Origin of the sequence: Pseudoalteromonas sp. A601 (assembly GCF_002165575.1) — a bacterium.
GTDB lineage: Bacteria > Pseudomonadota > Gammaproteobacteria > Enterobacterales > Alteromonadaceae > Pseudoalteromonas.
On record NZ_MXQF01000017.1, the window covers coordinates 1 to 57,671 of the forward strand.

General features: G+C 38.6%; 44 protein-coding genes and 1 pseudogene. 19 read left to right on the top strand and 26 right to left on the bottom strand.

Annotation, left to right across the window (positions count from 1 at the left end):
• On the top strand, positions 1–578 hold a 578-nt coding region (locus B5G52_RS14610; RefSeq protein ID WP_140394334.1), incomplete at its 5' end, for an IS66 family transposase.
• A gap of 103 nt (positions 579–681) precedes the next feature.
• Here the strand turns inward: B5G52_RS14610 and B5G52_RS14615 are convergent.
• From B5G52_RS14615 to B5G52_RS21915, 3 genes and pseudogenes are all read right to left on the bottom strand, one after another.
• Positions 682–1,572, bottom strand: a complete 891-nt coding sequence (locus tag B5G52_RS14615; RefSeq protein WP_087533382.1) for a family 16 glycosylhydrolase — start codon at positions 1,570–1,572, stop codon at positions 682–684.
• Between the two features lie 75 nt (positions 1,573–1,647).
• Positions 1,648–4,089, bottom strand: coding sequence for a glycoside hydrolase family 42 (locus tag B5G52_RS14620; RefSeq protein ID WP_087533383.1), 2,442 nt, complete (start codon positions 4,087–4,089; stop codon positions 1,648–1,650).
• A 169-nt stretch (positions 4,090–4,258) separates the two neighbouring features.
• Positions 4,259–4,491 (bottom strand): annotated as a pseudogene (locus B5G52_RS21915) (IS1595 family transposase); the annotation flags it as partial.
• A gap of 100 nt (positions 4,492–4,591) precedes the next feature.
• Between B5G52_RS21915 and B5G52_RS14625 the strand changes: the two are divergent.
• The gene (locus tag B5G52_RS14625; protein WP_254911217.1) at positions 4,592–5,041 is read left to right on the top strand and encodes an efflux RND transporter periplasmic adaptor subunit; all 450 of its coding nucleotides are present in this window, start codon (positions 4,592–4,594) and stop codon (positions 5,039–5,041) included.
• A gap of 445 nt (positions 5,042–5,486) precedes the next feature.
• Here B5G52_RS14625 and B5G52_RS14630 read toward each other — a convergent pair whose 3' ends face one another.
• Positions 5,487–6,155 carry a peptidoglycan recognition family protein gene (locus B5G52_RS14630; protein ID WP_087533384.1) on the bottom strand — a complete coding sequence of 223 codons (669 nt, stop codon included), beginning with the start codon at positions 6,153–6,155 and terminating at the stop codon, positions 5,487–5,489.
• Positions 6,156–6,181: 26 nt separating this feature from the next.
• Positions 6,182–8,953, bottom strand: a complete 2,772-nt coding sequence (locus tag B5G52_RS14635; RefSeq protein WP_087533385.1) for a TonB-dependent receptor — start codon at positions 8,951–8,953, stop codon at positions 6,182–6,184.
• A gap of 480 nt (positions 8,954–9,433) precedes the next feature.
• Between B5G52_RS14635 and B5G52_RS14640 the strand changes: the two genes are divergently transcribed.
• Positions 9,434–10,801: an MFS transporter gene (locus B5G52_RS14640; protein ID WP_087533386.1), complete on the top strand. Its 1,368-nt coding sequence runs from the start codon at positions 9,434–9,436 to the stop codon at positions 10,799–10,801.
• Positions 10,802–10,882: 81 nt separating this feature from the next.
• Here the strand turns inward: B5G52_RS14640 and B5G52_RS14645 are convergent, their stop codons facing one another.
• The 5 genes from B5G52_RS14645 to manD form a co-directional block, all read right to left on the bottom strand.
• On the bottom strand, positions 10,883–11,437 hold the full coding sequence (locus tag B5G52_RS14645) for a DinB family protein (protein ID WP_087533387.1): 555 nt from the start codon (positions 11,435–11,437) through the stop codon (positions 10,883–10,885).
• A 103-nt stretch (positions 11,438–11,540) separates the two neighbouring features.
• The gene (locus B5G52_RS14650) at positions 11,541–12,338 is read right to left on the bottom strand and encodes a hypothetical protein (RefSeq protein ID WP_087533447.1); all 798 of its coding nucleotides are present in this window, start codon (positions 12,336–12,338) and stop codon (positions 11,541–11,543) included.
• A 142-nt stretch (positions 12,339–12,480) separates the two neighbouring features.
• Positions 12,481–14,235 (bottom strand): transporter, encoded by a 1,755-nt coding sequence (locus tag B5G52_RS14655; protein ID WP_087533388.1) that lies wholly within the window; start codon positions 14,233–14,235, stop codon positions 12,481–12,483.
• A gap of 15 nt (positions 14,236–14,250) precedes the next feature.
• Positions 14,251–15,402, bottom strand: coding sequence for a Gfo/Idh/MocA family protein (locus tag B5G52_RS14660; protein ID WP_087533389.1), 1,152 nt, complete (start codon positions 15,400–15,402; stop codon positions 14,251–14,253).
• 57 nt (positions 15,403–15,459) lie between these two features.
• Positions 15,460–16,677, bottom strand: a complete 1,218-nt coding sequence (gene manD, locus B5G52_RS14665; protein ID WP_087533390.1) for a D-mannonate dehydratase ManD — start codon at positions 16,675–16,677, stop codon at positions 15,460–15,462.
• 398 nt (positions 16,678–17,075) lie between these two features.
• On the opposite strand from manD, the gene B5G52_RS14670 reads away from it, so the two are divergent.
• Both B5G52_RS14670 and B5G52_RS14675 read left to right on the top strand, forming a co-directional pair.
• Positions 17,076–20,048, top strand: coding sequence for a TonB-dependent receptor (locus B5G52_RS14670; RefSeq protein WP_087533391.1), 2,973 nt, complete (start codon positions 17,076–17,078; stop codon positions 20,046–20,048).
• Between the two features lie 123 nt (positions 20,049–20,171).
• A complete protein-coding gene (locus B5G52_RS14675; RefSeq protein ID WP_254911218.1) occupies positions 20,172–21,131 on the top strand; it encodes a leucine-rich repeat domain-containing protein in 960 nt (319 codons plus the stop codon).
• Positions 21,132–21,214: 83 nt separating this feature from the next.
• Here the strand turns inward: B5G52_RS14675 and B5G52_RS14680 are convergent, their stop codons facing one another.
• Positions 21,215–22,537: an MATE family efflux transporter gene (locus B5G52_RS14680; RefSeq protein ID WP_087533393.1), complete on the bottom strand. Its 1,323-nt coding sequence runs from the start codon at positions 22,535–22,537 to the stop codon at positions 21,215–21,217.
• Positions 22,538–22,707: 170 nt separating this feature from the next.
• On the opposite strand from B5G52_RS14680, the gene B5G52_RS14685 reads away from it, so the two are divergent.
• Entirely contained in the window at positions 22,708–23,724 is a 1,017-nt protein-coding gene (locus B5G52_RS14685) for a LacI family DNA-binding transcriptional regulator (RefSeq protein ID WP_087533394.1), read from the top strand.
• Positions 23,725–23,865: 141 nt separating this feature from the next.
• Here the strand turns inward: B5G52_RS14685 and B5G52_RS14690 are convergent, their stop codons facing one another.
• The 3 genes from B5G52_RS14690 to B5G52_RS14700 form a co-directional block, all read right to left on the bottom strand.
• Entirely contained in the window at positions 23,866–24,309 is a 444-nt protein-coding gene (locus B5G52_RS14690) for a DUF6436 domain-containing protein (protein ID WP_254911219.1), read from the bottom strand.
• Between the two features lie 61 nt (positions 24,310–24,370).
• Positions 24,371–25,837, bottom strand: coding sequence for a methyl-accepting chemotaxis protein (locus B5G52_RS14695; RefSeq protein WP_087533396.1), 1,467 nt, complete (start codon positions 25,835–25,837; stop codon positions 24,371–24,373).
• Positions 25,838–25,946: 109 nt separating this feature from the next.
• A complete protein-coding gene (locus tag B5G52_RS14700) occupies positions 25,947–26,501 on the bottom strand; it encodes an isochorismatase family protein (protein WP_087533448.1) in 555 nt (184 codons plus the stop codon).
• Between the two features lie 187 nt (positions 26,502–26,688).
• Between B5G52_RS14700 and B5G52_RS14705 the strand changes: the two genes are divergently transcribed.
• On the top strand, positions 26,689–31,164 hold the full coding sequence (locus B5G52_RS14705; RefSeq protein ID WP_254911220.1) for an EAL domain-containing protein: 4,476 nt from the start codon (positions 26,689–26,691) through the stop codon (positions 31,162–31,164).
• A gap of 41 nt (positions 31,165–31,205) precedes the next feature.
• On the opposite strand, the gene B5G52_RS14710 is transcribed toward B5G52_RS14705, so the two are convergent.
• Together B5G52_RS14710 and B5G52_RS14715 are read right to left on the bottom strand one after the other, a co-directional pair.
• The gene (locus tag B5G52_RS14710) at positions 31,206–33,677 is read right to left on the bottom strand and encodes an ATP-binding protein (protein ID WP_254911221.1); all 2,472 of its coding nucleotides are present in this window, start codon (positions 33,675–33,677) and stop codon (positions 31,206–31,208) included.
• A 399-nt stretch (positions 33,678–34,076) separates the two neighbouring features.
• On the bottom strand, positions 34,077–34,964 hold the full coding sequence (locus tag B5G52_RS14715) for a cation diffusion facilitator family transporter (protein WP_087533398.1): 888 nt from the start codon (positions 34,962–34,964) through the stop codon (positions 34,077–34,079).
• A 226-nt stretch (positions 34,965–35,190) separates the two neighbouring features.
• Between B5G52_RS14715 and B5G52_RS14720 the strand changes: the two genes are divergently transcribed.
• Positions 35,191–36,636, top strand: a complete 1,446-nt coding sequence (locus B5G52_RS14720) for a diguanylate cyclase (protein ID WP_254911222.1) — start codon at positions 35,191–35,193, stop codon at positions 36,634–36,636.
• Between the two features lie 258 nt (positions 36,637–36,894).
• Here B5G52_RS14720 and B5G52_RS14725 read toward each other — a convergent pair whose 3' ends face one another.
• A complete protein-coding gene (locus B5G52_RS14725; protein WP_087533399.1) occupies positions 36,895–38,112 on the bottom strand; it encodes a J domain-containing protein in 1,218 nt (405 codons plus the stop codon).
• Between the two features lie 237 nt (positions 38,113–38,349).
• On the opposite strand from B5G52_RS14725, the gene B5G52_RS14730 reads away from it, so the two are divergent.
• Both B5G52_RS14730 and B5G52_RS14735 read left to right on the top strand, forming a co-directional pair.
• A complete protein-coding gene (locus B5G52_RS14730) occupies positions 38,350–39,303 on the top strand; it encodes a slipin family protein (protein WP_087533400.1) in 954 nt (317 codons plus the stop codon).
• 15 nt (positions 39,304–39,318) lie between these two features.
• The gene (locus B5G52_RS14735; RefSeq protein ID WP_087533401.1) at positions 39,319–39,771 is read left to right on the top strand and encodes an NfeD family protein; all 453 of its coding nucleotides are present in this window, start codon (positions 39,319–39,321) and stop codon (positions 39,769–39,771) included.
• 68 nt (positions 39,772–39,839) lie between these two features.
• Here the strand turns inward: B5G52_RS14735 and B5G52_RS14740 are convergent, their stop codons facing one another.
• Complete coding sequence (locus B5G52_RS14740; protein WP_369679932.1) at positions 39,840–40,727, bottom strand: IS30 family transposase; 888 nt, start codon at positions 40,725–40,727, stop codon at positions 39,840–39,842.
• Positions 40,728–41,173: 446 nt separating this feature from the next.
• Here B5G52_RS14740 and B5G52_RS14745 point away from each other — a divergent pair, with 446 nt between their 5' ends.
• Complete coding sequence (locus tag B5G52_RS14745; RefSeq protein ID WP_254911223.1) at positions 41,174–41,773, top strand: transporter substrate-binding domain-containing protein; 600 nt, start codon at positions 41,174–41,176, stop codon at positions 41,771–41,773.
• Between the two features lie 7 nt (positions 41,774–41,780).
• A complete protein-coding gene (locus tag B5G52_RS14750; RefSeq protein WP_140394335.1) occupies positions 41,781–41,978 on the top strand; it encodes a hypothetical protein in 198 nt (65 codons plus the stop codon).
• 7 nt (positions 41,979–41,985) lie between these two features.
• Here the strand turns inward: B5G52_RS14750 and B5G52_RS14755 are convergent, their stop codons facing one another.
• The 3 genes from B5G52_RS14755 to ahpC all read right to left on the bottom strand — a co-directional run bounded on the left by B5G52_RS14755 (position 41,986) and on the right by ahpC (position 44,810).
• Positions 41,986–42,390: a GFA family protein gene (locus tag B5G52_RS14755; RefSeq protein WP_087533404.1), complete on the bottom strand. Its 405-nt coding sequence runs from the start codon at positions 42,388–42,390 to the stop codon at positions 41,986–41,988.
• Between the two features lie 145 nt (positions 42,391–42,535).
• A complete protein-coding gene (ahpF, locus tag B5G52_RS14760) occupies positions 42,536–44,110 on the bottom strand; it encodes an alkyl hydroperoxide reductase subunit F (RefSeq protein ID WP_087533405.1) in 1,575 nt (524 codons plus the stop codon).
• 130 nt (positions 44,111–44,240) lie between these two features.
• Entirely contained in the window at positions 44,241–44,810 is a 570-nt protein-coding gene (gene ahpC / locus B5G52_RS14765; protein WP_087533406.1) for an alkyl hydroperoxide reductase subunit C, read from the bottom strand.
• A 260-nt stretch (positions 44,811–45,070) separates the two neighbouring features.
• On the opposite strand from ahpC, the gene B5G52_RS14770 reads away from it, so the two are divergent.
• The 4 genes from B5G52_RS14770 (at position 45,071) to B5G52_RS14785 (ending at position 47,947) form a co-directional block, all read left to right on the top strand.
• The gene (locus tag B5G52_RS14770; RefSeq protein ID WP_087533407.1) at positions 45,071–45,490 is read left to right on the top strand and encodes a DUF3429 domain-containing protein; all 420 of its coding nucleotides are present in this window, start codon (positions 45,071–45,073) and stop codon (positions 45,488–45,490) included.
• A gap of 64 nt (positions 45,491–45,554) precedes the next feature.
• A complete protein-coding gene (locus tag B5G52_RS14775) occupies positions 45,555–45,926 on the top strand; it encodes a hypothetical protein (RefSeq protein WP_087533408.1) in 372 nt (123 codons plus the stop codon).
• 237 nt (positions 45,927–46,163) lie between these two features.
• Positions 46,164–46,964 (top strand): class I SAM-dependent methyltransferase, encoded by an 801-nt coding sequence (locus B5G52_RS14780; RefSeq protein WP_087533409.1) that lies wholly within the window; start codon positions 46,164–46,166, stop codon positions 46,962–46,964.
• Positions 46,961–47,947, top strand: a complete 987-nt coding sequence (locus B5G52_RS14785) for a Gfo/Idh/MocA family protein (RefSeq protein ID WP_087533410.1) — start codon at positions 46,961–46,963, stop codon at positions 47,945–47,947. Before B5G52_RS14780 ends, B5G52_RS14785 begins: the two co-directional genes overlap by 4 nt.
• Before the next feature lie 42 nt (positions 47,948–47,989).
• Here the strand turns inward: B5G52_RS14785 and eda are convergent, their stop codons facing one another.
• The 3 genes from eda to B5G52_RS14800 all read right to left on the bottom strand — a co-directional run bounded on the left by eda (position 47,990) and on the right by B5G52_RS14800 (position 53,157).
• Positions 47,990–48,601, bottom strand: a complete 612-nt coding sequence (gene eda / locus B5G52_RS14790; protein ID WP_087533411.1) for a bifunctional 4-hydroxy-2-oxoglutarate aldolase/2-dehydro-3-deoxy-phosphogluconate aldolase — start codon at positions 48,599–48,601, stop codon at positions 47,990–47,992.
• A 90-nt stretch (positions 48,602–48,691) separates the two neighbouring features.
• Positions 48,692–50,884, bottom strand: coding sequence for an alginate lyase family protein (locus B5G52_RS14795; protein ID WP_087533412.1), 2,193 nt, complete (start codon positions 50,882–50,884; stop codon positions 48,692–48,694).
• Between the two features lie 2 nt (positions 50,885–50,886).
• Positions 50,887–53,157, bottom strand: a complete 2,271-nt coding sequence (locus tag B5G52_RS14800) for a polysaccharide lyase 6 family protein (RefSeq protein WP_087533413.1) — start codon at positions 53,155–53,157, stop codon at positions 50,887–50,889.
• A 488-nt stretch (positions 53,158–53,645) separates the two neighbouring features.
• Here B5G52_RS14800 and B5G52_RS14805 point away from each other — a divergent pair, with 488 nt between their 5' ends.
• On the top strand, positions 53,646–54,386 hold the full coding sequence (locus tag B5G52_RS14805) for a FadR/GntR family transcriptional regulator (RefSeq protein WP_087533414.1): 741 nt from the start codon (positions 53,646–53,648) through the stop codon (positions 54,384–54,386).
• Positions 54,387–54,575: 189 nt separating this feature from the next.
• Here B5G52_RS14805 and B5G52_RS14810 read toward each other — a convergent pair whose 3' ends face one another.
• The gene (locus tag B5G52_RS14810; RefSeq protein ID WP_087533451.1) at positions 54,576–55,763 is read right to left on the bottom strand and encodes an iron-containing alcohol dehydrogenase; all 1,188 of its coding nucleotides are present in this window, start codon (positions 55,761–55,763) and stop codon (positions 54,576–54,578) included.
• 222 nt (positions 55,764–55,985) lie between these two features.
• Here B5G52_RS14810 and B5G52_RS14815 point away from each other — a divergent pair, with 222 nt between their 5' ends.
• Together B5G52_RS14815 and B5G52_RS14820 are read left to right on the top strand one after the other, a co-directional pair.
• Positions 55,986–56,285 (top strand): hypothetical protein, encoded by a 300-nt coding sequence (locus B5G52_RS14815; protein ID WP_087533415.1) that lies wholly within the window; start codon positions 55,986–55,988, stop codon positions 56,283–56,285.
• A gap of 173 nt (positions 56,286–56,458) precedes the next feature.
• Positions 56,459–57,322, top strand: a complete 864-nt coding sequence (locus B5G52_RS14820) for a DMT family transporter (protein ID WP_087533452.1) — start codon at positions 56,459–56,461, stop codon at positions 57,320–57,322.
• Between the two features lie 67 nt (positions 57,323–57,389).
• Here the strand turns inward: B5G52_RS14820 and B5G52_RS22400 are convergent, their stop codons facing one another.
• Entirely contained in the window at positions 57,390–57,518 is a 129-nt protein-coding gene (locus B5G52_RS22400; protein WP_254911224.1) for a hypothetical protein, read from the bottom strand.
• Between the last annotated feature and the right edge of the window lie 153 nt (positions 57,519–57,671).

Below are 57,671 nucleotides of genomic sequence, written 5' to 3' on the forward strand. Positions count from 1 at the left end.
AGGCTTACGAGCAAACGAATGCAACACTGGTCGCGTGCTTAGCCCATATGCGCCGTAAATTCATCGAGGCTAAAGGCAATAATAAAAAAACAGGTAAAGCGGATGTTGCACTCAACCTGATAGGCAAGCTCTATGGTATTGAGCAAGCCATCAAAGATAAATCGCACGATGAAAAATTCAATATTAGGCAGAGAAAAGCCAAACCAATCGTTGATGAATTGTATCAATGGTTACTCAAGCATAAAGATAAAATGGCGCTAGGTGAAGCAATTACCTATGCGATAAATCAGTTTGAGAAATTTCGGCGTTACCTCGATGATGGCAGGCTCAGTATTGATAATAACCGTGCAGAGCGAGCCATAAAACCGTTCGTAATAGGGCGAAAAAACTGGTTATTCTCAAATACCTGCAATGGTGCACATGCCAGCGCTATACTTTATAGTCTTGTTGAAACCGCAAAGGCAAATGATCTTGTAGTGCATGACTACATATCGACGTGCTTGCAACATATTGCTGAGCAGCCAGATAACCTTGAGCCACTTCTGCCTTGGAACTTTAGCAAAGCTAGGTGTCGTTAGCTATACGCTTACTTCGAATTCATAAAAATGTAGATAACAAACACGTGTATTATCATCTAAATAAAAGGTATTAAATACTTTATTAGAATAGGCTGTAAGGCTTTTATTGTTTTAACCACGTTCTAACGTAATCAATTTCCATTGATGTTGGAAAACCTTGTGCGGAGCGATTATCTGAAGGGTAAAATTGATTGCATTTCCATTGTGTATGCGGTGCGCGTAAGCCCTGCGACAATGTTAAGTTCATCTCTCGGTGCCAGTACAAATTCTTTTTATAGCCAACCTGAACATTATCTACATACCATGTAATGTCATCTTTGGTTACATTAACCCCATAAGTATGAAAGTCTTCACTGGGATCAAATGGTAAGTGATAGCCATTATGGTTTCTTTCTGGCGAGCTACCAGGTCGCATCCACTTTGGTGCACCATCTTTTATAACAATATTATGTAGGTCGTGGTCCGACTTCTGAAGCGTCTGTTTTTGAGTTAACTCAACTACATCTATTTCACTATATTGCACATCGCCTTCATTCGTTAAAGTACGATCTATTTTGCTGTACATCCAAAATGCAGGTGACACTCCCGGAAATTTATCCGCACCTTTAATACGTGCCTCGTAATATCCGTAACTCCCTGTTGCCCTAGATTTAGCAACTCCCGAAGTGTAAAACAACCTATAATTAGTCACTTTTGTTTTATTGCAGCCATCCCAAAATGTTCTTAAATGCGTTTCTCGTTTAGTGGTTAGTTTTAATATGCCTTCAGAAACACTAGCATTTTCATTTTTCCAAGACCAAACACCATAGTTCTCTGTTTGAAAATTCCATTTTTCAGCATCTTTAATATCAAACTCATCTGAACGTTCTGTTTGTAAAACCCAATTTTCGCCTGGTTGCGCAATATGCGGCATCGGCTCAGCATTAACCCCTGCACTACCAAGTATTAAGCTCAACGATGTTGCTATTAGTTTAACCTTATTATTTGTTTTCATTTGTTATCCACAACTTAATGTATAGTGTTAATTAAAAAGCGAGCACATAGGTATGTACTCGCTAAAAAAAACTGTTTATTGAGCTGTAACTTCTACAAGCAAGACACCCTCAGAAGGAATGTCGAAGCTGGAGTTCATCTTATTGCTCGTCATTAAGTTTTTAACTTGAATAGATTTACCATTTTTAAGCGATAGCTCAACGGTTGCTGTTGTGTGGCCTAAATTTAAAATATTAACCAAGTAACTACCATTGTCTTGCTTAACAGTACGCCATGTTGTGGTTTTAAATGACTCACCGTTATCTACCTTTACAACAACATCAGGCATACTCCCCGAAACCTCTGCAAGTGCAGTTTGTTTAATAGCTTCAACGCCTGCGCCTTTCGGCATAACAATAAGCTTACCTTTACTGGCAACTAACTTAGCTTTACGCGGATGTCCATACTCATCTAAAGACAAGCTTTGTGCAGAGTCTAAAATAACGGTACCACCTTTATTTAAATAGTTCTGCAATGCCTTAAACTCATCATTAGTAACAAACTTATTACGATAAACAAGTATTGCGTCCCAATTACTATTATCTTGCTTTTCAATTATATTCTTAGTGGCAAAGCCAAGCGGAAAACCTTCAAAAAACAAATTTTCGTACAGCTCGTAACCTTTGCTCATGTAGTCATTGATATTAATAGCAGTCGTTTCAGAGTAAAATAAACGAAGTGGGCGGCGCTGCTCCCTAAGCTCTATAACTTCCTCAGAAAAGCTATTAAGATCAAACATTACCTGAGTAACTTCGTTAGTTACATGCGGTTGCATATTGTTAGAACCCGCAAATGCACCACCTAAACCCGGGTCAAAAAAGTCCAAGTCGCCTTCTAAACGATCCTCTGGCGAACCATCTGGGTCTCGCGCCCAAAACCACCCCATATTGGCATCCATACCTAGTAAAGTTGCAAGCCAATAAACACTACGTACATAACTCGTACGTGTATCTAAATCTCGCCACTGACCCGATGATAAAAAATGAGACTCTGAATTCACATTAATCTTATTAGGTGCAACTGATTCCATAAAATCATGAAACATAGCAACTATGCCCCAATTATAAGCGTATTTTTCAATCCACTTGGACGATTTACCAGGGCGAATGTTCTCGCTACCGAATGATTTTGCATCGTGCCCAACCATAGTTGTCAATTCAGCTAGAGCTTCGGTATCTATACCTCCAGAACGAGAATCTTCCATGAACATACGAGGCATAATTTTAATATGGGTATCGGCGTCTTCATTTACAGAATGCAGTTCGTTTTGAACATACGTAAACCAATCCGTACTCCTATCCATATTATAACGCGTCCAGTCGTACCAAATGGGCAAACCTTTTAATGCCGGATCGATAGGGATTTCTATTGCAACGCTTTTAAAGTTATCAAAATTAGTATCCCAATTTTCATTAAGCTTATTAATATCGCCTTGATATTTAGTACTCAACCAATTTCTAAATTTGTTTAATGTATACGAAGAAATACTCGTCATTTCTTGGAACTTTTGTGTCCAATGACCTTTTTCTGCGTACCAGTGTGGTTCATTAGCAAGTACGAAACCCACCTCAGTTACTTTTTTACCTTTGGTCAGTTCACCCGTTTTACGAATTATCTTACCCCATACTTCACGGGCTAAAGGGTTATCAATATCAAAACCTGTAAATAACGAACGCCCTTTTCTAACCTCTGGCTCTCGCTCTTCAACCCACTGTGGAATACCCATTAGCCAATAAACTAAAAAACCAATGTTGGTATCAGGAATACGGGTTAATTCTTTCATTAGCTCTTCATCAAAGCTGCCATCTTCACGTACTAGAAAGGAATTAATAGCGCGGTCATGGTCGACCGGATATAAATCTTCACCACCATGATAAAGCGCGCCTAAATGATCGTTATAAACATCTTTATTAGTAAGCGGCTGCCCTACCGTTTTTGAAAAATAGTCATATAAAAATATTGGTTTACCATTACTTACAAACATATTGTCTTTTGCTTTGGTATTTTGCCAATCAACTTTATTTACTGGACGACGTTTTATTTCACCGATCAGCTCTTTAGATAAATCGTTTATACCTTTATCTAAAATTTGAATTACTTTTTTACGTTCAAAATCAGGAAGATCTTTTGCTAACTTCTCTTTTGTGTCTTTGTAGTAACGTTCATAGCTAAACAACTTAACAACAGCGTCGTAATTGTTTTCATCCCAGTTAGCAAACTTTAAAAACTGTTCTGCAAACCATACAACACTTTCTTCACGTGTAACATCAATTTGCTGATGTTCAGCTTTTGCCATTAACTTCTTAAGTTTGTTAATTTTTAGTCGAGCTGTTTTCTCGTAGCTATTTAACGAAGAGCTACTACTAGATGTGCTAAGCGTTTCAGTTTTTTTTAACTCTACGACACTTTCTTGTTGTGAACAGGCCGATGTAAGTAAAAATAAAGGGGCTAGTGTGAAGCCTAATAGATGTTGTCTCATGTTATCTCTCGTCTCGAAAGGTTATTTATTAACAGTATTGATTCTGTTGTTAAGATTTATTCAAGATAACATACATCATATGTTTGCATTTGTAATTTCTTTTTTAACATCCCAACATCTTTTTTATAAAATACCTTTAGCTATACAAATATGCAGCCATGTAAAAGCTCATTGAATTGTGAATTTCATCACCTGAATATTCTTCATGTACGAAGTCTGTTAAACCACCGCTTCTATCTACTACGATCAATACGGGGATTTTATTGTCTACAGTTATTCTATCTCCCATGCCATCACGCTTTCTCGACTTAGGGTCATATATCGTTTGATTGCCTTTAAACTTTCCATGAAAAACGTTTCGTCAGCCTCAATGATACCAACAACTTTAAAAGGTTTGCGTTGATTAATTGTGTATTAAAATTTTTTTAACCCTAGCTTAACCTCATTAGTGCTACCTTTTATAAAGTTGTTCATATATTTACTTCTAAGATAAGGTTCTATTATGCTGCTACATTTATTAAGGTTGCCTATAGGCTTGCTTCTCTCTAGCTTTCTATTATTGGGATGTGGCGAACAAGCGATATCCGAGCGACCTTCCCAGGCTCCACTTCATATTGATGTTTTGAAATTAACTCCGACGACGTTACGCTTAACCACAGAATTGCCAGGGCGCATTGCCGCATTCAAACAAGCAGAAGTTAGGCCACAGGTGACGGGGATTCTTAAAAGTCGCTTATATAAAGAGGGTTCTCAAGTTGAAGCCGGTGATGTACTTTATCAAATTGATCCAACCACTTATCAATCTAACGTCAACAGCGCAGAGGCTCAATTAGCCAAAGCGTTGACGGCCGAAAATAATGCTAAAAAAGCGGCCGCTCGCTATCAGAATCTATCAGAGAAACAACTGAGCAGTCAGCAAGACTTTGATGATGCAGATGCACTTACAATTTGAATTTAGGACTCTAATTTAAAGCTAGTAAAAAAATAAGGAGAATACAAACTTTAGGATTTAGGATGGCTGTCTTCTTTATTCTATCACGCAGTATAAATCACCTTTAAAGCAACCCCTTGAGCGATTTACAGGAACTTGCTCTCATCGTTGTTACTTCTTAAAGGGAGTGTCATTCTTACAAAGTAACGCTTGTATTAAACCCCTGTGAAACGCTGAATTCTTCACCTTGAGGTGGTTTGGGTATATCCTTGTAAGCTGGTGCCATTATCTGCTTGAATGTGACTAGCGCTATCATTGATAGCAATAGACCTCTGGGAATATGTGGTTCAAGAGGCTACATATATAATTGCTCAAAAACGGCATCGAGCACCCAATCTCCCATAGATATAATAAGTTCAGCTAAAGCACTAAACTCCTAGGGGACACAGCACCTAGAGTGCATCATTTAATGCACTCTTTTGATATCTTTTAAATCTAATGAGCGTAATCCTGCTCTAATAGTATCCATAGATTTACTATCTGGATCCGTTTTATGGGTAAAGTAATCAGGATCTTTTTCTAACCAATACTTGGTTGCTTTAAATAAGCTGTATTCACTATGACCTAAAACATATTCGATTGGATATTTTCCATAAAGGTGTTTTATCAGCGAGATATTAGCTTGGATTTGCTTTTCCGTCAGTGGTAAGGTCGTTCCATTAGCTACATTCTCGATGCCTATAGCATAATAATTTAGTCCTATTGTATGTCGAGCCATCCAATTATCAGGCATTAATTGATAAATTGTCCCATCTCTATCAACTAGAAATTGGCTTGATACATTTACATCTCCGCCCGATTTAATTTTCTTGCGCCTAGAAGGCAAAGTTACCGGATCAAATGCATCAAAAGTTTGCTCCATTGTAGGTATAACAGTCCAGTGCACAACAACCATTGAGGGAGATATCGTTGGTTTACTTTGTTGAATACCATAATGCTTCTCTAAATATTCAAGAGTTAATGCTTGCCTCGTTTCATTAAAGTTAATCGGCTTTTTTATAATATTTATTTCCTCAGTAGAGAAAGCAACTGAATTGAATAAAAGTAAAAATAGCAAAAATTTTATTTTTAACATAATAGCTTCTAATAAATTGAAATAAGTTAAAAGGAGTGACTAAACCCTAAATATGATACACGACCACGAACATCATGTGTGGTTGCATCATAGCCTGGTCTAACACCGTCACCTAAGCTAGATGGCGCCCTATCAAATAAATTATTAAAGCCGACTTCTAATTTTGAATCACCATAATTAGATGAAAAAGAATATGAATACTTCAAGTCAACGCTGGTATGTGATGCAATATCATCGTTTTCTTCTGGTGTTAAATCATTATCATAACTACTGATATAACGTAAAGAAGTCGTTAGACTGTGAGCACTATACGACCAAGTTGCTCGGGTATTTGCTTTTAATTCTGGCATTGCTTTAAATGCATTAGAGCTATTATAACTCCCTGCACCATCGATAGTCGGGCCACCATCTAAGGCTGTAATATCAAATGCAGCAACATAAGTACTATCAAAGCCAACCGAAATATTGCCAAGCTTAGTTACATCAAAATCATAATACGCACTGAAGTCTAACCCACTTGTCTTGATTGAACCGGTGTTAATATAATTTAAAGTAATTTCACGCAACTGCCCTTCAGGGCTTCGTGTAATTCTAGTATCGGCTTTAGGAGTCCCCCCATCTGAAACACCTTGACACTGATTGTTAACTATACCGGTAGGACTTGAATCTTGGGCGATAAGGTCATCATAATCGAATGACCATAAATCCGCTTTAATCATTAAGTTATCGGTTGCTTGATAAACCAATCCTAAATTCCAATTCTCAGCTTTACTCGGCTCTAAGTCATTACTTCCTTTCGTTGTTAAAAATACATAATTACTCACACCACTATCACTACAAACAGCCTGCCCGTTCACCATTGAGACGGGATCATCTATATATGTCCCGCCAGAGGTGATGCCTGTTTGTAAATTTGTCGGTGCTTGAAACGATGTCCCATATGAGCTTCTAAGCATTAGATCAGGTGATATATCCCATTTAATTGCCACCTTAGGGTCAACAGTAGAACCTACTGTGTCATAATCTTCATAGCGTATTGCTGTTTGTAATTCAATGTCTTCACTTAATGGAATAAACAATTCAGCGAACAAAGAATACACATTTGTATCACCTTTGATTGAAGAGGATGGCGTAGAACCAAACCCAAGCCCTTTTGAAGATAAATCATTTGGCTCATATTCATATTTTTCATAACGATATTGACTACCAAAGGCAACTCCAACAGTGCCTGAATCAAGCTCGAATAAGTCGCCACTTACAACGGCTTCAGCGACTTGCTGCTCACTGTATGTTTCATCTGTGAAATTATGGATAATTGAAGAAAGTTCTTCTTGGCTATTACCTGCAATAGAAACACCATCTTTTGGTGAAACTAACGTTGGATTAGCTATCGCTGTGCCAAATGGGTTAAAGGTTCCATTTAATAATGCATCATTAAATGTAGTGCTGGATATGCCTAACCTCGTCGTTTCAGTTCTTTCACCAATAGCATAAACATATGAGGCACTCAGTGCCCAGTTATCATTAAGATCTGCTTCTATTCCAGTTGCTACACGATGATAATTAAATTCAATGTCTAAATGGTTATTTATACCGCTAGAAGAATCACCATTTGTATATAAACCGAAAGGCCTTGCTTTACCAACTACATCAACAGCTTGGTGCTGACTATTATCCCAATTCTGTGGTTTAATATACTGTAAACCATCATTCGCACTGTTCTCAACAAAAAAATTAAATGGGTGTTCAGCAGGAATATACATACTGCCGCCATTAACTAAACCATTAGAATAAAAGGGAGAACCTAAAATTGCCTGTACATTATTTCGTGAAAAACTAACTTCAGCGAAAGCAGTTAGAGAATCTGTAAGCTCATATTCAAACTCGGTGAAAACTTGATAACGATTCTCTTTAGGAAGCACGGCCAGTTGGTCTTGGAAGTTCGTTCTACATACTCCTGAAAGTAATACTCCGCCAGCAGCTTCACAATTAGGATCTGGGTAGCTGCTACCTAGTGAATTAATGACACCATTACTGTCAGTATCTGCTAATGTATAAGTGCCAGGAGAGCCTGTTGATGATAAAAACTTTGAGCTATAAATATCACCGTCCCCTCCAGCTCTTTCATTAATAAAATCAAAATCCGAACGATAGTTAATACTCTGGCCGGTATAAGTTGCATACAGAGTCAATGAACCTTTATCACCCACGACACCTGTTACTAAGTTAATGTCAAAAGCTTCATTTGATGAATCTTGATATCTACCTGATAATTCAAGTCCTTCAAAACCTTTTCTAGTAATAATATTTGCAACACCAGCAACAGCTTGAGAGCCATATGTTGATGAAGCACCATCAGTTAAAAAATCTATTCTTTCAATCATTGCTAAAGGTAACTGATTAATATCGAAGAATTGATTGCCTAGATTTGTGGCAACAGGAGCATTACCAGCTCTGCGACCATTAATGAGTGTTAGCGTTGAGCCTGGTCCCAACCCTCTTAGGTTGAATTGTGATGTACCTGCTAGTTTTGCAGCTTCATTTGTAAAGCGTGAGCCAGAGTTAATCGTCAGGTTATTAGCAACATCCACTAAATTCTGAGCACCAACCTCTTCGATTAATTCACGATCAAAGGTCGTGATTGGCATATTACCCTCTAAATCAGAACGCTTAATCAATGAACCTGTAACAGCTATGCGTTCTATTTTTTTTTCTTCAGCCAGCACATCCTGTGGATATGACAGAGCAGCAGATACAGCTATTGTGATAGCCAATGGCTTTGTAATAAAATTACCCATGAAACCTCCTATTGTTGAGAATAAATATTTCCACAAATAAATATTTATATCAATAAAAAATTAACAATATCGAACAAAAAATAACACACACCACTTAAAACAATTAAATACCAACCAGTTGCAAAGCCGCGATCACAGAAGAAAACAACAAAAAATTGAGAATAATTAATTCAATTAACACACCATCAATTAAGTATATGTTAGTAAGTTAAAGAGGGAGGGTATTATGTGCTCACCACCCAAAAAGATACATCTCCATTTTGGGGCATAAGTGAGTGACACATATAGGCCTCTTAAGTTAGCTCGTAAAAATGTTCTCAACTATGTGTTAATATACTAACCGTTAATTGATATACAGCTTGGAACACAAGACCCCGAATTAGGAATGAATTATTACTTCTTTGTAACCGTCTTATAAGTTTGTGGAGGCAAGCGTCATCTCGTATTATTTTTAAGCCCAGAGTATAAAAGGATACCTTCTTGTTTAAACTTCCCCCGACGACTATTGCACTTATCATCATTTGCTTCGGATCCATTATTGGTCCACTTGGAATGGCAGGCGTTAACATCGCGATACCCAATCTTGCTGAAGATTTAGACGCAAGCGCAAAAATGATCGCTTGGATGCCTACATTGTATTTACTCAGTAGTGTCATATTTATGCTCCCGTGCGGAAAAATTGCAGATAACTATGGCCGTAAACGCGTTTATGCTTTTGGTTTAGGCTTAAATGCACTCGCCTCGTTTATGTGTGCGATAGCAAACTCTATTGAGTGGGTCCTTTTTTGGCGCTTTATTCAAGGTGCGGCTGGGGCCATGATTTTTGGTATTGGGGTTGCTATCATTACTTCGGTCACGCCAAGTAACAAACGAGGTATGGCGCTCGGCACTTCTGCGGCGTGTGTATACATAGGACTCAGTGGAGCGCCTGCAGTAGGAGGTTGGCTGACAGAGCTATGGGGATGGCGCGCTGTGTTTTACTCGCAAATTCCGTTGGTACTTATGCTGCTCATTGCTATTAAGTTGTTTTTACATGGAGAATGGAAAAATGATACCAAAACCCCCTTTGACTGGTGGGGTACCGTCATTTTCTCGCTTTTTGCACTGTGTTTAGTATTAGGGCTGAGTGACTTACCGAGTACAGCGGGCTGGTTATTAACCGTGCTTTCAATCATCTGTTTAATGTTATTTATTGTCCATCAAAGTAGAAGTCGACGCCCTTTAATTAGAGTACAAATGTTTTTAGAAAGCCGAGTGTTCAGCCTATCACTGTCGACTTCATTTCTAATGTATGCCAGTAACTTTTCACTGGCCTTTTTATTAAGCTTATACCTGCAATATATTAAAGGGTTGAGCCCTGCACAAGCTGGGCAAATAGTATTACTTCAAGCAGTTTCAATGGCTATAATGGCGCCTCTAGCCGGTAAACTTGCCGATAAAATACAGCCTCGCTTACTTGCCACATTTGGCTGTATGATTGCCATGATTAGCTTTTTTATGCTGTCCCAACTATCGGTTAGTTCAAGCATAACTTACATTAGCGGCTCACTACTATTATTAGGGATTGGGTTTGGCTTATTTTCAACCCCAAACAATAACGCCATTATGGGGGCTGTCGATAAAAGTGAGCTAGGCGTCGCATCTTCCTCAATGAACTTATCTCGTACAATTGGTAATTTATTTGGCATGAGCTTAATCAACTTGATTGTTCATTATTACCTTGGTGACAGCACCTTTTCAGCACAAAATAGCCACGCATTAATGAGTACCATTTCATTGGCGTTTAAAATATCTTTCGGATTTGTAATTTTAGCAAGCTGTATTTCTGCGTTGCGTGGCCGAGCTTAATTTATTGAAGAGTATGGGGGTGTTCAAAAACTAAATAAAATATCTGCTAACAATAAACCTATCTCCAGCGGCTGATCCAACCTACGATGGGAATATTTTTTTTCGTTCAGGGATCTCCATTAAAAAATCTGTACTACCCACATCAAGACCTTTTTGACTTAGCAAGGTTGATAATTGTCCGCGATGATGAGTCTGATGGTTAAAAAAATGACAAACTAACTCTCCAAAATTACGATTGCTCTTAGTGCCTTGGGTGTTGATATACGCTAATTTTTTAGCAAAGTCGTTCTCATCAGCTTCGCTTTTAAGCCAATGCAAAAGTAATAGATCGACTTTATCCCGTGCTATTTTGAACGAACTAAAATCAGAAAATAATATGTCAGCGAGTCCATTTGGTTTTGGTAATTCAAGTATATTTTTTAAAGTTTGATACTTACTTGAATGAGCCGAAAACCGTGATAACCAAATGATATCGCCGATTAATATATGATTAAGCGTTCCGATTATAGAGCTAAAAAATGCACCCAAGTCTTCGTTTATTTCTTCATCTGATAATGTAGCAATAACGTCTGTAAATTGCGTGTTCATGCGATGGTTATAACTAGCCATTAAAGTAAAATGCTTTAATAATTCCATACGTACGCGGAGCCCTTAGCCTTTTGTTTAGATCTAGTTAAATGCTTAAAACCACACTATGCAAGTTTTGATGTGGTCAAAAGCATTCCTACTTATAAAAACTTTATTCTAAAAGCTGTGTTATTGTTGTTTGCACAGTGTCATATTCTGATGACTCAACAAAGCCAATTGAAAACCGTTGCGCTGTAGTAAGGTATTTATTTTTATTACTTCGGCCAAAACCAAATACTGTCATATCAGGCCTACTTACGTAATTATCCGGATTTTCGTCATCTTCATGATGTAATAAGTACAGCATACGCGGGCTATTCACATCACCAAACGCTATCCATTCAGGTGAAGGTAAGTCACCTAAGAATGGTTCATCAATTAAATGAGTTTTAGTGTCTGCAGATGAATACCAAAAATCTGTTCTATCCATTTCGCCATAAGGTACACCTTCATATTGCACCCAATAGCTATATCCTTCACTGACTTTACTCATGGTAAAATCTAACCGGCGTGGGTAAAAATCCCATTGCCCTTGCCATTGTTTGTTTTCAGACGTAAAGGTAATACGCACGTGTTGTTCAGATTCAATATCTACCACAGATGTAGATAGCTCTGTGCCAGCATTGAGTGCATGGAAATAGTTACCGTCTTGTTTATGAATCGCATTAGGAAATCCGCGATACTCTCCTTTATGCCCTGAGCCTTTTTCATTATGAAAACCAAGCCAATCAACCCCCTCTTTATCGACAAGACTTGATAACCCCCCTCCTTTCTTTTCAAGATAATAAGTCGCGTTAGTTGTGTTAATTATGTAGCTAGAAACGCCCCCTGCGGATTCATCAATACCATGAGTAAGTTGCACATACTCATTAACAGTACTTTTTTGGGTATCAGTCGTGCAGCCAAATATAAAAAATAAAGTACTTAGCGATAAAACCGAATAACTTAATTTTGTTAGTTTCACAGGTATCTCCTTCTAAATTTATTACGAACGTGTATTGCAGGATACGGCGTTACGCTTGCTGTTTGTAACGCCGAAAATCATTAAAACGCTATGCTAATGCGTGTGTTGGCTTTGCACTTTTTTTCAACAACACACCGGTAAGAAAAATGATCAACGCACAACAAACAAAAATTAAGCGCCCCCACCATGGGTTAGGTATTAATGCCATAAAGACAATCCCGGTGCCCATATACATCACCATAGAGCCAAGTTTGTTACGTTGCTGGCGGTCGTAATCATCTTGTTCACCATCAGCTATTACAGGAGTCTCAAGGTCTTTAAAGAACTCATCTGTCTGCTCTTTATATCGGTCGTTTTCCTCTTTATAAAACAATGATGTTAAACAGAAGAACCCAGCAGTGATCACTAAATGTGCGCCGATGGTTAATATCAAGTTCATATCGGTTGCTTCTCTTGGCGTAAATTCAGCAATACCAATAAAACGCGCAAAAACATCAGGCGTTAATATATTCATCACAAACCATGAAACAAATAAGCCAAGTGCAACTGTAACCCAAGGAGCCCATGAGGGTGTTTTCTTAATAAATAAACCAAAAATCAACGGTATTAAGATGGGTACTTGGATCATCACAGAGAACGACATCATTAAATCAAACAAACTAAGCTCTTTTAAGGACTTGAAAAACAACGCCATCACAATAACTAGTAAGCCACTGATAAAGCTTAACATTTTACCCATTTTTAAAAGGTGTTCATCTGTTACTGCTTTGTTGCGCTTTGCTAAAATGGGTTGATAAATACTGCGAATAAAAATACCTGAGTTTTTATTTAATGCTGAATCCATTGATGACATAGACGCTGCAAATAACGCAGCTAACAATAACCCTACAGTCCCTATCGGCATCGCATTTCGTGCAAACACTAAATACACAGCATCGGCGGCTTTATTACCAAGCTCAGCATACGCAACCGCTGCATCTGGGTATAAAATTGCAGATGCCCAAGGTGGGATAAACCAAATAATACTCCCAATGCCCATCAGTACCATGGCTAATAAGGACGCTTTACGTGCATTGTCTGTGTCTTTTGCATTTAAAAAACGAAATGAATCATTTAAGTTCATTATGGTGATCATTTGCTTGGCGAGGAAAAATACAAAAGTGCCCACCAACAATAAGCCATAATTCATATCAGGGCCCATTACAAATCCTGATGGGAAGTTATCGACTAACTCGACCGGGCCACCTACCATAACTAGTGCCACTATCGCGCACGCGATAGACACTACTGCAACCACCAGCGTTTGCACAAAATCAGAGGCAACAACACCCCACGCCCCCGACAACACCGAAATAAACAACACAGCTAAACCGGTAACAATAATAGTGACGTTTATATCCGCCTCAAATACTGCACTGGTAAAAACGCCTAGCGCATTTAACCAAATACCGGCATTTAAAAAGCTAAAAACGATCAAGGCACACGAGAAAAACAATTCATTTTGGCTACCAAAGCGCCGCTTGATACCCTCGGTTGGAGTATCTACACGCATTTGACGAAAACGGTGCGCAAAATACGCCCAGCCACAAAAGTAAGCGAAAGTATTAGCAAAAAACACTAAGCTCACGGCAAATCCATCTGTAAATGCTTTGCCCGCTGCTCCCGTAAAGGTCCAAGCAGAAAACTGCGCCATAAAAGCGGTAGATCCAACCATCCACCACAGCATCCGCCCGCCACCACGAAAGTAGTCACTGGTTGATTTTGCTGCCATTTTTTTAAAGGTAAAGCCAATACCAATAACTAACAGAAAATAACCTACTATCACTGCGTAATCATAGAACATGTTATCGTCCTTTTATTAAAGTTTACTAACGTCTACCCAGTAATCATTTTTACGAATTAGGTCTATGAGTTGCTGATATTGACTGCCTTCTTTAAAAGTCTGATAAGGCTGTACCTCTTTGCCTTCAATATCACTGACCATTTCACGAATAAGATAACGCCAGTTTCTTTCGGTATCGCCTTCTACATCAGGTATATTTGCAGCTATGTCACTTGGTAATGGTTGCTCTAGCCACGCTTTAGCATCCCCCCCATTACTTTCACCATATAAATAGAGTGGCCCTGCGCCGTAATGACCTTTAATATAAATGGCGCCTTTACTGCCATAAAATACAATATGATCTTCATTAAAACGTGGGTGTAAGCCGCCATGTTTAAACATGACCGATACAGGCTTTTTCGCAAATTCGCTTTCAAGTTGTGCAAGCACGTTATAAGACCATTCAACATTCGATTTCCCCCACTTTAATGAAGGGTCATTGATGTCCTTAGGAATAAAGTCACGGCGTGTTTTAAAATTATGTACCCCTTCAACAATCGGTGCTCGTCCTAAATCGTCACGTACCTCTCCCATAATGGATAATATTTTTTCACCGACCACAGAGGTCACTATCGACATCATATGAGTAAAGTTATTGTTTAAGCGCCCGCCCCCCTCTTCTTGGCGATGTGACCAACCAAATGGAATATCACGCTCTAGGTTAAAGTGAGAAATACACTCGACTTCGAGAGGTTCACCAATAGCTCCCGCTGCTACTAAACGTTTAGCATGTAAAATTTCTGGCATGTATCTAAAGCTCGATGCAAAAGCGGTTTTAACACCTTTTGCTACTGCTAAATCGTACAACTCTTTTGAGGTAGAGCCATCGGCTGTTAATGGCTTATCTGAAAATACATGGCAACCAAAAGCAATGGCTTGTTTGATAGGCTCAACATGAGCGCCGCCTGGTGTGGCGATAGATACCACATCCGGTTTACACTCTTCTAGTGCTTGTTGCCAATGAGTGCCCGCGTACGCAATTCCCATATCTTTGGCAACTTGGTTAACAACACTTTCGGTTCTTCCTACTATGCCAACAACTTCAGCACCTGCGTATCTAAATGCTTCTGCGTGGCCTTGTCCTGCAAAACCTGTTCCGTGAACTAATACTCTGACTTTATTACTCATTTTGTCACCTGTGATTCTTTTAAATTATCTATTATTTTTATAGCTACTAAATTGTGTTTACCAGTTCCACACTGTTCCGTCTTCTAATCGGCTTACTGGTAAATACGAGCGTTTATACGGATATTCAGCTGCGGCCTCTTCATCAAACTCAATGCCTAAACCAGGGGCTTCACTCATTATTCCCATGCCATTTTCAACGGTGAAATTGTGTTTAAAAATACGGTTTAACCCTTCGTTACCAAAACCAACAAACTCCTGAATACCAAAGTTAGGTGCCCAAATGTTTAAATGCATATGAGCTGCAAAACACACTGGGGATAGATCTGGTGCACCATGTGGCGCAGTTTTAACATTGTAAATACTGGCAAAGTCGGTAATTCTTCTAAGTGCTGTAATTCCACCAGCATGCGTTGCTGCTACACGAATATAATCAATTAATTGATTTTGAATCAGGTCTTTACAGTCCCAAATGGTGTTATAAGTTTCACCAATCGCTAAGGCCGAGGTGGTATGGTTACGAATAACCTTGTAACTATCTTGGTTTTCTGCGATGGCTGCATCTTCAAGGAATAGTAAGTTGTAAGGTTCTAGTAACTTACCTAACTTAGCAGCTTCAATTGGGGTAAGGCGGCTGTGAACATCATGAGTAAAATGCACTTCATAACCAAAGCGCTCTCGGGCTTGTTTAAATAACTCAACAATTGAATTAAAATACTTGGCAGTTGACCATTCTTCTTCAGGTGGTAGCGGGCGGTTACCTTGTAATTCAAAATAATCTTTTTTATCGCCAAGCACACCATAGGTCACTTTTAGCCCTGGAATAGCTGATTGCAAACGAATAGCCTTAAAACCGTTATCAATATGCTCTTGGGCTTTATTTAAGGTATCGTCAATATTTTCGCCATTTGCATGCGCATAAAACGTGACACCTTTGCGACTTCTCCCACCTAACAATTGGTAGACAGGCAAGTTAGCTACTTTGCCTTTAATATCCCACAATGCCATATCGATGGCAGCAATTGCAGCCATCGTGATTGGCCCTTTGCGCCAGTAAACACCTTTGTATAGATATTGCCAAATATCTTCAATTTCTTGTGGGTCGCGACCAATCAAGCAAGGCACAAGATGCTCTTCTAAATAAGCAACCACCGCCATTTCACGGCCATTTACCGTTGCATCGCCTAACCCATAAGTCCCTTCATCTGTCGTTATTTTAACTGTTACAAAGTTTCTTCCTGGGCTGCATACAAATACTTTTATGTCTTTAATTTCCATTGGTTTTCCTTATTTAGATTACCAAACCTAAAATTTACTAAACCGATTTAGTTGGAAATTATAGTACTGATGCAAAATTACTAAGTCAACAACATTTCCTAAATCAAATCTCCTCCGTTTAAGATCCTTCTTCGCTAATAAATAAGATAAACGAGGAAATATCAGAAGTTTAATTAATGAACAATAATAAAATTTATAAATAAGCTAGCATCTTAAAACTAACCGTTAACACATTTATTACAATCGCTCAAATATAACCCTATTGACATCTGGTTATTATGTGTTAGGTTTTTAATAAATCGATTTAGTAAATCGGTTTTATTTTTGGTTAGTTACATTTTTTAAGCGATTTGTTTACACGAACAATAACGACAACACACATAGTTAAAGGGTTAATCATGAACATAAAATTAAATAAAATAAGCTCTGCACTGCAAAATCGTCGGTCATATTTACCTTTGTATAGTGCCGCGTTAGCCGCATTTTTAGCTGCACCAAACATTCATGCTCAGGAAGTTCAAGCTGATGATGACCTTGAAGTTATCCAAGTAAGCGGTATACGCAGTGCGCTGACAAGCGCACTTTTAGAAAAGCGTGATTCAAATAATTTAGTCGAAATTATCGAGGCCGAAGATATTGGTAAATTGCCTGATCAAAATCTTGCGGAGGTTTTAGAAAATGTAACTGGTGTGCAAATTACACGCACTGCGGGTGTTGGCACAGGTGTACAAATCCGTGGTACTAACGCTAACCGCACTGAAATAAATGGCGTATCAACTGTTGGCTCTGGAGCGGGTCGTAGTGGAATTAATTTTGAGGATGTATCAGCTTCCATTATTGCCGGTGTCGAAGTTACAAAATCGCCAGATGCAAAAACCATTGAAGGCTCTGTAGGCGGTACTATTAACTTGCGTACAATTCGCCCACTTCAATTAAGTGAACCTCTCGCATCAGTTAGAGTACAAGGTGAATCTAGTAGCCTGTCAACCGATGGTATAAAACCTCGTCTTTCTGGCACATATGGTGATAATTGGTTTACTGAACATGGTGAGTTTGGCGTTGTAATTAGTGCAAGTTATGCTGAAAAAGATGTAACCGCTTTTCGTCCGCGTGTTGACCGTGATAACGTGATTACTTCAGATGGTGGTACTGCAAACGCTCAAGATTTTGATTTTTTAGGTATTCAGTTTCTAAACCAAGATTACGATAATCACGAGTATGAGACTAAGAATATATCAGGCTCATTTGAATGGGCTCCAAATTCTGACTCAAAACTTTATTTTGACGCCACTATAAATGATCAACAACGCTATGCTGAAGGTGTAGCAATACAAGCATCCGGTGTCAGTGATGTTATTGGTGTAGGTGTTCCAACAGCATTTGAAACAGTTAATTTTGGCACCTTGAATGGCCAAAACCTAGGTAGTATTCAAGCGGCTACTCAAGGGGTTATTCCTGTTGAAGATGGTGGTGGCGATCCAAACTTACGTGTTAATGCTGATACCAGCTCTCGGGTAACAAAAAGCGAAATATTTAGACTTGGTGGAGAGTGGCAAGGTGACAACCTTAAAGTAGTTGTTGAAGCATCAACATCAACGTCTGATTCATCAAACCCAAGCATCAACACCAGACTTAACTTTATAAACCCAAATGCTGCACTTAATTCATCTAATGAAAATGGCACACCATTTATTTATGACTTAACTGGAGGTTCACTCGCATTTGGTGTTGCATTCGATGAGGCGAACTCCCCAACAGTCGCAGATATGATGAACCCAGCAAATTATATGCTGCGTGATGTACAATCCGCTCGCGATAAAACAGAAAACACTGAAGACGCTTTTCGTGTTGATCTAACTTACGGTTTAGATTGGTCAATATTTACTAGTATAGATTTCGGATTACGCCACAGTAAAGCAACGAGTATGACAGATCAAATCCGCTCTAATGTGGGTTTAAGAACAGCAGCAGATAGCCCGCGAGGTGACTTATTTGCTGAACTGCTAATTGCGGGTCCAGATAACTTTGGCGATGCTGATGGTAGAGAGTTATTTGTAAGTGATTTTCTCATGGTAAACCCTGAGATGGTTTCAGCCGATCAAGATAATGTGTTACGTATTTTAAACGATGCAGTAACCGCCCATGGCGGATCAACACCTATTACAGCGCCAACGTCTGAAGTAAGTGCATTTTTTGATATTGAAGAAACGACAAACGCACTTTACGCCCAAGCAAACTTTTCAACCGATTATATACGCGGTAACGTGGGTGTGCGATATTTAGAAACAGAAGTAACCTCTACTGGTAATTCTGTTACTACCGATACGGATGGCAACCCCACAGTATCAAAGGTCACAAACGTAGGTGATTACAGCTTTTTCTTACCGCGCATTAACCTTGTTGGCGATGTAACAGAGGACTTAGTTCTTCGTGCTGGTTGGGGGAAAGATATACGCCGCCCTGACTTTAATGATCTTTCAACTTCGGTAACGTATAGCACTAGCCCTAACCCACCGGTTTCAGTTGGTAACCCTAACTTAGAACCCGAAGAGGTGACTTCATTTGATCTTTCAGCCGAATGGTATTTCGCACAAGCCAGTGTATTTAGTATTGGCTATTTTCATAAAACACGTAACAACCTATTTGCTAATCAACAAGTCGACCCATATGAAGACCCAGAAACAGGGTACCGTGATACAACAGGCCCTGATTGCGAACAAGGGGGGATTTGGAACCCTATTGCTGATATTAATGTATTTGGCCCTGTGGGCGTGGGTGTTTGTGTACCTTGGTCAACAACGATCAATGACACTGGCGAAACCACTCAAGAAGGTGTTGAAATGGCGGTTCAGTATGACTTATCTAGCTTTGAAAGTGAGTTAGGTTGGGCATCAGGTTTTGGTGTTTTAGCAAACTATACGTATCAAAAGTTTGATGGCGGTGAAGCATTAGATTATGCCGCAAGTCGTCCAAATGAGGTATTTGCAGCAACAACGGGGATTGACGGAATTGAAGTCTCAGCGCTGCATGGGCTCCCAGATTTATCTGAAACCGCCTATAACTTCACCTTGTATTACGAAAAATTTGGCCTAAGTGCAAGAATGCGTTACACCTGGCGTGAAGCATATCGTTCTGAAGATTTCGGCAGTACAACTACATACCCATGGGGCTTCATGGTTGTACAAGAAGACAGAGGGCAACTTAATGCCAGCATTAGTTATGATGTAACAGAGCAGCTAAACATTGGCATCGAAGGGGTTAATTTAACCGAGTCCGAAGTGGCTCAATCTTGTGTCAATGGCGGAGCATTACTTTGTTTCCAAGGTCTTACTGATCGCCGCATTACTTTTGGTGCAAGTTACCGCTGGTAAACTTAACACTTCTAGATGATATAAATAGCGGCCATATATGAATATGGTCCATTTTTTAACTTCAAAACATAGCTTATGCACACTTGCTGGAGATCACATAATATGAAGATCAGGACACTATTTTTGAGTACAATTGTATTGCTTGCATTCACTTTTACCGCCAAATCACAAACTGCTTATACCTTAAAAAATAATGATGTAACTGTCATCAAAGGCGTGCTTACAAGTACAACACTCACTGATGCTACAGGTGATAATTATCGTCCTTCGGTTATTATTCCCAATAAACTCGATGGACAAGTTATCAAAAAAATTGGCAATAATGCCTTTCAAGCCAATGGCCTAAAAGCCGTAGGCTTACCTTCAGGGCTCACCGCTATTGGCGATTTTGCTTTTCAAAATAATCGTATATCAAGTGTCGAATTACCTTCTGGCTTAACATCAATCGGCAAAGGTGCTTTTGAATTTAACACACTAACCCGTGTAGATTTACCTGCGGGGATCACAACTGTTAGCAAAGGTGCGTTTGCAACAAATAGTATTAATCATGTAACCTGGCCTACAGGACTTAAAAGCGTCCAAGGCAGTGCTTTTAGAGATAACAGCCTAGTTATTGTCGACTTGCCAAAAGGTGTAATATCTATTGGGGATTTTGCTTTTCAAAATAACCGTATAACCCGTGTAACTTTTCCGTCAGGTATCACAACCATTGAAGATAGCGCTTTTAATGTTAATTTTTTAATCACAGTGGATTTACCCGCAGGACTTAAAACCATTGAAGAAAGTGCTTTTCGAGATAATCGTTTAACCCACTTAAACTTACCGAAAGAGCTTGAGTATATTGGTGAAAAAGCGTTTTTGGCTAATCGCCTTAGTCAGGTGGATTTACCTGATGGAGTGACCTATATTGGAAAAGACACGTTTAAAATCAATAGCGACTTTAACAACTTTGTTTTACCAAAAGGTACCACAGCAAGTACTCCTCTAAAGTGGCAAGCAAGTGATGGCACAATTTTAAATTCAAAGCATATTGTTTCAACGGATAGCTTTGGCAAGAGTTATAAGGCTATTACTCTCGATTAAATAACCTACCCCAGCAACCATAGTGTTGAGGTCAGCTTAGCTGATATAGCACAATGGTTGCTTTATCTTCATTACTACTTTCGCTATAAATCTAGGATAAACGCTTTTTTATAGCGATAAAACGGAATTGTTTTAAGCAGCTCTTCAATGGGTAGTAATGCGAAAGCCCAAAAAATTGAAACCTCAAAATACAAAACTAATAATGCACACACAGGTAATGCTATAACCCACTGCGTAACAAAATGAACTTTTAGCACTAAATTACTCTTACCCAATGCACGAAGTATGTTTCCTGCCACTGTATTGTAGGCTCTAATGATAGGCCAAATGATATATAAGGGTGCAATAATCATTAATGCGATTTGCGTTTCTTGTTCTATATCGGGATAAATAAACGCCATGTACTGACTCAGTACACTAAACAACCCTGCAATAATAACCGCTAAGAACATGGCAACTTGCGTACTATGACGGGAAAATAGTTTTAAATTCCCCGTTTCTTTATGACCTAAAAGTTGGCTAATACTAATTGCAGATGCTTGCGCCCAGGCGTTAGGGAACTGCGTTCCTGCCCGTAACCAAGGGAAAATTAAGGTGATAGCCACAAATGCATAGAGATCTAATTGAGCAAACAATAATTGATACGCCGTCGAGCCAACACTCAGCAAAAGGAAATTAGCTGCAATTGGGTATATTTCACAAAACTGCGGCCCAATTTCACGTAAGAATAGTGTTTTTTTAGGGAAGGATAAGTCCGTTTTTTCATCTGTACCTAATACAACGTAAAAAAATACAGCCCTTAAGCTGATAGCTATCAAGCTCCCCCACGCCGCACCTTCTAAACCAAGCCCTTCATTGTTATTAAACCCATTGATCAAAAAGTAGCTAAGTAATGCATTAATGGGTAATTCGAAGATAAAGCCCTTTAAAGAGACTTTAGAGTTACCGCGACCATTACAAAAGGCCGTGCAAACTTGCGTGTAAGCTGTTATCAAAACAATATACTTAGTAATTGATATATATTGCTCTGCTAATTGCGCTATATCAACATCGTCAGTTATAAACGCAATTAAGCTTTCACTGCTCACAGTCAAAATAGCGATACAGCCCAATGCTGTTGAAATACTTATAAAAAGGCCTGACCAATAGGCTATTGTTAAACCCGCTTTATTGCCTGAGCCGAACGCTCGCCCGACAAGTAATTGCACCCCATTACCAATAGCGATTTCAAGACCCAGTACAAATGCAATAATTGTGGTAGCAATCCCCATAGCGGCAATGGGTACTTCTCCCAACGACGCAACAAGCAATGTATCAATCATCAACATTGATTGGACTAATAATGCATTAAGTGCGAGTGGCCACGCTAATGCAAAATTATGCCGAATATACGCACGAGGGCTCATTTGAGGATGACCTATATAAAAAACTTACTTTAGGTGAATTTTAAGGGGTTAACCTTTCCAATTCAGTGCACACTATAAGCACCGCAACTAAATCGATTTAGTTGATTAAAATATCACAATATTGCAAAATATCAATATTAAACGTATTTAGACTTTTAAAGAAAATACAGATGCAAAAAAAAATAAAATTAATTGATGTTGCACAGCTCGCCGAAGTTTCAAAAAGTACAGTTTCTCAATACCTAAACGGCCGCTTTGACTACATGTCAGAAAAAACTAAGGAACGAATAAAGCTCGCGATTCAAGAGCTTGATTATGTACCAAACCCTATCGCCCGTAGTTTAAAAATGAATACAACAAAAACCATAGGAGTCATTGTTAGGGATATTACCGGTTTTTATACCAGCCGTACGATTCGTGGAATTGACGACTACTGTAAAAAAAGCAATTACAATGTATTGGTTTACAACACTGATTTTGACTCAGAAATAGAGGCAAAATCATTAGAAACCTTATATCAACTGCGAGTAGACGGGATCATTATTGCTTCATCGGGTAAGAATACTCAGTTAATTGATAAGTATATTAGCAACGGCTTACCGATTGTTCATTTCCAATTAGAGCATGATGGCAATGAAAAAAATATCGTGGTTTCTGATTATCGAAAAGCCGCTTTCGATGCCACTGAGTATTTAATTAAATTAGGCCACAAACGGATCTGCTTTCTGACTCAAGACTTTCAAAGTATGAAATCAAGAAAAGACCGTTACTTAGGCTATTGCGATGCTTTAGAAAAACATAATATTGGGGTAGATAAAGCGTTAGTGCAATATTGGCATCGTGAGTCAGGGTTTGTCCAGACACCTAAAAACATGCTTGATGCTCTTAACCCTCCAACCGTATTCTTTACCCAGCACTTACCTATTACCACTGAATTATTAAAAGCTTTAAATAACGAAAATATATCCATTCCTGATGATGTATCACTATTAGCATTTGATGAAATTCCAATGGCTGAATACTTAAAAGTGCCTATTACTGTCGTCACTCAAAACCCTTATGAGGTTGGTAAAGAGGCAACGAAATTACTGCTTGATAACATTAGTAACAACGACGCACCGCCGCAAAAAGTGATTATCCCAAGTGCATTTATCAAAAGGCAGTCATGTAAAGATGTGTCTAACTAATTCATTAAAATTGTTTTATTAATTAATCTATGTGTTGATGCAATTTGTCAGCACATATAAGCAATAAAGTGTTCGACCGAATAACGTTAAAGATCATTTATAGATCATACTTATTAGCCCTCGCATTAATTACGGGGTCAATTATGAACCTTTACAGTAACAGCCCTTACTATCAGTGACGACTAAATTTGAGTTAAAACCAGCGGCCAGGTTATCAATGGCGAGCTCAACAAAACCACTGGAAGCAGAACAGGCTAAACCTTGTGAAAGTGGCCCTGCGTATACCAGCTCTCCACTAGCATCTAACAATACGGCACCTGGAGTATTAGGTAATAAATTAGTAGCTGTTAAAGATTGATTTATAATTTGCACATCATAGGTATTTCGCACAGCATGTGTTTGTAGTTGATTCATGTGGCTTACAGCGCGCTTAGAACAACCACATGACTCATCAATAACAATAATTAGCTTAGGATTTTCAGAAGGTGACCATTTTATGTTTCGTTTAAATTGTTCTGACCATTTTGATTGGGTCATTTCATTTTGGGGATCAAACGTCGTGATGCTCGCGAGCTGAAAATACACGAGTCCCGAGACAACCACGACGAGCCAAATCAAAACCAACAGGTAGAGCCTAACTTTCGGGTTATTTAAATTTAGCAATGCTTTGCTCAAGTACATCAATACTCACGTCAATCATCTGCACTTTAGCCGTAAGCTTTTCTACTATTTCAGAGTCGAGTTGTTGGCTCATGCGTAAGCCATCTGCGCTAGCAGCAATTTGTTCAGTATTGCTTACTTGCTCTGCGACTACTCGAGCCACTGAATCCGTGCTTTTTGCCACCGTGTCAATTTGTTGTGTCATGCCCAAAATATTTTCTTTCATAGTGAAGCTAATTTGTGTGAGTTCATTTACTACACTCAAACACTGACTCATAGATTGTGTTGAGGTTTGGCTATTTTTAACCAAATCATTAAGCGTACGAGCAATTTTATCTGTTGTTGCTTTACTGCTTATGGCCAAAGAGCGGACTTCATCAGCAACCACAGCAAATCCTCTGCCTTGCTCACCCGCTCTTGCAGCTTCAATTGCTGCATTTAAAGCTAAAAGGTTTGTCTGTTCGGCAATACCTGATATTTCATTGAGCAAATTAGAAATTACATCACCAGCGGCCACTAGATGATTAATTTCTTCTTCAGTATGGTTTAAGTGGCCACGTAATTCTTGGCTTTTATCATCTGTTTTTTGCACATCGTTCAACGCATCATCAGCGGCAAGCGTAATTGCATCGACTTGTTGTTTAAGCACTTCACTTTCTTGTTCAACTAAATTAAAACCCTGTGCAACCGATACCCCGGATTGTGCAATATCGTCCGTTTGCTGAGCTCTCAGCGCCGCCGCATCAGCTAACTCATCGTGTACAGCCACTAACTCCTGCGAATTAGCATGCAACGAACCGGATTGAACTTTAACTTGTTCAATTACTTTACTTAAAGTATCTAATAAAGAATTAAAACCCTGAATAACTATATTTTTAGTATCATCAGCACGTACTGATAATTGGATATGCTCAGGATCTGCCATTATCTGTTCAGTCGCACTACTTAATGATCGGCCCCCTCTACGTTCTCTTCGCAAAGAGACAGCAATGTAGCCGGCTACGACTGCTTCAGCTATAGCATAGAGCGCATGTATCAGTACTGTACTGAAAGCTAATCTATCGGGGTCAAATACATAAAAACCGGAGCCTTGAGTTTGTAAATAATAAAATGAAAGATGATGCACAGCGACAAAGGCAATGGCAGTTATAAATACCTGCCATTTAACAAACATAATTAACACAGCCAACAAAATAAATATTTCAAAATGCACTTCAATCAAACCAAAGGTTTGCTGAATGTGTAAAAAAGCAAATAGCATTAGAGATGCGCTGGCAACATGGGCTGTTAAGGCGCTATCTGGCTGTTCTCGTAGCAACCAAATAGGAAATAAGGTAAGGGGAATACCAACAATTAATGCAGGTATTAGGGTTGAAAAATAAAACCCTAGTGCTAGTGACTCTATAAAGAGTAAAGTAAATAGAACCGTAAACAAGCGACTAATATGAGTCATACGCACCCCTAATAAACAACTCTAAACGTTTTGAACCTCCATTTAGATCATTTTAAATCCCTAATCCATTAATTATAGCATGCTCCTTACAATGCAAAAAAATGTGTTGTCACTTAACGATTTTCAGCACTTTTTTAAACTGCTCTGTGGCTGCTACCTCAGCCCATTGGAATATCACACTTTCTGCGTTCGAGATTATAGCGCCGGCCTCCTGTAATTGTGCTATTGCAATATCACGATGACGGTCTTGGCGTGAGCATACGCCATCTGCAATAATAAATACGTTATAGTCCTGTGCCAGTAAGTCTAAACAAGTTTGCAGCACGCAAACATGCGCTTCCATACCAACAACAATAATGTGTGGCTTTTTATAGCACGCAATTAGTTCTTTGAATCCAGGTTCTTTATACGCGCTAAAATGGATTTTATCAAAATACTGCGCATCTACTAACTGACTTTTTAATACCTCATCTGTTTCGCCTAAGCCCTGTTTATACTGTTCTGTGACAAGTGAAGGTACATTAAACAGTACTGCAGCTTGACCCAGCTGCTTAGCAACTTCTTTTACTTGCTCATAGCGAGTCATTGCTGGTGCGAGTTTTTGTTGAATATCAATGACCAACAAAAGGCTCTGTGCACTTTCTGGTGAAAACACTTTTTTCATATTCTGCTCCCTGACGTTCAGTCTACTTTGTTGCAACAAAGTTTATAAATACTTAGTAATTAAATCATTACTAACGAATTGCTATGCTATATTTATCTATAATAGTAAATTTAGCTGGGTAAACATATACGTGCGTTTGAGAACCTTTTTTATCATATTGTTAGGTTTCATATCGACTTTATGTAATGTGCAAGCAAATACAAAAAATTATGCTCAACAACTACAACGTTTATCTACCGATGAAGGCCTCTCGCAAGGCCTTGTAAATGATATTTTGCAAGATAAGCTAGGTTATATATGGATAGCAACCAACCAAGGCTTAAATAGGTATGATGGCTATCAAGTACAGATTTTACCTGACTTTGATCAATTCTCAATATTACTAATATACGAAACCAAAGACAGAAAAATTTTTGTCTCTACAGAGTACTCTGGTGCTTATATTATTGACCCTACGACCTTAGCGGCAAATAAAATATATTCAGGCAAGCTCAACGAAGTAGATAAAATATTTTCTCCAATTATGGCGGTTGAACAACAAGGTGATCTGTTTTACCTAGCTATTAACCAAAATGTGTATATTTATAATGCGGTGAAAAAAACGTTCAGTCATGAATTTTCTATTCAAAAAAAGGATCATGTCGTTCGTGCCCTTACAGTTCATAACAACTATCTTTATATTGGTACTAGCGACGGCTTATTTTCACAATCATTAATTGATGGATACACAACCAAAATACCTTTATTACCTAAACTCAAACAAAACGCAGATAACAGTAATGTGAAATTTTTAAGAGCCGACCAACAGCTAGGTTTAATGGTTGGTACGGTTGAAGGGCTTTATAGAATTGCTTTTAATGAGGTAGATCAACTAAATACAAAGCAGATCAAAACTCTTATAAGTGAACACAACATATGGGATTACATAAACAGCCCGTATGGTGAATATATCGCAACCGAGAGTGGGTTATTTCAATATCATCGTAATACTGGTGAAAAAGAATTTATTCTTAGTTTTGATCAAAGTAAGTTTAATATCTCTGACAACACCATAATGAACGTAATGTTAGACAACACCGGCTTGGCGTGGCTATCTTCTCGCTCACAAGGTGTATTTAGATGGTCGACGCTTGCGAAAAGATTTAAAAACATAGAAATAAATCACAATGGCAAATTACATAACAATCTCGTTCTAAGTGTATATCAAGATGCCTTAAATACACTTTGGGTTGGTACCGGTAATGGGCTAACGAAACTAAATACGGCCACCTTACAAAGCCAAACATTTTTATCAACTGAAGATAAAAAATCTTTTTTTGGTGAGTTTGCCGTGTTTGGTGTCACTGATGCAGACTTGGGAAAACCTAATAGATATTTATGGTTACTAGTTTACGATGGCCTTGCCCTTTTTGATAAGAAAACACAACGCTTATCGCCAATAAAAAGCCATGGCCTAACTCAACGCGTTATTAATCAACGTGGTTCGTTTGGCTATCATCAAATCTCAAAGGACACATTTGCCTTCCTTAATTCTGAAAACTTTTATCTATACGATGGCACTACAGGGAAAACCAGAGTCATTAAAGGCCTTATTGACCAATTAGATCCCCTTGTAATGCATACATTTTTAAAACCGCTGACTAATTACCCCAATGATTTTCTCATTAGTGCATCAGGTGCTTTGTACCGCTACAATGAAACAACGCAAAAGCTCACCACTATCTACCAAGTTAAAAACCACAACCCATTGATGTATATAACGATTGATGATTGGGTTATTGATTATAATAATACCTTATGGCTTGCATCATCCCATGAAGGCTTAATTGCCTTAGATGCAACCAGTTACAAGGAGAAACATCGCCTAAATTTCGCCGATGGAATAAATACTAAATCTATTTTTGCGTTACAGATTGACCAGTTTGGTTTTTTATGGGCGAGCAGTCAAAATGGTTTGTACAAAATTGATGTAAATTCAATGCAGGTCGATTCATATACGGTCAAAGATGGCTTAACGGTCAACGAGTTTAATCTTGATGCACACACAATTCTTGATGATGGCCGTCTTGCCTTTGGCACTACTCAAGGTTTATTAACAATCGCCCCGCAAGATTTTTTAGATGTAAGTGATGTTACAAACAAACTCAACACCCATATAACCAACGTTTCATTATTTTCAAAACATATCCAATATTACCCAATGCGCTACGAAAATAAACAACTGGAGTTAAGCGCCGATGATATGGGATTAGAAGTCAGTTTTTCGAATTTCGATTTTATAAATATTGATAAAGCCCGTTATCAAGTTTCTTTAACTGGGCCTAGCTCATTTAGTTATAACAATTACCGGGACAATAAAGTCTTTTTACCTACATTACCACCAGGTAAATACACATTATCCGTCGCCTCATACTTAAATAGTGACACAAAGTTAACTACGCCTGCTACATTGCACTTTAAAGTTGCCTACGCCCCTTGGCGCTCACCAATTGCATTATCTTTATATGGGCTTATGAGCGTATTCATTCTACTTTTTATTTTTTGGCAATACCGTACTAAGCGAATCACCATAGAGCAATCTCACAAAAATGTGTTGCAATCACAACAGCAAACTGCTTTAGCATTGAGTAGCAGTAACAGTGGCGTCTGGGAGGTAAACTTACTAACTCATTCAGGTACTCAACATCGTTTAAAGCAAGAGCTTGGTTATAAAAGCTTATCTGATAATATCGATTTTTCGGAGTTCTCTAAATTAATACACCCTAACGATTTTAACAAGCTAAGCCAAGACTGGGAAAACTTCATAACCCAAAATAACAATCAACAATGGCAAGCAACATACCGTATAAAACATGCTCAAGGCCATTGGTTATGGTATCAAGATCTTGGTAAAGTAACGCAAAGAAACGAAACTGGCGAGGTGATCCGAGTATCAGGGATCTATACCAACATCACCCAACAAAAAGCAAACGCGCAACAAGCCGCGATATTAGGCGAAGCATTTAGCCAAATCAATGACTGGCTATTAATATTAGACTGTAATTATCAACCTCTTTCGGTCAACAACAGTTTTGCTGAAGCATTTTCTATCAACTCACAAGCAGATAAATTAAATATAAAACGTTTCTTATCAGCCCTTGGTAAGCACCAATACCTCAATTATATTAATGTTCTTAAAACCCTAAAAGCGAAAGAAAACTGGCGTGGTGATGCATATATTAAAACCAAAGCTAATCCTTCGCACCCTATTCATGTTAGCATCACCGCCATTACTAAAGAAGCACCTTTAATTGGCTACTATGTTATTGTTATTTCTGATTTAACTGAACAAAAAAGGGCAGAAAATGAATTACGGTATTTAGCTAACTACGATCCTCTTACTAAACTACCTAACCGCTCTTTAATGTACAAAAAAATTAACTATATTATAAAAACAGCCCACCAAGATGGGACTCTCGCGGCACTCCTTTTTATTGATTTAGATAAATTTAAGCCTGTTAATGATTCTTTTGGCCATGCTGTTGGCGATCAGCTCTTATGTAATATCACTCAACGTGTAAACAATATGCTAGATAGTAATTCACTATTAGGACGCCAAAGTGGTGATGAGTTTTTATTGTTAGTAAAAAACCTTGAGTCACCTCAATCTCTGAGTGAATTAGTAAAATCTGTTTCAATAGAGCTTGGTAAACGCGTTGAAATAAATGATTTTGCAATCAATATATCAGCCAGTATTGGCGTTGCCCTATACCCTTTTGATGCCGATAACGCAGATACACTGATCCGCCATGCCGACATAGCCATGATGCATGCTAAACAAGCTGGTAGAAATGGTTTTAAGTTTTTTACCGAACAAATGAATGAGCGGATAACACAAAAGTTACTATTAGAAAATGCCTTAAAAGATGCGCAAAAAGACGACCTATTGTTCAACAATTACCAACCAATTGTTAATAGCAAAACAAAAAAAATAAATGGCGTTGAGCTATTAATGCGTTGGAAGCACAAAGGAAAAATGATTTCTCCGGCAGTATTTATCCCTATAGCTGAAGAAGCGGGTTTAATTGATATTCTCACTGAGCAAGCGCTAATTAGAGCCTTAACAGAGCTAGCCTCAGTGCTTCGTGCTAACCCTAAATTTTATTTATCGCTCAACTTATCCCCTGTACATATATTAAAAACAAATCTTAATGTTCGGCTTTTGGAAATTTTATCGCAGCACCGCATTAATCCTACTCAATTAAAATTGGAGATCACCGAAAACACCTTACTTGATGATAAAGAAAAAGCGGCAAAGCAATTACAATTATTAAAAAATGCAGGATTTAAACTATTACTTGATGACTTTGGTACAGGTTATTCTTCGCTTACCTATTTAAGCAAGTTTCCTATTGATGTAATAAAAATAGATCAAAGCTTTATCAGAAACATAGGCACTGATAAAAGTAATGAGTCTATTATCAAAACAATTTACTTACTAGCAGCAAACTTAAATTTATATTGCATTGCTGAGGGAGTTGAGACTATAGAACAAATACAATTTCTGACCAAATTAGGCTGCTACGATTTTCAAGGGTATTATTTTGCCAAGCCAATGTCCTGTAATATGCTTTTAGATGAAAAAGAGCTCAGCCCTTTGCTGCAAAAACTACAAAACGTTTAATCTAAGATAAAATAGCTAATAATTTAATTAAATACTCACATTTACATTGAGTTGGTTAGCCACTTATTAAGACATTTGTATAATTGCTCTCTATCTACAGGTTTAGCTATAAAGTCATTCATTCCAACGCTTATACATTTATTTTTATCATCTTCGAACGCGTTGGCTGTAATGGCAATAATTATAACTTCACCATACTTTGAAGTATTTTCACGAATATGAGCCGTGCAATCAAAGCCATCCAGTTTAGGCATTTGGCAATCCATCAAAATTAAATCAGGTGTAATAGTCTCTAAACATTCTAAAGCATGCTCACCATCATTCGCTATTGCAAGCGTACACCCTGTCGCTTCTAACATCTTAGCTATAACCAGTTGGTTAATTGAGTTATCTTCCACGAGTAGCAAACTATAATTAGTTAAAGCGGGGACCCCTGTTTTATCAGAAACTTGGTTAATAGTCTGGGCGTGCTTCACTGGTATTTCGAAGCGAAAACAACTTCCTACATCAACCTCACTGGTTAATTTGAGTTGTCCTCCCATTAATGTAATTAAACGCTTACAAATAGCTAAACCAAGCCCTGTCCCGCCATAATTACGGGTTGTTGAAATATCGGCTTGGGTAAATTCTTTAAAAAGTAATTTTTGTTGTGCCTGTGATATACCTATGCCGGTATCTGCTACTTCAATAGCAAGTTTTGATGCTGAATACTGAACATGTAAGGTAATTTCACCAACAGTGGTAAACTTACCGGCATTACTGAGCAAGTTATTAATGATCTGGCTGAACCTTAAACCATCCAACAAAAGCGTGGCGGGTAAATTAGGGGAAATTTCAAGGTTAAATTTCACCTCAGGTTTTAAACCTGTGCCAACAAACACTTTTGTCAAACGAGTGAGTAACTGTTCAACATTTACACTTTGTAAATCGAGTTTTAATGCACCTGCTTCTATCTTCGAAAAATCCAAAATATCATTTAGAATAATTAATAGATTATCAGCACTTTGTTGAATCATTTTTAAATGGCTATGCTCTTCATCGTGCTTAGATTTACTGCTAAGCAAAATATCTGTTAAACCTATTATGCCATTCAAAGGGGTACGAATTTCATGACTCATATTAGCTAAAAACTGTGATTTTGCTTGGCTTGCTTTATTTGCAACTGCAACAGCATTCAACAGCTCATCCGTTTTTTCATTAACTTGATATTCAAGCTCAACATTAAAGTTTTTTAGTTGTTGATTAAGTGCATTGTTTTCAGTATTAACTTGCTTTAACTCATTAAAGTTATTACTTAATTTAACTGCCATGGAAGTAAACTGTTGTTGCAGATTGAATAACTCTAACCATGAACTGGCATTTTGAGGAAACGAAACCGCATTGAATTGTGGGTCAAATTCATCAATTTGCGAGCTAAGTTCCTTAATTGGACGCACCAACCACTTACATAACTGCGTTATAAAAACGCTGATCAATAAAATAATAATGATGGCTAACACCAGAGACTCAAGCCAAGCACTTGCTGCAACTAAATTTGCATATTTGCGCTTAAACAAAGTAGCAACATACCATCCCTGTTGCTGTGTTTTTTGTAATTGCACATAGTGCTGCTCACCATCAATCGTTTTTTCCATAATTGACCTTGCATTCCCATTAAACTGAGAGAGGTCAACATCCGTTAATTTTGATAACACAGTATAATGCTTACTAAGTGTAGAAAAGACGACTTGTTTGCTCGCATCGAGAACAATTAACTCCCCCTCATTATCAAAAAAGTGAGGTCTAAATTGCAACAATGAACCAAATACCAGAGAACCTTCAACAATTCCTTGAAAAACTCCGTTAATAGTTATTGGTGCTGACACCCCAACAATAGCCTCATTCCCTAAACCTCGGCCTTTAAATATATTCGAAATATAACCATTTGGCTGTTCCTTTCCTTGCCTGTAGTAATCCCGATCAGCAATTGACGGAGCATCATCATTTAAACTTGTTTTTAAACTTCCAGGATTAAAAACGCGCACAATTGCGTTCTCATCACTGACAATTGAAGACCGAAAGTTAGGGTATTGAGCCATTAAATTGGCTAAGGCAGTCTCTTCATCAACGCCCTGCTCAATTGCTTTAGCTGTCAAAACTACCCCACGACGATAATCATTAAGATAAAGGTCAATTTTAACCGCTATATCTTTGGACTTGTCTAATAACTGGCTTTTAACCTCATATTCCACGCGAGAATAATGGTTATTAGTCAGTGCTATCGTGATTATCAACACCACTAAAATAACCAATAAGCTAACGATATAATTTAAAATTTTATACAAAGACGAAGAATTACGATGCCAAGATTGACCATTGAAGAAAAAGCTAATTAAATCAACAACACTAAGGACAATAGCAGCATTTAAAAAATATTTCACTAACGCGGTGAGTACGGCTAAATTTGGCAATTCCATAATAAATATACCAGTCAGCCCAAGTACAGGTAGACCAATTATGAGCCAATATGCCATGCCGAGAAAAAACAATCTTTTTGCGCGGCAGTAGCAAAAATAATAAAGCCAAAATACTTCCCCCATGAATACAATGGAAGGCCAGCAGTGTCCCCAGCGATAAAATATGAACGCGGCACTCACTGCACAAGCTAACACGGCATAACGCAAGCCAAAGCTAAGTAGACAAAATAAAACGAACAATTGACCGAGAAGAAACTCTGAACTGTCAAGAAACCAAAAAGGAAGTAAATTGAAAAAGCCAGCGAGCAGCGCTAATACAATTGTGCCAGTTAATGCAAAATAGCGATGCTGAATGTTTACCAAAAGCTTACTCAAACAACTAAATAATAGTATTAAAAGTAAGGGAAAAAATCTATTTTGCCAAGTATTAATTAACGCGGTAGCGTATTAGCACATTTAATGTTGGCAGCCGTTGCTTTCAATTTGTAATACGCTCTCAACAATATTGAATTGCTTTGCAAGTATCTGCTCTACTTTTAAGCGGCAAGCCTCATCATGCTTCTCTTTCGTACAATGGCGCTTCAACACCACATGTGCACCAACAACCAGTTTTTCTTCACGGCGAACCACTGTTACATTATGAACATTTTCAACATGTTCTACTTGAGCTATTGAACATTCAATATCTGTAACATCGGGCAGCTTTGCTTTGCTCAGTACTAACCCTTTCACACATGAGGTAATGACTTTTAAACCCGTAAACATCACAAATGAGGCAATTAACATGCTCGATAAAATATCGATAATTGTCCAACCCGTTAAATAAATTAACACACCCGCGATAAAAGTGGAGACCGTAGAAATTAAATCAAAAAATGAATGTAAAAAAACAGCGTACACGTTAATGCTTGCTTTACGCCCTTTATAGAGTACCCAAGCAGCAGCACCATGAAACAAAAAGCCCGTTGCAGCTATAACCGACATTAAATAACTATTGACTGGTGCACCTTGGCCTTCGTGATGATGCAGAATACGTTCCCCACCTTCAAATAAAATAATTAAACTAATTGCCAGATAAAGACAGCCATTAATTAAGCCACCGGTTAACTCCGCCTTTTGATAGCCATCATTAAAGTTTTTAGCTAAATGGATTGCTAAACTTGAAGCTATTAACGCAATAAATAAAGAGCTGTTATGTACAAATAAATGCCCTGCATCTGCTAAAACAGCTAATGAGTTTGCATAATATGCCCCGATGACTTGGATCACCATAAAGGCACAGGTGATAGAAAGTGCAATTAATAATCTTCGACGTGAAGCTTGGTGCGTCGTAATATCGGTCATGAAGGTGTAGTTTACCTGTGCTTAATTGAGAAGATAGATATCATGCTGGTGAAAGTATTACGTCGCAATGATATACAATCTCAATTGTAATACGTCCCTTAACCAAACGCACTAAAAAATTCCCTTCAAAGATGATAAACCTGACATCACCAGCTAATATTAAAACAGTACCAATTCAAATAGATTGCTTGTATGCTCAATATGTTAATAAGGGGTTGAAGCAACAGTGACATATTCGTTAAATAATGAAGTGCAAACAACAAAAAATACATGGGATACGCTATCTTCGCTGCCCATCGCTATTATTTTGTTGGATTTACAAACCAACCTCGTTTACTGTAACGCTAATACACAGGCATTATTTAACTTACCAAATCAGTTAGACCTTTCCAGCACACTACTTAAAACCCTTGACCTGACAGATTTACATACACTCAAAACATTGTCACTATACAGTCTCATAACTCATGCTGACTTTACCGACAAAGCTTTTTCATTGGAAAGCGATCAACTCAACATAAAGCGCAACCAATTAACGCCATCACTTAAGGTTTTTATTTTTGAACCGACAAATAATGCAGCTTCAGCTGATAACTTTGATGAAGTCATCGCCAAAATATCCACTCAACTAATCGACATCCAAACCGACAATCTTGATCATCAAATCGAGTTGGTACTGCAAACTATTGGTACATTTAGCAAAGCAGATCGTAGCTATTTGTTTCAATTTAGTCGTGATGGCAAATTAATGAGCAATACTCATGAGTGGGTTAATGACAATGTAAGCCCCTTTAAAGATCGATTGCAGAATATTCCGCAAGATGCACTCCCTTATTTTTATATAACAATGAAAGAGTCTGAGGTGTTTAATGTTTCTGATGTTAACCAATTACCTGTTTGCGCAAATGCCGAAAAGGCTGAATTTCAAGCCGAAGGTATTCAGTCACTGTTATGTGTTGGACTGAAAGCAGATAATAATATGTTCGGTTTTATTGGTTGCGACTGCGTGAAAAACGCTAGGAACTGGACTAATACGGATTTAATCCGGATCAAGTTAATTGGCGAAATAATAACGCGAGCATTAAGTAATGCGTTATATAAAAAACGCATTGAGCAAATTCAACAGCAATTACTCAAAGCAAATAAAGAACTCGAATTACAAGCAAATATCGATAGCTTAACCAGTATCGCCAACCGACGTCGTTTTGATCAAGCTTTACAATATGAAATTAAACGTGCCGTACGCGCACAACAACCACTCAGTTTAATTATTTGCGACATCGACTATTTTAAATTGTTTAACGACAACTACGGCCACCAGCACGGCGATGATGTGTTAAAACAAGTCGCGCTGACCTTAGATGAGGTCTGTAAACGTCAAGGTGACTTAGCCGCCCGTTATGGCGGTGAAGAATTTGCAATTATTCTACCTTGTATTGATGCTGAGCACTGCAAGCAATTTTCTGAACTGATACAAAGCAAAATAAAAAGCTTAGCCATTCCTCATCAGTTTTCTAAAATTTCAAGCCAACTAACCTTAAGTATAGGTGGATTTAGCTGTATACCAACCCTTGAAACAAAACCTGAACAGCTAATCAAAACTGCGGACAAAGCACTTTATAAAGCAAAAAACTCAGGCCGGAATAATATTCAAATGTCTGAAAAACGTTAAACCGATATTTGTAACAGATGCATGGACTCCTCCCCATTCACGGGAGAGAACGGTATAAAAATTACAGGAAGCTTTTACCTAATACCGCCCTTCCCATTTTACGATTAGCTCAATAAAGTGAAAACGACGTTGGCAAATATAATCGAATTGTGGAGTCATGCATTCCCTGCACTCTTTTTGTTATGATTAATTAACGTTATCAGAAAAATTATTGATTACAAGCAGAATTCCTTTTCTGCTTTATAAGCTTGTTTTAAATCAAAAATTAAACATGCTTTCGAGCGCATCTTCAATAGACATGGGCATATGGCGTTTATCTAAAATTCGATCATTTAGTTCTTCTTTGAGTAATTTTACTGAGGTGCAATAACCTAAACGCTCTGCAATTTCATCACATTCACCCTGTAATGCTGCGATATGATTAGTAAAGTTAAGTTTAATTTGCGCTTTACTGCGGCCATTAAATTGACGCCACACGAGTGAATGCGGATCATTGCCTTCTTTTTGTTGGCGGTGCTGTTTGTTCAGCTCAGCTATCTTATTTTTCAGTAACGGCACTAAATTAGCTTTAGTTTCTTCGTCAAAGTCTACGTCGTCGTCAAAATGCGTTATATAAAGCTGCAATAAGGTAAAACCGTCTTTTGTTTTACGAGCCTGACCTAATAGCTGCATTAGTTCGTGCTTTTCTTCTTTTTTGCTAGGATCAGGCTCTTTATCTGGGTGGAGCTTTGACGCTAAACGTTTATACATTTTGTTAAGCTGCGAGCCTTTAAATAGCTTTTCTAATTTTGCATCTGTCTTTTGTTGTTTAATTTCATCACGATCAAATCGTTCAAACTGGTCAAAAAAATCATCCCAATTTTCATCATCATCACTGTGCGCATCGCCGGCATTAAACGGATCATCTGTGTACTCTGAGTCATGCTCTTGGTTATCACCAAAGCCTTGTTCATCTAGGTGTTGGTAGAGCAGTTGAGGATCAAGCGTAATTTCCTTTAATTGTTCATCCGTTAATTCTAAACCAGGAAAATCTTGCTGGAGCATACTCCTGAAAATATTCAACTCGGATGAGGGAATGTCGTTTACCGCTTCTTGATTATGCGTATCCAGGTGTGAACGAAATGTATTTGCTATTGCTTCCATATCTAAGTCACCTGTAAACGGGTGATTTGATAGATAATCTATATCTGCATTTATCCAATCTACAAGTTCATTACGCTGCTCTGCGGTCAAACTCTTACGTGGAATAAACTTGCTCAAGTGGATGATTTGCTTTGCTATCATACTCGCTTGGTGGTGCTCGTGTGGTTCAACTTGTTCTTGAAACTGGTTGAATAAAGTCGCTTTTTTAATCTCAAAGTTTGCGTTACGTTTGGTATGTTTATCTATTCGTTGCCATAATAGCTCAAGCTCAGAAGTAGGCTTAACCGCAGTTGATTGTTTTATGTTTTGTAAAAAAGTGCTATCTGGTTTCATGTCAGCCTAGTTCTAAAATTTTAGTTCGAAGCATATCATAACAACGGTTATAGATTAAAAGTAAAGATTTAGAGTTAATCTTGCATTTTATAGCCATATGACTTCTTTGACATACTTTGTCACGATTTTTCGCTTGGAGAGCGCTTCTCTCAATGGTAATCTAAAGTTAGTCACACTTATAAGTACAGACATAACTATGTGACTCGCCAATTTGGCAATAATCTAAGGAGAGTTTATATGGACCCTATCGCGCAAATTCTCAACATGGTGTTTACTGTTGAAGCGTTTTTACTGATCTTTGTTTTAGTGCTGCTTAAAAGCAGTGTTAAATTTGTACCGCAAAACCGTGCTTGGTTGATTGAGCGTTTTGGTAAATATCAATCGACTAAAGAAGCCGGGTTAAACTTTATTGTGCCGTTTGTTGACCGGATTGCTGCCGATCGCAGTTTAAAAGAGCAAGCACAAGATGTCCCTTCACAATCGGCCATCACCAAAGACAACATTTCACTGATTGTTGACGGCGTTTTATACTTCCGTGTACTTGACCCATATAAAGCAACTTACGGTGTTGATGATTATGTATTTGCCGTTACGCAACTTTCGCAAACAACCATGCGTTCTGAGCTGGGTAAAATGGAACTGGATAAAACCTTTGAAGAACGTGATTTGCTCAACACCAATATTGTCGCGGCAATTAACCAAGCGGCTGAGCCGTGGGGCATTCAAGTATTACGTTATGAAATTAAAGACATTGTGCCACCGCAATCGGTTATGGAAGCAATGGAAGCACAAATGAAAGCTGAGCGTGTTAAACGTGCGCAAATACTGGAATCAGAAGGTGATCGCCAGGCTAACATCAATGTGGCTGAAGGTAAAAAACAAGCACAAGTATTAGCAGCTGAAGCCGATAAATCAGAGCAAATATTACGCGCTGAGGGTGAAGCTAAAGCGATTATTGCTGTCGCTGAAGCACAAGCGGATGCACTGCGTAAAGTCGGTGAAGCAGCTGATACCGAACAAGGTCAAAAGGCAATACAACTTGACTTAGCCACTAAAGCGATCGCAGCAAAAGAAGCCATTGCCCGTGAATCATCGGTGGTATTACTCCCCGATAACGCCACTGACGCTAGCTCACTCGTAGCACAAGGTATGTCTATCATTAATACACTAAACCAAAAGCAAAAAAGTTAATCTGTGGAGTAACTGATGGACTTTATAATTAATAATCTGCCCGAAGCATTAATGATTTTAGGTGTATTTGCACTGATCATTGAAGTGGCAGTGCTAGGTATGTCTACGTTCATATTATTGTTTTTAGGTATTTCGCTGTTTGCGACTGGCTTAATGATGAATGTTGGCTTATTGGATGATTCATTAGCAACTGCACTGTGGAGCAATACACTTATAACAGCTGCTTGTGCCCTACTATTATGGAAGCCACTTAAACGTATGCAAGAAAATGTAGATAGCAAAGAAGTCAAAAGCGACTTTGCTGAACTTGATTTTGTGCTTGCAAATGATATTGATGAACAAGGTCTCACAACACACACCTACTCAGGTATTGCTTGGAAGCTGAAAAGCCAACAACCGCTTAATGCTGGAACACATGTTAAAGTAGTAAAAAAAGAAGTCGGTGTGATGTGGGTTGAGGCTATTTAATTACAATTATTAACTGCACTTTTATGTTGAATCGATGTTCGCGGATTCAAATCTGAAGTGCATAACGTTTAGGCGGCTTTAGCCGCCAAGTGATCCTGCATCAATTTTGCAGGCGTTTCAAATCCAAGTGTCTTCCTCGGACGATTATTAAGTTGCTCAAGTACTGGTATAACTTGCGCTGGTGTTACCGCCTTAAAATCTATGCTCTTCGGCCAATACTGGCGTAGTAATCCATTCGTGTTTTCATTCAATCCGCGCTGCCATGCGTGATAAGGGTGAGCAAAATAAACAGGAACACTTAATGTCTCTGTGATTTGCTCGTGATAAGCGAACTCTTTTCCATTGTCAGCCGTGATGGTATGAAGCGCTGACCTATATATCCTTAATAGTTCTATAGTCGCCGCAGTGACGGCTTCTGCTGTTTTGCCTGCCACCTGAGTTGATACAGTGAATTGAGTGACCCGCTCCACAATGGTAACAAGGGCGCCGCGATGACCTTTACCTATGACGGTATCTATTTCCCAATCTCCGATACGGCCTTTCTCATCAACTATTTGTGGACGTTCTTCAATGCTAACACGATTCTTTATTTGCCCTCGGTTTGTTTTACCATGGCTGCGCTTGTGATATTTCTTACCGTGTCGGCGCAAATGTAGATATAACTCACCACCTGCTTTTTTATCTTCCCAGATATATAGATAAATGCATCCATGACTGACAGATTGTTCATTTTCCTTGCGCAACCATCCCGTTATTTGTTCAGGACTCCACTTCTCATTAAGCTTCTGGGTAATTAAAGCCATCATTTCAAGTGTCATCTTAAGCGGTTTTCTTGCACTTCTTCGGCGAGACAAAGCCCGCTCATGAGCTTGTTTGTATTTGTAACCTCGCTTGCCTGTATTTCTAGAAAGCTCTCTTGAAATCGTAGATTGCGATAAATTAGTTAGCTCAGCAATACTTTGTTGCGTAAAACCGCTTTTTCTTTAGAACAGCGCTCTGGCATCTTTGCTCATAGGTCAGTTGTTTGTAATGTCTCATTGTAAAATCTCTTGCCGGAGAAAAAGCAGTTAGCTTATGAGCAACTGACCACTTAATCTAGCCAAAACAAGTTATGCACTTACAATTTGAATCTAGGTAGTAAATATCACCGTAATTTTGTTATAGTCGAATTAAATTAAAAACTAAATTACTAGTTATGATTAATAAACTAATAACAAGCCTAATACTTACGATTTCTTTTTTGTGGTGCTGTCAATCTAGTGCAACACAAAATGTTATTAATCTGCATTTAGCTCGACCTAGCATCATTGACTCTCCCAAGAATCAATACCTTCATAATTTATTAGAACAAAGCTTTGCTAAAGTGGGCAAAACAGTCAATTTTATTTATTCGGTAAAACCAATGAATAAAATGCGGATTGTTGAAGAGCTTGAACGTCCTAATAGTATTGATTTGGCTTGGCTCTCTATTCCCTCTGAATCTAATCCTTCCTTGATACACACAAGTACGCCAATTTATAAAGGGCTGCATGGTAAGCGCTTGTTGATGATCAATAAAAATCAACAACACCTTTTCTCTCAAATAAACCAGCTTGATGAGTTAAAGCCATTGATTGCATTGCAAAAGAAAAGTTGGTCAGACTTTGCAGTGTTAAAAAGAAATGGCTTAACTGTTAATGGTGAACTAGATTATAAAGGTATGATTAAAGCGTTAGATTCTGGTTTAGCTGACTACTTTCCTCGTTCAGTAACAGCGATTGAAGCAGAAACAGCTAAGCAAAAGCATCTTAATTTGATGATTGAACCTGCGATTATGTTGCAGTACCCAAGTAATTACTTTTTCTACTCAAATAGTAGAAATCAAGAACTCATTGACTTACTTGAGTTGGGTTTATCAAAATTGCAAAAAAGTGGAGAATTTGACGCTTTATATTTAACCTTTTTTGGTGACATTGAGCAACGTTTACAGCTTTCATCAAAAAAAGTATTTAAATTACGTTAAGGTCGAAATGATGATAAATGGCTTAATACGTTTACTGTCGTATGTGGTTGTGTTTATTATTGGTTTTGCTGGTGGTATGTATATGTTGCCTATATTGACTGCTCCCGCCTCACCAAGCCAGTTAGAGCTTGCTACTCACGCCCAACGAGCACTATTCAGTGGGGAATTCAAGCGGGATTTAGCAGGTGCTGCTAAGTATCAGTAAGCGATTATTACCTACTCGGCTCAAAGCCATTATAATGCGGTAACTTTACATCAAAGTCTTCCCAGTTTGCTTTAGAGCTGCAAAAGTTGTGACTGAGTGGGCGCTCATTAATATCACTGTCTAAAATACCTAAACGTAACCTCAAGCGAGCTCGGTCATCAAGATTCTCACTGTAAACTGGACTGCCGCAAGCTGTACAAAAATGACGAATACGCCCCGGTTTAAATTCAAACGCCGTTAAACTATCCAGACCCTTAATGACTTTAAAATCAACGCGGTTAACAAACCCATTGGTGGCAAATGCTGTACCACTGGACTTACGGCATAGCGAACAATGACAATGGATAATACTGTCGATTAGACCATCAATTTGAATCGCGACTTTTTTACATAAACAACTTCCTTGGTACATACATATCTCCAATTATTTTTATAAAATATACCACAGATATGTATTTCAAAAACTAAAAAAAGCCGCCTTTGGAGAGGGCGACTTTGGAGAATAACAGTCATGGGTGTATGGCTGTTAAATCAAGAGGTTTTTAACTAAACCATAGTTAAGCAGCGTCGGTAGTTTGTTCACTGTGGCGTATTAAGTAATCAAATGCACCTAGACTTGCGGTGGCACCGCTGCCCATTGCTATAATGATTTGCTTAAATGGTGTATTTGTCGCATCACCTGCACCATATACACCAGGTAACGATGTTGCACCTTTAGCGTCCACTAAAATCTCACCAAATTGACTAAGTTCTAGCTCTGAATCTTTCAACCATTCAGTATTTGGAATTAAGCCAATTTGGACAAAAATACCGGCTAGGCTCAGGTTTTTACTTTCACCTGATAGTCGGTCGGTATAGCTTAAACCGGTGACTTTTTTACCATCACCTAACACTTCTGTGGTTTGTGCGTTTTTAATAATCGTGATATTGCTCAAGCTATTTGCTTTACGGATCAAGACTTCATCGGCGCGTAATGTATCTGCAAATTCAAGTACCGTTACATGTTCAACAATGTTTGCTAAATCAATTGCAGCTTCTATTCCGGAGTTACCACCACCAATAACCGCCACAGGTTTACCCTTAAATAATGGACCATCACAGTGTGGGCAATACGCAACACCATGGCCACGGTATTCTTGCTCCCCAGGCACATTCATTTCACGCCAGCGAGCACCTGTTGCAAGTACTAATGATTTAGCTTTTAAAATAGCACCGTTTTCTAGGCTGATTTCGTACTGATTATTGATGCGTTCAAGCCCTGCGGCACGTTGGTTATGCATAACATCAACATCGTATTCTTTAACATGCTCTTCAAGCTGTGCAACAAGCTTTGGCCCTTGCGTGGCTTTTATTGAGATAAAGTTTTCAATAGCTAACGTATCAGCCACTTGCCCACCAAATCTATCCGCAACAATACCGGTATTTAAACCTTTACGTGCTGAGTAAATAGCGGCGGATGCCCCTGCTGGGCCACCCCCTATAACCAATACATCAAACTCATCTTTTTCGCTAAGTGCCGCGGCTTGTCGTGCAGCACCTTTACTATCTACTTTGTTTAATATATCAGTTAGGCTTAATGCACCTTGGCTAAATGGTTCGCCATTTAAATAGACAGCCGGTACTGCTAAAATATTGCGCTCTTCTACTTCCTCTTGAAATAGTGCGCCGTCAATCATTGTTGCTTTAATTTTGCTATTAGTCGCGGCCATTGTATTTAGCGCCTGCACTACTTGCGGGCACGTTTGGCAGCTCAAGCTAATGTATACTTCAAAGTTTAGTTCTTGATCTAAAGATTGAATCTGTTCAATATCTTCGCTTTTCGCTTTACTTGCATGTCCGCCAGTATGTAAAAGCGCTAACACTAAACTTGTAAATTCGTGTCCCATCGGTACGCCAGCAAACGTAATGTGGGTATTTTTAATCGCTGAATGAACAACCATAGATGGGCGACGTGCATTAGCATCTGGGTTGTTTGATACAGTAAATTTATCGCTTAATGATGCTAAATCATTTGCTAAGCTTTCGACTTCTGCTGATTTTTTGCTGTCATCCAAGGCGATAAGCAGCTCAACAGGTTGAGTAAGCGATTCAAAATGGCTTTTTAATTGGTTTTTAATGTTGTTGTCTAACATGGCTCTGCCCTTGTTTTCAGCAAAAGGAACCCACTACACATTACATGCTAATGTGCTTAAAACGTTGTGTAGTGGGAATTTTAGCGCCACTGAAAGTAGCGCTTAATGTAGCTAAGCTACGCTTGGCAAATTAGATTTTACCAACTAGGTCTAGTGAAGGAGCTAGTGTATCTTCACCTGGCTGCCAAGATGCTGGACAAACTTCACCGTCGTGAGTGGCAATGTATTGTGCAGCTTGTACTTTACGTACTAACTCTTTAGCGCTACGACCAATACCTAAATCATGAGTTTCGATTACTTTAATTTCGCCTTCTGGGTTCATTACAAAAGTACCACGAAGTGCAAGGCCTTCTTCTTCAATCATTACACCAAAGCTGCGAGTAATACGGCCAGTAGGATCTCCAATCATAGGGTAAGTAATTTTACCAATTGTGTCTGAGGTATCGTGCCATGCTTTATGAGTGAAGTGTGTATCTGTTGATACTGAGTAAACTTCTACGCCCATTTCTTGAAGCTGTGCGTAGTGATCTGCAAGGTCGCCTAACTCTGTAGGACATACAAATGTGAAATCTGCTGGGTAAAAGAAGAAGATTGACCACTTACCAAGTACATCTTTTTCAGATACTTCTACAAAGTCACCGTTGTGGTATGCAGTTGCGTTGAAAGGTTGAATTTTTGTGTTAATTAATGAAGTGCTCATAGTATTCCTCATTTGTTTTAAGATTAAAGTTACTCAACGCAACCTAATGATATAGGCATTCTGCGTTGGCTTGATTAATACAATAAGGCCTTCGACAAAATAAATAAAATTGATTGTTTAGATTAAAACAATCGATTTTTAAGATGAAACTATTATAACGTTCAATTCGTTATTAACTTAGGCTAGGTTACTTACCTCACTGTAAAGAAAACTGTTACAATACTCATGCTTAATACACATACAAACAAGGCATAACTGTTATGGAAAAGTTTATCAACCACATCCAATTGGGCTATTTGGGATTACTCCCATTTTTAGGCTGTGTGGCTTGGCCGCTTATGTTTGGCAGTAATAGTGTAAATTTAGAATTTTTTACTTTTTATAGCATTGGCATACTTGCTTTTATGGCAGGTAACTTATGGCATGCTGGAGAGCAAAGCTATGGCAATGCAGTTAAAGCCGTTGCACCAGTAATACCGATTCCTTTTTTATCGTTTTTACCCACTGAATGGATGTTAGCTTGGTTAGCGACAAGCTTTTGGCTCGTGCTGTTATTTGAAAAAGCCTCACCACAATGGCAAAGCTATCATGTTGATTACCAAAAAATGCGCTTTGTTTTAAGCTCTGTGGTTTTTGTTTGCCATATATTGGTGATCGGTATTAGTTTATACCCTAAGTAAATGACTAGGTGGTGCAAACCCCACGGATCCTGTACTATTGCGCCTCCCAATTCAAGGAGCCAGCATGATAGATCAACTACGCCTAAAACTAGAGCAACTTGGTGAAAACTATGTTGAAAAAAATGGTTTATTTAAAATAAAAGTTCTGCCTTTTTTCTGTGCTATTCACATAAAAAAAGACCGTAAAGGCGAAGGCCGTTTGTCATTTTATTCAAACCAACTCATTGAAATCTTTTTAGTGGTCCTGTTTTTATTGTTTGGATTAATGATCTTTGATCCAAGCGAAGGTTTTACCCATGGCCCTATACATCTTGTTTTTGCTGTGCTGTTAACCTTTAATTTGCTCCTAAAACAAATCGCAATTGAGGGGCTCAAAACACGACTTGCGCTCTGTACTGTGGCAGCCTCAGAAACTGAAAAGCAGGTAAAAAGTTAACGCTGTAGTTACTTTTTGCTATCCCTTTTGGCATTAACCACTTTTACTATAGCTTAAATCAAGCACCCATATAATAGGTTAGATGTTAATGGGCAATTGTGTTTTTTATATTACTGGCTACTCAAATTCGGTCGGGTAAAGGTATGTAGATAAAACAGCAAATCATGCTGCAACGCAGCCCTCGACTAATATATTTGGTATACTGCTTAAACTAAGTTTTAGCAATTGATTGAATAAATGTATTTAAACCCTAGTTGGCGGATCCTCACGGTTGGTGATGGCGATTTGTCTTTTTCTAATGCTGTTCGTACAGCCTTACAACCAAATAGCCTAGTGGCCTCAACCTATGACAGCAGAACAACGGTCACGACTAAGTATACTGATAATGCATTAACTACCCTAAGCGACGCAGGCATTAATATACTGACTGAATTCGACGTGACAAAACCATCAGCTTGGCAACAACTCGATGGGCAAAAATTTGACGTGGTTATTTTTCAATTTCCGCTTATACCTGCATTTCAAAACGAGCACGCTTTTAAGCAACAAGCGAGTTCAAATACATTGAACCGTGCATTACTTCATCAATATATTAAAAATGCGTGTGATTATGCACTTGATAAAGCTGGCCCTCAGCTTTGTTATATTACCTCTAAAGATGTTAAACCATACCTGCATTGGAATATTGAAGGCAGTTTAGCCCAAGGTTTAAACGCGCACTACCTCGGCCAAATGCCGTTTGATATAAGGCTATTTCCTGGCTATAAAGTGCGTAATGTTGACAGAGATAAACACGTTAAAGACACCAGCGGTATTACTTATGTATTCAGCCCGAGCGAAAATAAAGAACTGAGGTCGAAACTGACTTACCCTAACTATTTAACCGATAATCATTGTACGCTATGTCGCGCGGGTCCCTTTTGTTTTGAAGAAGACAAACAAAAGCACTTCAACGGAAAAAAGCATCTGCAAATGCAATCACTTGAAAATGATTGGCAGCAATGGTTAAAAAACTATAATACTGAGAAAAATAGATGAATTTTGTAATTGTTGGCACTAATTTTATCAGCGATACGTTACTCGCAGCCGCACAAACAGTGAGTGAGTTTACTCTTTACGGCGTATGCTCACGCGCAAAATCAAGTGGTAACGCCTTTTTAGCTAAACATAACGAGCAGCAGGGCAAAGTGTTTACTAACATAGCTCAGGTTTGCGCCGATGATAATGTTGATGCTGTTTATATTGCTGCGCCAAATAGCTTACATAAATCCTACGCGGTTGCGTGTTTAAAAGCGAATAAACATGTACTTGGTGAAAAGCCTTCGGCTGCGAACAGTGATGAGTTAGCTCAGATACTTACAACAGCAAAACAACATCAACGCTTATACATGGAAGCCATGATGACCACTCACTTGCCAAACTTTGAAGTACTAAGGCAAGCGCTAAAAAAAATCGGCACACCTCGTAAATACATAGGCCAATATAGTCAATACTCTTCTCGCTACGATAAATATAAAAATGGTGAACGCCCAAACACGTTTTTACCCGAGTTTGCTAACGGTGCTTTGGTCGATTTAGGTATTTATCCTTTATATCTATTAATTGCATTGTGGGGTACACCTAATTCGGTGCAAGCTAGCGGTGTGTTACTCAATACCGGAGTCGATGGCGCCGGAGATGTATTGCTTAATTACAGTGACAAACAAGCTGTGATCAGTTATTCAAAAATATCACAAGGTGATAATTTCACAGAGATACAAGGTGAAAAAGGTCGAATTAGAATAGAAGCTGTCTCGCTATTAAAGCGGGTGCAATTTATTGCTAATGATGGCACGGTTGAAGAGCTATCATTGCCATTTGATGAACAATTTATGCGCCATGAAATGGCCCACTTTATAGCAACCGCTAATAGCAATAGTTGTGAATCAACGGTCAATACTCATCAACTCGCCATAGATGTTATGGCAGTGCTTGATAAAGCACGGCAGCAATTAGGGGTGGTCTACCCAGCTGATAAATAAGGCGTTAACCGACAACAGAATTAACGCCTCAGGGAAACGCTGTTATACAACCTGCTGGCAAGCTTCAGTAATTGCTTGCCAGTTTTTATCATCAATCCATTGCTGAGCAGACACCCACGTGCCACCGGCTGCAAATACATTAGTCAATGCTAAAAAGTCACCGACGTTTTTCTCATTAATACCGCCAGTTGGGCAAAACTGACAATCTCTGTATACACTTTTTACTGTGTTTAAAAAGTTAATACCACCTGCAAGATTAGCAGGGAATAGCTTCATTTCTTTAAAGCCTGCCTCACGTGCCAATGTTATATCTGAGGTGCTAGACACACCAGGCAAGACCGGAACACCACAATCAACCAATGCCTCTAACAGTTTAGGAGTCACTGCGGGTGTTACAATATAATCAGCGCCCGCTTTTAAGGCATCCGCTAAAATAGTGCTATCAATCACAGTACCAGCACCGACTTTAAGATCTGGGAATGCTTCTTTAATTGCACTTAGAACACTTAACGACGTATCGTGGCGCAGCACCACTTCAACTAAATTAACACCACCTTCATGCATTGCTTTAGTAATAGCAACACCCGTTTCTGGGCAACCGGTTTGGATGATCGGTAATAATTTTTGACCCGCCATATATTCTGAAAATAACATTCTGTTTCCTTTAGTCGTTAAAACGATTTATTGTGGTTATAAGGCCTTACTCTTAGTTGTAAGGCCTTTAATGTTCTTAAGCACACCCTATTATTGCACTAACAAATAGCGCCCACCAAAGGTGTGTTTTTTCCCTTTATAGCTAAATGATTGCTTAGAAAGTTCTTTATTTTGGTTAATCGCCAGTAGCGCCGTTTTGCCATTTATAAATTTAATTTCAACGACTTGTACATTTGCGAGTTTTTCACTTGAGATCTGACTAACCCGGCTAGTCCCTTGCAATGTGTACTCTTTGCTAGGGTTGTACTCACCATGCGGCTCTATCACACTTATAAACTGGTGTTTATTAGTGTTTTCTACCCGTTGAATAAATGCACTTTGATTACGCAGATTAAAATTAGGATCGTTTGCGCCGGTTTGAGTAAATAGAATGTGTGTATTATCATCGGCAACACTGGTCTGAGTGTAAAAACGGCCATTACTGTTAAGCCAGGTAATTTTTGTATTATCAGACTCAGGTTTTGCAGACGCGGTTAACCATAAATGCTCATAACCATCTTGTTTGCCAAGCGGGCGTCGTACTTCACTATTATTTTTAATGGCAAAGTTACTATCAATAAAATGACCATTGTACTGCAACGGCAAATCGTATTGATGAGGTTTATCGCTTTGCACATCAAATATATCAATGACAACACTTGGGGTGTTTTCATCCACAGTTAATAGTGCCATCGTACGACTGAGGTTTACGCCATCGTAGGCAGTATCGATACTGGCAGAGGTGAGTTTTAAATTTTTATCATCAACAAAATAGTGAACAGTAGGCGCATATTTTTCAGCTGTAGTGACATCACCGTTAAAGTGGCTAGTTTCATCGACAATGACAGTGTTATGCGCAATGGTTTGCTTTGCAAATGAGTTATTCTCAGGTAAGTAACGGCCGCCAAATTTAGCTTCAACATTTAAAAAACGCGCAGCACCGTAATCGGTCACAATTTCGTTACCATGATCGTAAAAAATCCAATTTAGCTTATCAAAGTGACCGTGCCCCATGCCTTGGGATGTGGCCTTAAATACAACTGTTTGATCATTTTCTTCACCTGCACGTAATACAACAAGTGCGCCGTCCTTACCACTACTACCATCACCAAACTCTTGTGAAGTAAATTGATAAGACTGCTCTTTATGTGCGTCAAGTGCATTGGCAACTTTTAAACCATCACCGGTTAAAATGATTTGCTCTTGACGCTTTGCGATATCGAGTAATTGCGGGTCTCCAGTTAAACCATAAGCAATTGTCACACCTTGAACGAGCTCAACAGTGTCGATACCTTTATCTTTAATCGCATCATTAATACCAAAAAATAGGCCGTTATAGCTCAAATCAATGGTTGCTTTAATTGCTTTTAAAATTACCCCATCCCGGTAACCAAAAATATCACGTTTAGGTTCATTATTAGCAATCGCTTTAGCAAATGTAATGAAAGGCAATAGTGCGTAACGTTGGTAATATGGGCCTTCTGTGTAATAACCCTGCGGGGAAAACAACTCATCAACCTGACGTAAGAAGCCTGCCTTGCCTGATTTGTCTAAGCCGTAAAGTGCTTGCTCTACTAGCTCTTGATCATCGATTACATAACCTGTCATACCCACCGCTGCGGTAGCCCATGTCCCGTGGTTATGCACTTTATCAAACGTGCCTGGCGATTCTGTTGATAAAAAGGCTGCAACAGGCTTTAAAATACCATTTTCAATGCGTTGTTGCTCATCTTCAGACAATGCACTTGCAACTGCATCATACGCTTGAATTGTATGAACTAACCATACAGCTTCATTTAAGATCTGCCAAAATAACTTACCTGGGTTTTGGTTTTTACGTTTGGGGTGTAAACCAATTTTTGGGTATAGGTTAACGTACTCCAGCAACATATCACGCACATATTGCGCATACTTTGGTTCACCGGTTAACTGATATAACACACCTGCTTGGTACATTAATTTGTAATTTTCTTTATGGCGCTCATGGGTATAGCCGCCTCCAGCATCCTTTGGTAACGGAACTGTAATTGGCAAATTTAATTGTGCATCAAGCTGACTTTTAACCGTGTTAAATCGTTTTGAAAATGAACCTGTTTGATCCACAGCTTGGCGCATATCAGTAACGTCTGCCTGTGTTAACACCAAATTTGGATGCTCATTTGCCAAACTCACACTAGAGGCCAAAAGGCTAGATGAAAGTAATAAAGACTTTAATGAAAGCTTAGAATATTGAATATACTGCATAATTACCTCTTCACAACATATGTTTGGATAGCATCAAGCTGCTTAGCAAACAGCTCAATAATTTTAGGCTGCTGTGAATTATCATAAACATTATTTTCAATGTTTGTTTTTGGCTCGCCTACAGTATGCTCAACTAATATACCCGCGGTATCTTTAAACTCATTGCCTTCAATATCGGTTACTTGTACTCCATGCAACCACGCTAAAGCATTTTGTTTATTACGTTTGCCTTTGCCAACATTGTTAAATTTATTATTAGTCAAAGTAACGTGTGGACCAAATGTACTTTCGTCTGTGCCACCGCGATACACTTTTACAACGGCTCCTTTTACATCTGCGAACTGGCTGTTTTTAACTGTTACATATTCAGCATTGTATATACCTAAGTCTTCGTACTCTTTGTCTAACCGTAAAATATCACCGGTTATATTACTAAATTGACTGTTATTAATTGATACGCTTTCTGCAAGTGCGCCTTTACCTGAATCAAAGAAGTGAAAAGAATGGTTAATATCTAAATCAGTCACCTTAACCGTGTCTAACATAAGGCGATAATTAACATACATTCCCCACTTAGCAGTACGAATAGCGGTATTACCTGTAGAATCGGGACTATTTTTACCTGAAATAGTGATACCCACTAGTTTTAAGCTACCGCCATTATTAATTTCAAATAATGTTGAACGAGAAAATGACAGCTCTACACTTCCCATTTTTTGCGCACGTAGGGTTAAAGTTTTATCAATATTTGCGATTTTCATCAGGTTATATTTACCTGGCTGCAAGACTAAAATATCGCCATCTTTAGCGTCGCTGATTGCTGAAAACAATGCCCCTTCAGCACTATTAACTAATTTACTTTCACCGCTATCAAATTCAGTAAATGTTGGCTTTTTCTCGTACCAACTAGGGCCAGTTTGTGACTTAACCGTTGGTTCTAAGTCAGCTGATATACCATATTTTTTTGCTGAACTCTGTGGATACATTAAGCCATTGTTAGCCCGTTGCATGGTGACTTTTTTTGTAATGAAGCCAGAGTCAGTTAATGGTTCTACTGACTTGTTAAGTAGGTTATTACTAAACTTTATTCCGCTGATATCATCAAACGCGGTGAACACATCTGTCGCCTTATCGTTATAAATAAGGTTATCACGCATTACACTATTAACGGGTACAGCTGAACGCTCTTGATCACTTCCTGCTGCTAATTGCACATGACTAACATTGACGAGTGTATTATTTTCTATTGTTGCATTATCGACTTGGTGATAACGGTTAATAGTTGAATTAGGAACGCCATTCATCACAGTTAAACCACTACCAAAACGATAACCTGTTAACCCTTCTAAATAGTTATTGCGAACAATTTGGTCTTTATTAATTACGCGAATACCGCCAGTGTGATCAACACCGTTACCAAAGAAAACATTATTTTCAACAATATTGCCATTACCATGGCGTAGCGTTAATGTTCCTCTTGATTCAAAAAAAGTGTTGTTTCTGAGCTTATTTTTACCCGATTTCACAGAAATTATTTCGACTTCACCATCACAACGCTCAAAATAATTATTTTCAACAACAGTCAATGAATCTGTTAAAGAGTAATGGCTAGTACCAATACGTAATGTTTCACCACCATTAGAGCCAAACACTGGGCGTGGACCAAAATAGTTATGATCGATGCTATGATTGTTTTGTTGGCTTTGCTCTGAATCTAAGCGCACAGCCATGGTAACGCCTTTATTACGTTTACCGGCTAAATAACTATGATCAAACCGATTATTCTTTCCATAAAGAGCAACCCAATAATCTGATTCTTGTTTGTCAGGGTTGCTATAGTTATCTATTACTACTTCGGTCACACGTGAGTTGTTGGCATATTCTTTTTTGTTTCTTCTAAATGATATAACGGCGCCAGTCGGTGTATAACCATCTTTAAAAACCAACCCTTTAACAACTAAGTGTTCTCCCGCTAAACGTAAATTAGATAAACCAGATAAAATCACCTTACCACTTGTTTGAGCCTCTAAAGTAATTGGTTTATTTTTACTGCCTTGACCACTGAATAGAATTTCAAAATCATTCCATGTGCCATCTTTTAATTGAACAACGTCACCGGCAGCTAAACTTTTTGCTACTTTACTGTATTCATCGGCGTCACTTACAAGATATGTTTTAGCAAGCAATATATGACTAGATAATGCACTGGCTAATGCCAATGATGTAATAAAAAATTTACGCGTAGCACTATTGCGTTTAGGAGAAATAGACATACAAATCCTTATTAGTGTGTGTGGTTTAGCGTAAGCTCGGTCAACCGTAAGCTTACGATTCAAAAATATTCTTGCTTAAGATCTGTGGTGATAAGCACTATGCGTTGAATTGAAATGAATTCTTAGCGAGCGTTTGCACGCTGATATAATTGTGTGTTTTTTCATGTTGTCCTCGAAATGGTTTTAGTTTTTATTCACAACTGTTTGCAACTAGTGAATTATTCCTCGCCGACATCCTATGATTTAGCAAACCTTCATGCATATAATCATAACAAGAAGTAACACAAAACTAACACACGAAAACTGACCAATCAAGATTACCAATTACTTTATTTTAAAATAAATTGGTAATACAGTTTGAAATTACCAAAAAGAAGTACTATTTTTGGTAATAACATCCTCGTGGATTTTGACATAATGGCTGAATTTACTGTAATCTAGAGTATTAACGCGTGGTCTACTAAAAATTAGAGCAATAAAGGTAAAATATGGGAAATCGTCGTTTGTTTTGGCGCATTGTCGATAAAGTTGAATCTTTGATCAATGTAGGGGAATTCTCTGCTGGCAGCCGCTTACCACCGGAACGTGAACTTGCAGAAATGTTTGATGTGAGCCGTCCGACTATTAGAGAAGCCATTATAGCCCTTGAGGTGCGTGGTAAAGTTGAAGTTAAAACCGGTTCCGGTGTTTACGTTGTTGATACGCCAGAACCTGCGTTTAAATCACAAGATATTAGCGCTTTTGAGTTGACTCAAGCACGCGCCTTAATTGAAGGTGAAATTGCGGCGTTGGCAGCGCAAAGCATCACTGAGGAAGAGCTACAGCAACTCAAAAAAACGCTAGAAGATATGGCTGAAGGCCGTTACGTTGAAAAAGCTGATCAAGAGTTTCATGAAATTATATCGCGTGCCACGCGTAATAAAGCGCTTGAATACGCTGTAGCAAATTTATGGGAATTACGCTTAACGAACCCGCAAATTGTCGCCGATTATAAAAGTGTGTGCAGTAATAATGATGCATGCGTTATGGATGAACATACGGCTATATACCAAGCGCTACTTAATCATGATGCCAATGCTGCACGTTCAGCTATGCACCAACACTTCAACCGTTTGATCAATGCACTATTTGACGCAGTTGAAGCACGTGCACTAGAAGAGATAAAACGTAAAAACAGTGAGAAACGTGGCCTTTACTCACTCGATGGTCTAGTTAAAACCAGCCTTTAATCTAACAATGAGTGTTATTAACCGCGTTCAAAGATAATTTAAACCCGACCATTTAAAACACTCTAAGATATAGAAAGAAAAAACCCCCTAGCGGGGGTTTGGTTTCCTCGTACTATCAGTATTGTGAAAAGGGTTTAATGTGAGAGGAACCCTTAAAACAATCTATAGTATGTGCAAGAATCTTGTTAACTACTTACATAAGTTATAAATATCAATAACATCTTGTTTTGTGATGCTGCGAGTTCCTAATTCAGCACGCTCACCAGAGTTTGCATGTAAACGCATGACATCTTCAGCCATCAATTCAAATTTTTCATCTGGAATACCCACATCCCCTAGCGTTAAATAAGAGTGTGTACTTTTAAACCACCTTGCAACTTCACCGGATAACATGGCTGCGGCTTTAATGTCATCTTGCTCTGTTACGCCAAAGCAACGTCTGGCTAATTTAGCCCAGCGCTCAGGTAAAACATCTGCAAAAAACGCTAAATAAGCTACGATGATCACCACCATACCTCTACCATAAGGCAGGTCATAACGTGCGCTTAGCGGCATTTCAAGGTACTGCAATGGCACTTTACTTAACCTGCCTAAAGCTTGCACGCCAGACCATGCAAAAATGGAGCATAACGCCAATTGGCCACGTACTTCATTATTATCAATGTCATATATAATTTTTTCGGTGCTATCTTTCAAACACAAGATCATGCTTTCAGTGAATCTGTCAGCAAGTTCAGATTCATTGGAGCTTGCTAAGTAATGCTCTAGTAAACTCGAAAATATACTTATACAACTGTCTTGAGTTAAACGCAGTGGCACTGAAGCCTGAACAGCCGGGTCAACAATTGCAACTTTTGGGAAAAACACATCTGAGCACGTCACCCCTTTTTCTTGTGAGTGAGAATTAACCACAACGCCATTACAATTAGCCTCTGAGCCAACAGCTGCAATGCTTGGTATCGCAATGAGTGGATATGTACCACTGTACTGTTGCGACGTGTGACTAGCACTTAGTACGTAGTCCCAGCATTTTCCACCTGAAAAAGCTGTAGCAGCTATATATTTTGCAGCATCAATCACACTGCCACCACCTAACGCAATAACGAGATCGCAATGGTTACTGACAAATAATGCAGTGGCTTTATCAATGGTTTTAGAACGAGGGTTAGACTCTATATGAGCGAATACAATAAACTCAATCCCTGCATCCTTTAATGATTTTTCTATTGTAACAAGCGTGCGATCAAGGCCATTACCACGAAGGTAAGTAACAATCATTGCTTTATGACCATATTGCGCTGATCGCTGCCCTACCTCACTCACACGACCGGGGCCATATACGAGCTTGGTAGGAAAGTGCCACTCAAATGGACTCATTTGAATTTTCTCGATAATTTTAGCTGCAACAGGCAATGATTCAGCATTGATACCTACTTTTTATATTTATAAAATGAGCGACAAGTCACAAACTAGTCAACAAAACTGGTAAACCAAGATGTAAGACACAGATTAATAATTAAGTTAAATATTGTCAACCAATAATTAATAACGCTATTACCAATATTATGAATATGCCATTGTAGTGGGTTAGATTTTGATATGTTTTGCTATTATTTGGTATTTTTTATCGCTCTTGCTTACACCTTTAAACAAGGCGCAAGTAAAGCGAGTTATAGCATTCTTACAGCTTTGGCCTTGCTCACAGCATGTTTACCTATCTCAAGCATTATTCAAGGTATGAATAACGTTGCGCTACTACCATACTACGAAGGCTATATGGTCGATATTACCGCAACACTATTTGCATTTGTATTTGCTAAAATGGCTAAATATTTGAAGTATAAGCCAGCTAAAAATAAAGTAATTGTTGATACGAAAAAGTTAGAATTAATCAATTAGTCTTAAAGCTAGGGCCACCTCAAAATGAAAACATCACGGTGAGGTGGTCTCAGTTTAAAAACAGAGCCTTTTAGGTACAACATTTTACAGTGTCACTTATCGCAAATATATTAAATTTTTACTTTAGCCTGTACACTCTGCCCATCGTCATCTTTTTCATTCTTTTTAAAACTATGTCTCGTGTTATTCCGCCTTTTTTTATTGCACTAGTCTGCGTACTCATGGCTATGGTCACCATACAATCAGGTGCCTCTGTTGCTAAACAGCTCTTCCCATTAATTGGCCCTGAGGGTACCACCGCCTTAAGGCTCGGCTTTTCAGCTGCAATATTGTGTTTGGTATTTCAGCCGTGGAAAGCATTTCCACCGTTAGGACAACGTATGCCTGTGCTTATATATGGATTAAGCTTAGGCGGCATGAATATTTTATTTTATTACGCGATTGAACGTATTCCATTGGGAATTGCGGTTGCATTAGAGTTTACCGGGCCTCTTGCGGTTGCATTATTATCGTCAAGACGTAAACGAGATCTATTCTGGGTTGCCTGTGCGAGCACCGGTATTGTGTTATTACTACCTGATATGCAGGGAGAAGAAAGCTTAGATATTATCGGGGTGTTACTCGCACTAGGTGCGGGTGCATGTTGGGCTGGCTATATTTTATTTGGTAAAAAAACTGGTAATCAGAGCTCTGGTGGAATGACTGTCGCACTGGGAATGAGTGTCGCTGCTATCGTGTTAGTTCCCTATGGCGCCATGCACCAAGGTATGGCCTTATTGAGCTGGGAGGTTATCCCATTAGGTTTTTTAGTGGCGGTTATGTCCAGTGCTCTGCCATATACTCTGGAGATGGTGGCCCTAAGAAATATGCCTGCGCAAGGCTTTAGTATAATGATGAGCTTAGAGCCAGCTATTGCAGCAATGGCTGGTTTTATGATTTTGGGCGAGCTGTTGAGCTTTTGGCAATGGTTAGCAATTGCATTGGTCATAATCGCATCAGTTGGTAGCTCTGCATCTGCGGCAAAACAAACCACTTAACAACTCATAGCCATGATTGGGGTTAGCTCCCCTTAGGGGAGCTATCGCTGTTAAATTTAGATTCCAACTAATTTAACTTAAACTTACCTACGATATCGGTTAACTGGTTATTTAATTTGGCAATATCATCTACCTCATCATGAACGGTATTACCACTAGAAGTCAGTTTCTCTACCATTAAGTGAATACGGTTCATATTTCACTTTTGTAATGTAGTAAGTAAATGTACGCGAAGTTAATGATCGGTACAGCTAATACGAAACCAAAGGAAGTCGTTGAAGTAAAAATTAAAATGTTTTCAGTAGTTGCTAGGTCAATTTACTCATTAAAATTTACCAAATCAATTATT

Bases quoted from the DNA above. Each gene is read 5' to 3' on its own strand.
- B5G52_RS14670 (WP_087533391.1), top strand. From the start codon at position 17,076: ATGAACATAAAATTAAATAAAATAAGCTCTGCACTGCAAAATCGTCGG.
- B5G52_RS14685 (WP_087533394.1), top strand. From the start codon at position 22,708: ATGCAAAAAAAAATAAAATTAATTGATGTTGCACAGCTCGCCGAAGTT.
- B5G52_RS14710 (WP_254911221.1), bottom strand. From the start codon at position 33,677: ATGGCATATTGGCTCATAATTGGTCTACCTGTACTTGGGCTGACTGGT.
- B5G52_RS14745 (WP_254911223.1), top strand. From the start codon at position 41,174: ATGAATAAAATGCGGATTGTTGAAGAGCTTGAACGTCCTAATAGTATT.
- eda (WP_087533411.1), bottom strand. From the start codon at position 48,601: ATGTTATTTTCAGAATATATGGCGGGTCAAAAATTATTACCGATCATC.
- B5G52_RS14715 (WP_087533398.1), bottom strand. From the start codon at position 34,964: ATGACCGATATTACGACGCACCAAGCTTCACGTCGAAGATTATTAATT.
- B5G52_RS14735 (WP_087533401.1), top strand. From the start codon at position 39,319: ATGGACTTTATAATTAATAATCTGCCCGAAGCATTAATGATTTTAGGT.
- B5G52_RS14635 (WP_087533385.1), bottom strand. From the start codon at position 8,953: ATGGGTAATTTTATTACAAAGCCATTGGCTATCACAATAGCTGTATCT.
- B5G52_RS14820 (WP_087533452.1), top strand. From the start codon at position 56,459: ATGTCTCGTGTTATTCCGCCTTTTTTTATTGCACTAGTCTGCGTACTC.
- B5G52_RS14800 (WP_087533413.1), bottom strand. From the start codon at position 53,157: ATGTCTATTTCTCCTAAACGCAATAGTGCTACGCGTAAATTTTTTATT.
- B5G52_RS14645 (WP_087533387.1), bottom strand. From the start codon at position 11,437: ATGGAATTATTAAAGCATTTTACTTTAATGGCTAGTTATAACCATCGC.
- B5G52_RS22400 (WP_254911224.1), bottom strand. From the start codon at position 57,518: ATGAACCGTATTCACTTAATGGTAGAGAAACTGACTTCTAGTGGTAAT.
- B5G52_RS14655 (WP_087533388.1), bottom strand. From the start codon at position 14,235: ATGTTCTATGATTACGCAGTGATAGTAGGTTATTTTCTGTTAGTTATT.
- B5G52_RS14810 (WP_087533451.1), bottom strand. From the start codon at position 55,763: ATGAGTCCATTTGAGTGGCACTTTCCTACCAAGCTCGTATATGGCCCC.
- B5G52_RS14755 (WP_087533404.1), bottom strand. From the start codon at position 42,390: ATGTACCAAGGAAGTTGTTTATGTAAAAAAGTCGCGATTCAAATTGAT.
- B5G52_RS14725 (WP_087533399.1), bottom strand. From the start codon at position 38,112: ATGAAACCAGATAGCACTTTTTTACAAAACATAAAACAATCAACTGCG.
- manD (WP_087533390.1), bottom strand. From the start codon at position 16,677: ATGGAAATTAAAGACATAAAAGTATTTGTATGCAGCCCAGGAAGAAAC.
- B5G52_RS14775 (WP_087533408.1), top strand. From the start codon at position 45,555: ATGATAGATCAACTACGCCTAAAACTAGAGCAACTTGGTGAAAACTAT.
- B5G52_RS14795 (WP_087533412.1), bottom strand. From the start codon at position 50,884: ATGCAGTATATTCAATATTCTAAGCTTTCATTAAAGTCTTTATTACTT.
- B5G52_RS14700 (WP_087533448.1), bottom strand. From the start codon at position 26,501: ATGAAAAAAGTGTTTTCACCAGAAAGTGCACAGAGCCTTTTGTTGGTC.
- B5G52_RS14615 (WP_087533382.1), bottom strand. From the start codon at position 1,572: ATGAAAACAAATAATAAGGTTAAACTAATAGCAACATCGTTGAGCTTA.
- ahpC (WP_087533406.1), bottom strand. From the start codon at position 44,810: ATGAGCACTTCATTAATTAACACAAAAATTCAACCTTTCAACGCAACT.
- B5G52_RS14770 (WP_087533407.1), top strand. From the start codon at position 45,071: ATGGAAAAGTTTATCAACCACATCCAATTGGGCTATTTGGGATTACTC.
- B5G52_RS14695 (WP_087533396.1), bottom strand. From the start codon at position 25,837: ATGACTCATATTAGTCGCTTGTTTACGGTTCTATTTACTTTACTCTTT.
- B5G52_RS14660 (WP_087533389.1), bottom strand. From the start codon at position 15,402: ATGAGTAATAAAGTCAGAGTATTAGTTCACGGAACAGGTTTTGCAGGA.
- B5G52_RS14805 (WP_087533414.1), top strand. From the start codon at position 53,646: ATGGGAAATCGTCGTTTGTTTTGGCGCATTGTCGATAAAGTTGAATCT.
- B5G52_RS14780 (WP_087533409.1), top strand. From the start codon at position 46,164: ATGTATTTAAACCCTAGTTGGCGGATCCTCACGGTTGGTGATGGCGAT.
- B5G52_RS14620 (WP_087533383.1), bottom strand. From the start codon at position 4,089: ATGAGACAACATCTATTAGGCTTCACACTAGCCCCTTTATTTTTACTT.
- B5G52_RS14730 (WP_087533400.1), top strand. From the start codon at position 38,350: ATGGACCCTATCGCGCAAATTCTCAACATGGTGTTTACTGTTGAAGCG.
- B5G52_RS14785 (WP_087533410.1), top strand. From the start codon at position 46,961: ATGAATTTTGTAATTGTTGGCACTAATTTTATCAGCGATACGTTACTC.
- B5G52_RS14630 (WP_087533384.1), bottom strand. From the start codon at position 6,155: ATGTTAAAAATAAAATTTTTGCTATTTTTACTTTTATTCAATTCAGTT.
- B5G52_RS14625 (WP_254911217.1), top strand. From the start codon at position 4,592: ATGCTGCTACATTTATTAAGGTTGCCTATAGGCTTGCTTCTCTCTAGC.
- B5G52_RS14680 (WP_087533393.1), bottom strand. From the start codon at position 22,537: ATGAGCCCTCGTGCGTATATTCGGCATAATTTTGCATTAGCGTGGCCA.
- B5G52_RS14815 (WP_087533415.1), top strand. From the start codon at position 55,986: ATGTTTTGCTATTATTTGGTATTTTTTATCGCTCTTGCTTACACCTTT.
- B5G52_RS14750 (WP_140394335.1), top strand. From the start codon at position 41,781: ATGATGATAAATGGCTTAATACGTTTACTGTCGTATGTGGTTGTGTTT.
- ahpF (WP_087533405.1), bottom strand. From the start codon at position 44,110: ATGTTAGACAACAACATTAAAAACCAATTAAAAAGCCATTTTGAATCG.